Annotated in this window: 43 protein-coding genes; 32 read left to right on the forward strand and 11 right to left on the reverse strand. The window is 70.1% G+C overall.

The genetic code is table 11. The features are described 5' to 3' along the window. The first annotated feature begins 51 nt into the window (after positions 1-51). The 7 genes from K206_RS0122165 (at position 52) to K206_RS0122200 (ending at position 4,918) form a co-directional block, all read left to right on the forward strand. Positions 52-1,827 carry a glutamine--tRNA ligase/YqeY domain fusion protein gene (locus K206_RS0122165; RefSeq protein WP_020204583.1) on the forward strand — a complete coding sequence of 592 codons (1,776 nt, stop codon included), beginning with the start codon at positions 52-54 and terminating at the stop codon, positions 1,825-1,827. 4 nt (positions 1,828-1,831) lie between these two features. Then, positions 1,832-2,050: an RNA-binding S4 domain-containing protein gene (locus K206_RS0122170; protein ID WP_006159028.1), complete on the forward strand. Its 219-nt coding sequence runs from the start codon at positions 1,832-1,834 to the stop codon at positions 2,048-2,050. Between the two features lie 64 nt (positions 2,051-2,114). Beyond that, on the forward strand, positions 2,115-2,498 hold the full coding sequence (locus tag K206_RS0122175) for an MAPEG family protein (RefSeq protein ID WP_020204584.1): 384 nt from the start codon (positions 2,115-2,117) through the stop codon (positions 2,496-2,498). Between the two features lie 45 nt (positions 2,499-2,543). Beyond that, positions 2,544-3,140: a YceI family protein gene (locus K206_RS0122180; RefSeq protein ID WP_020204585.1), complete on the forward strand. Its 597-nt coding sequence runs from the start codon at positions 2,544-2,546 to the stop codon at positions 3,138-3,140. A gap of 179 nt (positions 3,141-3,319) precedes the next feature. Beyond that, positions 3,320-3,631, forward strand: coding sequence for a hypothetical protein (locus tag K206_RS0122185; protein ID WP_020204586.1), 312 nt, complete (start codon positions 3,320-3,322; stop codon positions 3,629-3,631). Between the two features lie 246 nt (positions 3,632-3,877). Continuing rightward, positions 3,878-4,426 (forward strand): YaeQ family protein, encoded by a 549-nt coding sequence (locus K206_RS0122195; RefSeq protein WP_020204588.1) that lies wholly within the window; start codon positions 3,878-3,880, stop codon positions 4,424-4,426. Positions 4,427-4,570: 144 nt separating this feature from the next. After that, positions 4,571-4,918 carry an FKBP-type peptidyl-prolyl cis-trans isomerase gene (locus K206_RS0122200; protein ID WP_020204589.1) on the forward strand — a complete coding sequence of 116 codons (348 nt, stop codon included), beginning with the start codon at positions 4,571-4,573 and terminating at the stop codon, positions 4,916-4,918. A 73-nt stretch (positions 4,919-4,991) separates the two neighbouring features. On the opposite strand, the gene K206_RS0122205 is transcribed toward K206_RS0122200, so the two are convergent. After that, positions 4,992-5,312, reverse strand: coding sequence for a hypothetical protein (locus tag K206_RS0122205; RefSeq protein WP_020204590.1), 321 nt, complete (start codon positions 5,310-5,312; stop codon positions 4,992-4,994). A gap of 208 nt (positions 5,313-5,520) precedes the next feature. On the opposite strand from K206_RS0122205, the gene K206_RS38960 reads away from it, so the two are divergent. Together K206_RS38960 and K206_RS38965 are read left to right on the forward strand one after the other, a co-directional pair. Then, positions 5,521-6,225, forward strand: coding sequence for a gamma-glutamylcyclotransferase (locus tag K206_RS38960; protein ID WP_043366986.1), 705 nt, complete (start codon positions 5,521-5,523; stop codon positions 6,223-6,225). A 26-nt stretch (positions 6,226-6,251) separates the two neighbouring features. After that, on the forward strand, positions 6,252-7,052 hold the full coding sequence (locus tag K206_RS38965; RefSeq protein WP_020204592.1) for an ankyrin repeat domain-containing protein: 801 nt from the start codon (positions 6,252-6,254) through the stop codon (positions 7,050-7,052). Between the two features lie 38 nt (positions 7,053-7,090). Here K206_RS38965 and K206_RS0122220 read toward each other — a convergent pair whose 3' ends face one another. Then, the gene (locus K206_RS0122220; RefSeq protein WP_020204593.1) at positions 7,091-8,806 is read right to left on the reverse strand and encodes a long-chain fatty acid--CoA ligase; all 1,716 of its coding nucleotides are present in this window, start codon (positions 8,804-8,806) and stop codon (positions 7,091-7,093) included. A 232-nt stretch (positions 8,807-9,038) separates the two neighbouring features. Here K206_RS0122220 and trxA point away from each other — a divergent pair, with 232 nt between their 5' ends. Both trxA and K206_RS0122230 read left to right on the forward strand, forming a co-directional pair. Continuing rightward, positions 9,039-9,884, forward strand: coding sequence for a thioredoxin (gene trxA, locus K206_RS0122225; RefSeq protein ID WP_020204594.1), 846 nt, complete (start codon positions 9,039-9,041; stop codon positions 9,882-9,884). 34 nt (positions 9,885-9,918) lie between these two features. Continuing rightward, on the forward strand, positions 9,919-10,305 hold the full coding sequence (locus K206_RS0122230) for a cupin domain-containing protein (RefSeq protein WP_020204595.1): 387 nt from the start codon (positions 9,919-9,921) through the stop codon (positions 10,303-10,305). A gap of 21 nt (positions 10,306-10,326) precedes the next feature. On the opposite strand, the gene K206_RS0122235 is transcribed toward K206_RS0122230, so the two are convergent. Further along, positions 10,327-10,779, reverse strand: a complete 453-nt coding sequence (locus K206_RS0122235; protein WP_020204596.1) for a bacteriohemerythrin — start codon at positions 10,777-10,779, stop codon at positions 10,327-10,329. 180 nt (positions 10,780-10,959) lie between these two features. On the opposite strand from K206_RS0122235, the gene K206_RS0122240 reads away from it, so the two are divergent. Then, on the forward strand, positions 10,960-11,538 hold the full coding sequence (locus tag K206_RS0122240) for an ATP-binding protein (protein WP_020204597.1): 579 nt from the start codon (positions 10,960-10,962) through the stop codon (positions 11,536-11,538). 14 nt (positions 11,539-11,552) lie between these two features. On the opposite strand, the gene tcdA is transcribed toward K206_RS0122240, so the two are convergent. Continuing rightward, complete coding sequence (tcdA, locus tag K206_RS0122245) at positions 11,553-12,461, reverse strand: tRNA cyclic N6-threonylcarbamoyladenosine(37) synthase TcdA (RefSeq protein ID WP_020204598.1); 909 nt, start codon at positions 12,459-12,461, stop codon at positions 11,553-11,555. 215 nt (positions 12,462-12,676) lie between these two features. On the opposite strand from tcdA, the gene K206_RS0122250 reads away from it, so the two are divergent. From K206_RS0122250 to K206_RS0122270, 5 genes are all read left to right on the forward strand, one after another. After that, on the forward strand, positions 12,677-14,866 hold the full coding sequence (locus K206_RS0122250) for an AsmA family protein (RefSeq protein ID WP_020204599.1): 2,190 nt from the start codon (positions 12,677-12,679) through the stop codon (positions 14,864-14,866). 270 nt (positions 14,867-15,136) lie between these two features. Continuing rightward, a complete protein-coding gene (locus K206_RS0122255) occupies positions 15,137-16,330 on the forward strand; it encodes an MFS transporter (RefSeq protein WP_020204600.1) in 1,194 nt (397 codons plus the stop codon). Positions 16,331-16,461: 131 nt separating this feature from the next. Next, positions 16,462-17,100 (forward strand): pyridoxamine 5'-phosphate oxidase, encoded by a 639-nt coding sequence (gene pdxH / locus K206_RS0122260; RefSeq protein WP_020204601.1) that lies wholly within the window; start codon positions 16,462-16,464, stop codon positions 17,098-17,100. Between the two features lie 214 nt (positions 17,101-17,314). After that, the gene (locus K206_RS0122265) at positions 17,315-18,547 is read left to right on the forward strand and encodes a cyclopropane-fatty-acyl-phospholipid synthase family protein (RefSeq protein WP_020204602.1); all 1,233 of its coding nucleotides are present in this window, start codon (positions 17,315-17,317) and stop codon (positions 18,545-18,547) included. Between the two features lie 8 nt (positions 18,548-18,555). Further along, complete coding sequence (locus K206_RS0122270; RefSeq protein ID WP_020204603.1) at positions 18,556-19,599, forward strand: DUF72 domain-containing protein; 1,044 nt, start codon at positions 18,556-18,558, stop codon at positions 19,597-19,599. Positions 19,600-19,612: 13 nt separating this feature from the next. On the opposite strand, the gene msrA is transcribed toward K206_RS0122270, so the two are convergent. Next, entirely contained in the window at positions 19,613-20,167 is a 555-nt protein-coding gene (gene msrA / locus K206_RS0122275) for a peptide-methionine (S)-S-oxide reductase MsrA (protein WP_020204604.1), read from the reverse strand. Between the two features lie 398 nt (positions 20,168-20,565). Here msrA and K206_RS0122280 point away from each other — a divergent pair, with 398 nt between their 5' ends. Both K206_RS0122280 and K206_RS38970 read left to right on the forward strand, forming a co-directional pair. Then, positions 20,566-21,120 (forward strand): flavin reductase family protein, encoded by a 555-nt coding sequence (locus tag K206_RS0122280; RefSeq protein WP_020204605.1) that lies wholly within the window; start codon positions 20,566-20,568, stop codon positions 21,118-21,120. A 17-nt stretch (positions 21,121-21,137) separates the two neighbouring features. After that, a complete protein-coding gene (locus tag K206_RS38970; RefSeq protein ID WP_020204606.1) occupies positions 21,138-21,677 on the forward strand; it encodes a MarR family winged helix-turn-helix transcriptional regulator in 540 nt (179 codons plus the stop codon). On the opposite strand, the gene K206_RS0122290 is transcribed toward K206_RS38970, so the two are convergent. Beyond that, entirely contained in the window at positions 21,655-22,137 is a 483-nt protein-coding gene (locus K206_RS0122290) for an Lrp/AsnC family transcriptional regulator (protein WP_020204607.1), read from the reverse strand. The two genes, K206_RS38970 and K206_RS0122290, sit on opposite strands and share 23 nt — an antisense overlap. Positions 22,138-22,308: 171 nt before the next feature. Here K206_RS0122290 and kynB point away from each other — a divergent pair, with 171 nt between their 5' ends. Genes kynB through kynA form a run of 3 tightly spaced genes read left to right on the forward strand, consistent with a single transcriptional unit; the run spans position 22,309 to position 25,192 of the window. Next, positions 22,309-22,971 (forward strand): arylformamidase, encoded by a 663-nt coding sequence (gene kynB / locus K206_RS0122295; protein WP_020204608.1) that lies wholly within the window; start codon positions 22,309-22,311, stop codon positions 22,969-22,971. 42 nt (positions 22,972-23,013) lie between these two features. Next, entirely contained in the window at positions 23,014-24,270 is a 1,257-nt protein-coding gene (kynU, locus tag K206_RS0122300; RefSeq protein ID WP_020204609.1) for a kynureninase, read from the forward strand. 13 nt (positions 24,271-24,283) lie between these two features. Next, on the forward strand, positions 24,284-25,192 hold the full coding sequence (gene kynA / locus K206_RS0122305) for a tryptophan 2,3-dioxygenase (protein ID WP_020204610.1): 909 nt from the start codon (positions 24,284-24,286) through the stop codon (positions 25,190-25,192). Positions 25,193-25,199: 7 nt separating this feature from the next. Here kynA and K206_RS0122310 read toward each other — a convergent pair whose 3' ends face one another. Next, positions 25,200-26,003 carry an IclR family transcriptional regulator gene (locus K206_RS0122310; protein ID WP_029043939.1) on the reverse strand — a complete coding sequence of 268 codons (804 nt, stop codon included), beginning with the start codon at positions 26,001-26,003 and terminating at the stop codon, positions 25,200-25,202. Between the two features lie 349 nt (positions 26,004-26,352). On the opposite strand from K206_RS0122310, the gene K206_RS0122315 reads away from it, so the two are divergent. Beyond that, positions 26,353-27,546, forward strand: coding sequence for an acyl-CoA dehydrogenase (locus K206_RS0122315; protein ID WP_020204612.1), 1,194 nt, complete (start codon positions 26,353-26,355; stop codon positions 27,544-27,546). 169 nt (positions 27,547-27,715) lie between these two features. Here the strand turns inward: K206_RS0122315 and K206_RS0122320 are convergent, their stop codons facing one another. Continuing rightward, positions 27,716-28,354, reverse strand: coding sequence for a peroxiredoxin (locus K206_RS0122320; RefSeq protein ID WP_020204613.1), 639 nt, complete (start codon positions 28,352-28,354; stop codon positions 27,716-27,718). Positions 28,355-28,584: 230 nt separating this feature from the next. On the opposite strand from K206_RS0122320, the gene K206_RS0122325 reads away from it, so the two are divergent. The 5 genes from K206_RS0122325 (at position 28,585) to K206_RS0122345 (ending at position 33,285) form a co-directional block, all read left to right on the forward strand. Further along, positions 28,585-28,902 (forward strand): YqjD family protein, encoded by a 318-nt coding sequence (locus K206_RS0122325; protein WP_369796917.1) that lies wholly within the window; start codon positions 28,585-28,587, stop codon positions 28,900-28,902. Between the two features lie 195 nt (positions 28,903-29,097). Beyond that, positions 29,098-29,478 (forward strand): phage holin family protein, encoded by a 381-nt coding sequence (locus tag K206_RS0122330; RefSeq protein WP_020204615.1) that lies wholly within the window; start codon positions 29,098-29,100, stop codon positions 29,476-29,478. Then, on the forward strand, positions 29,475-30,014 hold the full coding sequence (locus K206_RS0122335) for a DUF3318 domain-containing protein (RefSeq protein WP_020204616.1): 540 nt from the start codon (positions 29,475-29,477) through the stop codon (positions 30,012-30,014). The genes K206_RS0122330 and K206_RS0122335 overlap by 4 nt, the downstream gene beginning before the upstream one ends. 183 nt (positions 30,015-30,197) lie before the next feature. Beyond that, positions 30,198-31,373, forward strand: coding sequence for an AI-2E family transporter (locus K206_RS38975; protein ID WP_020204617.1), 1,176 nt, complete (start codon positions 30,198-30,200; stop codon positions 31,371-31,373). Between the two features lie 40 nt (positions 31,374-31,413). Beyond that, positions 31,414-33,285 carry a S9 family peptidase gene (locus K206_RS0122345; protein ID WP_020204618.1) on the forward strand — a complete coding sequence of 624 codons (1,872 nt, stop codon included), beginning with the start codon at positions 31,414-31,416 and terminating at the stop codon, positions 33,283-33,285. Positions 33,286-33,352: 67 nt separating this feature from the next. On the opposite strand, the gene K206_RS0122350 is transcribed toward K206_RS0122345, so the two are convergent. Both K206_RS0122350 and K206_RS0122355 read right to left on the reverse strand, forming a co-directional pair. After that, positions 33,353-34,450 (reverse strand): linear amide C-N hydrolase, encoded by a 1,098-nt coding sequence (locus K206_RS0122350; protein ID WP_020204619.1) that lies wholly within the window; start codon positions 34,448-34,450, stop codon positions 33,353-33,355. A 10-nt stretch (positions 34,451-34,460) separates the two neighbouring features. Then, entirely contained in the window at positions 34,461-35,144 is a 684-nt protein-coding gene (locus K206_RS0122355; protein WP_020204620.1) for a MarC family NAAT transporter, read from the reverse strand. 499 nt (positions 35,145-35,643) lie between these two features. On the opposite strand from K206_RS0122355, the gene K206_RS0122360 reads away from it, so the two are divergent. Genes K206_RS0122360 through K206_RS38980 form a run of 4 tightly spaced genes read left to right on the forward strand, consistent with a single transcriptional unit; the run spans position 35,644 to position 40,561 of the window. Further along, a complete protein-coding gene (locus K206_RS0122360) occupies positions 35,644-35,913 on the forward strand; it encodes a YtcA family lipoprotein (protein WP_020204621.1) in 270 nt (89 codons plus the stop codon). Further along, positions 35,910-36,959 (forward strand): multidrug transporter subunit MdtN, encoded by a 1,050-nt coding sequence (mdtN, locus tag K206_RS0122365; protein WP_020204622.1) that lies wholly within the window; start codon positions 35,910-35,912, stop codon positions 36,957-36,959. The genes K206_RS0122360 and mdtN overlap by 4 nt, the downstream gene beginning before the upstream one ends. Next, complete coding sequence (locus K206_RS0122370; protein ID WP_020204623.1) at positions 36,940-38,988, forward strand: FUSC family protein; 2,049 nt, start codon at positions 36,940-36,942, stop codon at positions 38,986-38,988. Before mdtN ends, K206_RS0122370 begins: the two co-directional genes overlap by 20 nt. Then, positions 38,975-40,561 carry a TolC family protein gene (locus K206_RS38980; RefSeq protein WP_052165957.1) on the forward strand — a complete coding sequence of 529 codons (1,587 nt, stop codon included), beginning with the start codon at positions 38,975-38,977 and terminating at the stop codon, positions 40,559-40,561. Before K206_RS0122370 ends, K206_RS38980 begins: the two co-directional genes overlap by 14 nt. A gap of 17 nt (positions 40,562-40,578) precedes the next feature. Here the strand turns inward: K206_RS38980 and K206_RS0122380 are convergent. Continuing rightward, on the reverse strand, positions 40,579-42,434 hold a 1,856-nt coding region (locus K206_RS0122380), incomplete at its 5' end, for a beta-propeller fold lactonase family protein (protein ID WP_020204625.1).

The raw sequence follows: 42,434 nt of genomic DNA on the forward strand, positions 1-42,434 counted from the left end.
TTCCCGGCGCGCGGCCCGCGCCTGCTGACGTAACCGCCCTCCGGCGCAACCATGAGCCACGACCCCAAAGCCAACGACAGCACCCCCGCCGCATCCAATTTCCTGCGCAGCATCATCGACCAGGACAACAACGCCGGCACCTATGCCGGCCGCCAGGATGCGCAGGGCCAGCCGTTGCCCACCGTCATCACCCGCTTCCCGCCGGAGCCCAACGGCTACCTGCACATCGGCCACGCCAAGAGCATCTGCGTGAACTTCGGCCTGGCGCGCGACTACGGCGGCCGCTGCCATCTGCGCTTCGACGACACCAACCCGGTCAAGGAAGACACCGAATACGTCGATTCCATCATCGACGCGGTGCACTGGCTCGGCTTCAGCTGGGACGCCACCGGCGCCGACGGCAGCAAGCAGCCGCACCTGTACTACGCCAGCGACTACTTCGACCGGCTCTACGCGTTCGCCGAGAAGCTGATCGAGCGCGGCGTGGCCTACGTCGACAGCCAGAGCGCCGAGCAGATCGCCGCCAGCCGCGGCGACTTCTCGCGCCCGGGCACGCCTTCGCCGTACCGCGACCGCGCCGCGGCGGAGAACCTGCAGCTGTTCCGCGACATGCGCGACGGCAAGTACGCCGACGGCGAGCACGTGCTGCGCGCCAAGATCGACATGAGCGCGCCCAACATCGTGATGCGCGACCCGGTGATCTACCGCATCCGCCACGCCCATCACCACCGCACGGGCGACAAGTGGTGCATCTACCCGATGTACGACTTCACGCACTGCATCTCGGACGCGCTGGAGAACATCACCCACTCGCTGTGCACGCTGGAGTTCGAGAACAACCGCCCGCTCTACGACTGGGTGCTGGCCCAGTTGCGCGAATGCGGCGTGTTCCGCGACCCGCTGCCGCACCAGTACGAGTTCGCGCGCCTGAACCTGACCTACGCCATCACCAGCAAGCGCCGCCTGCTGCAGCTGGTCAACGAGCAGCGCGTGGACGGCTGGGACGACCCGCGCATGCCGACCATCGTGGGCGTGCGCCGGCGCGGCTACACGCCGGAATCGATCCAGACGTTCTGCGAGCGCATCGGCGTGGCCAAGTCCGACAGCTGGATCGACATGAGCACGCTCGAAGGCGCCGTGCGCGACGACCTCGACGCGCGCGCGCCGCGCAGCGTGGGCGTGCTGGACCCGCTCCGGCTGATCCTCGACAACTACCCCGAAGGCCAGAACGAGGAATGCTCGGCCCCGGTGCACCCGAAGCAGCCCGAGCTGGGCCGCCGCGTGTTCCCGCTCTCGCGCGAGCTGTGGATCGAGCGCGACGACTTCAGCGAAGCGCCGCCCAAGGGCTATTTCCGCCTGTTCGCGCCGAAGGACGGCAACCCGGGCAGCAAGGTGCGGCTGCGCTACGGCTACGTGATCGAATGCACGGGCGTGGACCGCGACGCCGACGGCAAGATCGTCGCCGTGCACGCGAACTACCTGCCGGACACCAAGAGCGGCACGCCGGGCGCGGACAGCGTCAAGGTCAAGGGCAACATCCACTGGGTCAGCGCGGCGCACGCCTACGAGGCCGAGGTGCGCCTGTACGACCGCCTGTTCAGCGACCCCAACCCGGATGCCGGCGGCAAGAATTTCCTCGATGCGCTGAACCCGGACTCCAAGAAGGTGGTCACAGCCTATCTGGAGCCGGGCCTGCAGCAGGCCGCCGCGGAGGACCGCTTCCAGTTCGAGCGCCACGGCTACTTCGTGGCCGACCGCGTCGATTCGAAGCCGGGCAAGCCGGTCTTCAACCGCATCGTCGGGCTCAAGGACAGCTGGGGCAAATAAGCGCATGCAGACCATCACCTTCCCGCTCGAGGGCGAGCACATCGCCCTCAACGACCTGCTCAAGGTGGCCGGCGTGTGCGACAGCGGCGGCGCCGGCAAGGCCCTGGTGGCGGCCGGCGAAGTCTCGGTCGACGGCGCCGTGGAATCGCGCAAGACCGCCAAGATCCGCGCCGGCCAGGTGGTCAGCGTGGCCGGCGTGAAGATCCGCGTGGTGGCCGCCTGAAGCGCGCCGCGCGGGGGCTTGCCTGGCGGGCCCCCGCGCGGGACATGACGACTGAGGAAATACGATGCCAATCGCATTCTGGTGCGTACTGCTGGCGGGCATCCTGCCCGTGACGACGGTGGCCATCGCCAAGGCCGGCGGGCGCGGCTTCGACAACCACGACCCGCGCGGCTGGCTGGAGCGGCAGGCCGGACGCGCGCGCCGCGCCGACCTGGCGCACCGCAACCACTTCGAAGCCTTTCCGTTCTTTGCCGCGGCGGTGCTGTCGGCCACCTACCTGCATGCGCCGGCGGCGCGCATCGACGAGCTGGCGCTGGTCTTCATCGCCGCGCGCGTGCTCTACACTGTGTGTTACCTGGCGGACCGCGCCACGCTGCGCACGCTGTGCTGGACCGTGGGCTTCCTCTCGGTGATCGGCATCTTCCTGCTGCCGGTGTTCGTCCACTAGCGCCGCCCGGCAACCGGCCGGTTCACCAGAGGAGAGGCCCGCGCCATGCCGAAGCTTCCCGCCTTCACGCGCGCGCTGTGCCTGCTGGCCGCGCTGCCCTGCGCGGCGCAGGCCGCCCCCGCCGACTACGCGGTCGACCCCACCCACACCGCGGTCTACTTCGCCGCCAGCCACTTCGAGCGCACCTCCGTGCGCGGGCGCTTCGGCAAGATCGACGGCCGCATCAGCTACGACGAAGCCACCGGCGCCGGCGGCATCGACTTCACGGTCAATGCCGATTCGGTCGACTCGGGCAACCGCACGCTCGACGGCATCCTGCAGTCGGCGCAGTTCCTCGACGCGCAGAACTTCCCCGTGGTGCGGCTGCGCGCCAGCCGCTTCATCCGCGACGGCGAGCGCCTGGCGGCGGTGGAGGGCGAGCTGACGCTGCACGGCGTCACCCAGCCGGTGCGGCTCGAGGCGCAGCGCTTCAGCTGCGGCGAGATCTCGCTGTTCGGCATCAGGCGCCACGTGTGCGGCGGCGACTTCCGCGCCGTGATCTCGCGCAGCGCGTTCGGCATGACGCGCTTCCTGCCCGACGTCGGCGACGCCGTGACGCTCTCGATCTCGGTGGAGGCCTCGCCCGGCAAGCCGGCCGAGTGATCCGCCGGGTGACAGGCGCGCCATTCGCGCCGCGCCGCTCGCCGCGCAACATCGCCGGATGTCGGCCAAGGGACACCTTGGCGCCCGCTTTCTTCTGTAAAATCAGCGGTTTGCGGTTTTTCGGCCGGCCCTTTCCTCCTGGCTTCCCGGCCCTTGCCTGAACGGGGACGATTGACAAGATGACGATGATCGACGTCGGCGACGTGGTGGCGGCCTCGCTGGCCGCGGCGGGCGCCTGCCTGGTGTGCAGCATTCCCGCGGCCTTCCTGCGCCGCTTTCCGGCGTGGGCGCTGCGCACCTACGGCCGGCGCGCGCTGCTGGCGCCGCTGCTGACGCTGGCGGTGGCAAGCTGGCTGGCTGGACTGGCCATGTCCGGGCAGATCGACACCCCGGCCGGCCATGCGATGGTGGTCGCGGCGGCCTTCCTGTGCCTGCAGCTGGCTGCGGCGCTGCTGCGCTTCTACCTCGGCGAATACCGCAAGACCCGCTGAGGCAAGCCCGTTTGAGGCAAAACGCCGCGATCGCGCCCCGGCGCTGCGCGATCGGGGCCAGCGGCACGGCGATCGCGCCCGGCATCGCCGCGCGCGCCGTGGGAGCGGCCTGAGCGGCGCGCCCGCGGATTCACGTATCATGCGGCCTTTCGCCTTGCGCGCCACGCCGTGCGGCCGACCGCCGCGGCCCTGGTGCGCGGCGCCCGTGCACCACCCCTGCACCACCCCATTGCGCAGCAACCTCACATGGCTCTCAAATCCACCATCTACAAGGCCGAGCTTTCCGTGTCCGACATGGACCGGCCGTATTACGGCAGCCACGCGCTGACCATCGCCAAGCACCCGTCGGAAAACGACGCGCGCATGATGGTGCGCCTGCTGGCCTTCGCCTGCGAAGCCAGCGAAGCGCTCACCTTCACGCGCGGCCTGGACGAACCCGACGAGCCGGACCTGTGGGAAAAGACCCTGACCGACGAGATCGAGCACTGGATCGAGCTGGGCCAGCCCGACGAGTCCCGCCTCAAGCGCGCCGCGGCGCGCGCGCGCCGCGTGACCGTGTTCACCTACAATGGCGCAAGCGCGCGCGAATGGTGGAAGGGCATGGCGGGCAAGGCCGGCAAGCTGCGCAACGTGACCATCTACAATGTGCCGGCCGAAGCGGTGGACGCGCTCGCCGCGCTGGCCCAGCGCGCCATGCGGCTGTCGGTGACGATCCAGGACGGCGAGATCTGGGTCAGCGACGACGACCACAACGTGCGCATCACCCTCGACGTCCTGCAGCGCGCGGCGGGCTGAGCCCGCGCGGCGCCGGCATCGCCAGCACCACCAGCACGCACCACCAGCACCATCGCGCAGTACCCCGTTCGCCCGGGACCGCCAGCCACGCGCGGGCGGCCCCGGTACCGTGACACTCCCTGAGACACTACAAGGAAGCCAATCATGAATACGACTCCCTCCGGCCTGCAATACGAAGACACCGTCACCGGCGAAGGCGCCGAAGCCACCGCCGGCAAGCATGTCACGGTGCACTACACCGGCTGGCTCTACGACAACGGCCAGGCCGGCCGCAAGTTCGACTCGAGCAAGGACCGCAACGACCCCTTCGTGTTCCCGCTGGGTGCCGGCCACGTCATCCGCGGCTGGGACGAAGGCGTGCAGGGCATGAAGGTCGGCGGCACGCGCCGCCTGGTCATCCCGGCCGAGCTCGGCTACGGCGCGCGCGGCGCCGGCGGCGTGATCCCGCCGAACGCCACGCTGCTGTTCGAGGTGGAACTGCTGGCGGTCTGAGCGCCGGCCAGCGCCGCGCAGAAAAAAGGGACGCCCGCGGGCGTCCCTTTTTGCTTCCGGGCGCCGGCCGCGGTCAGAAGCTGATGGCGGCGTTGCCCACATCGACACGCACCTTGTCGCGGTCGAGCAGGCGCGCGGCGTGGCGCGCGTAGTCCTGGGCCCAGGCGGCGTCGTCGGCGAAGCGCTGCTCGCCCGAGAACTTGGCCACGTTGAGGATCTTGTCGATCACCAGCACCTTGCCCACCGGGCTGGAAGCCTGGCAGTCGAGCTCGGCGTATTCGCGGTCGAACCAGCGCCAGCCGGCCTCCTCGGTGACGGCGGCCAGTTCGGCGTCGCCGATGGTGAGGCCGAATTCCTTGCCGGTGCCGAAGGCCACCGTGAGCGTGCGCGCCATAGCCTGTTCTCCTGGGTTGATGCGGTATTGTAAGGACTTGTCCGGCGCCGCCGCCACCGTGCGCGGTCAAGTCCGTGCGATTTCGCCGGCCCCGCCGCCACGCCGACCGTTGTCTGCCGCACACAGCCAGTTGAGCGTTGCGGCGATTTCTGCCTGCCATGTGGTTTCCTTGCCGCCTGAAACGCAGCTTTGGATTATGCTTGCAGGCATGGCCATCACCCGACAAGATCTCGAAACGGATCGGCTGCGTGCTTCTCTTTGCAGCACGCCGGTGGCTTCCTCGCTACTCCCGGAAGCCGCATTCGAAGGCTCCCTGCGCGCCACGCTGGACCAGCGCCCTGACACGCCCGCGCTGGCCGGCGATGTGTGGGTGTTCGGCTACGGCTCGCTGATCTGGAACCCGATGGTGGTGCACACCGACCGCCAGCTGGCCACCGTGCACGGCTACCACCGCGGCTTCTACCTGTACTCGCGCATCAACCGCGGCACCTGGGACAGCCCCGGCCTGGTGCTGGGGCTCGACCGCGGCGGCTCGTGCCACGGCGTGGCGTTCCGCATCCCCCATGACATGATCGAGCAGGAATTCCGCCTGCTGTGGCGCCGCGAGATGCTGACCGGCGCCTACCACCCGCGCTGGCTCAACGTGAAACTGGCCGGCAGCGCGCCGCAGCCGGCGCTGGCCTTCGTCATGAACCGCGGCCACGAAGCCTACGCCGGGCGCCTGCCCGACGAGCGCGTGGTGGCCTGCCTGCGCCACGCCGCCGGCCTGTACGGCCCGGCGCGCGAATACCTGCAGCAGACCCTGCTCGGGCTGGCCACCAACGGCGTCGACGATCCCTATCTCGGCCGGCTGTGGCGCCAGTTGCAGGACACCGATGCCGCAAGCGGGCCTGCCGCCGGCACGGCCGCCTGATCCGGACCTATCCAGGAATCCACCCGATGCCGCGCCCCGCCGCCCGCCCCCGCCGACTGGTACTGGCCGAAGTGCTGGGGCTGACCGGGCTGCTGATGGGCGGCGCGCTGCTGGCCGGCCCGGGCGGATCGAGCCTGGCGGCGCGCCCCGCCGGCGGCGCGGCGTCCCATGCTGCGTCCCGCTCGCAGGCACCCGCGGGCACCGCGGCGTCCGGCCCGCGCGAGGGCGTGGGCGCGCTCGATCGCAACCTGATCGCCGCGGCCATGCAGGGCGACCTCGAACTGGTCAAGCGCCTGCTTGCCGCCGGCGCCTCCGCGCAGGCCACCGACGAGCGCGGCCGCAGCGCCTTGCTGGTGGCGGTGGACAGCCGCCACACCGAGGTCGCCAAGACCCTGGTGGCGGCCGGCGCCAACGTCAACCGCAAGGACATCGACGCCAACAGCCCCTTCCTGCTGGCCGCCGCCACCGGGCAGCTCGAGATGGTGCAGCTTTCGCTGGCGCACGGCGCCGACCTCGCCAGCACCGACAGCAACGACAGCACGGCGCTGATCCTGGCCAGCCAGCATGGCAATACCGAGGTGGTGAAAGTGCTGCTCAAGGCCGGCGTGCCGGTCGACCACGTCAACCGGCAGGGCTGGACCGCGCTGCTGGAAACCATCGTCATGGGCGACGGCAGCGCGCGCTACGAAGACACCGTGCAACTGCTGCTCGACGCCGGCGCGGACGCCAACCTGGCGGACCGCGACGGCACCACCCCGACGCGGCACGCGCGCGAGCGCAGCTACAAGACGATGGTGAAGATGCTGGTGCGCGCGCGCGGGCACTGAAGGCCGCCCCGCGCGCGGCGGGCGTCAGGCGGCAGGCATCAGGCCGCCGGCCTGGCCGCATCGTCGCGCGCGTTCTCGCTTTCCTGCAGCTGGCGCCACATCACCTTGCCGGTGCCCGACTTGGGCAGCGCGTCGACGAACTCCACCACGCGCGGGTACTTGTAGGCCGCCATGTTCTCCCTGGCCCATTCGATGATGTCCTCGGGCGTGGTCTTGCCGCGGGCGTCGGTCTTGAGCACCACCACCGCCTTGACGGTCTCGCCGCGGTAGGCGTCGCGCGTGCCGATGATGCAGGCTTCCTGCACGGCCGGATGCTTGTACAGCAGGTTCTCCACCTCGGCCGGCCACACCTTGAAGCCGGAGGCGTTGATCATGCGCTTGAGGCGGTCGGTCAGGAAGTAGTAGCCCTCCTCGTCCATGCGCCCGAGGTCGCCGGTGCGGAAGAAGGTCTTGCCCTCGAACTCGATGAAGGCGTCGCGCGTGGCGTCCGGCTTGCCCCAGTAGCCCTTGAACACCTGCGGGCCGCACACGATGATCTCGCCGGTTTCGTTGGGCGGCAGCTCGGCCAGCGTGACCGGGTCGATCACGCGCGCATCGGTGTTGAAGGTGGGCACGCCCAGGCATTGCAGCTTGGGGCGGTCGCTCGGGTTGCCGTGGGTCGGCGCCATCGTCTCCGACAGGCCGTAGCCTTCCAGGTAGTTCAGGCCGAACTGCTGGTGCAGCCGCTCGGCCACCGCCTGCGGCATGGCCGCGCCGCCGCCGCCGATGTAGCGCAGGCTCGACAGGTCGAACTGGGCCAGGTTGGGGCTGCCGAGGAAGTCGATCACCATCGTCGGGATGTTGGTCCAGTGCGTGACCTTGTAGCGCGAGATCAGGCGCCCGGCCACCTCGCGGTCCCAGCGCGGCAGCATCACCACGGTGGCGCCGCTGTAGATCGGGCCGTTCATGCCGTACTGCATGCCGGTGACGTGGAACAGCGGCAGCACCGACAGGATGGTCGATTCCGCGCCGCTGCCGCTCCAGGTGCTGCCGCCGATCACGTTGTGCATGACCGTGCGGTGGGTGTGGATGCAGCCCTTGGGAAAGCCGGTGGTGCCCGAGGTGTACGGCATCACCGCCATGTCGTCGGGGCCTGCGGTGTGCGGCGCCGGCACCCGCTGCGCGGCGAGGACCCGCGACCACGGCGTGGCGCCGGCCGGCAGCGGGTGCTCGGCGGTGAGCCAGGCCGGCGGCGCGTCCTCGGGGTTCTCGTAGCTGGCCGGCAGCGCGTCGCCGTACTGCGTGACCAGCATGTGCCGCAGGCGCTGCGCCTCGGGCAGCTCGGCGCTGGCCTGTTCGGCGCCGGCGGCGAGGTCGGCGCTGCAGATCGCCACGCGCGCCTGCGCGTCGCTGATGTAATGCTTGAATTCCTCGGTGCGGTTCATCGGGTTGACCGGCACCACCACGGCGTCGGCGCGCAGGATGGCGTAGTAGCCGATGATGAACTGCGGGCAGTTCTGCATGTAGAGCAGCACCCGGTCGCCCTTCTTCACGCCGGCTTCCTGCTGCAGCCAGCCGGCCACCGCGCTGGCCTGCGCCTCGAGCTGGCGGAAGGTGATGGCATTGCCGAAATAGCGGATGGCCGCCTTGTCGGCGTAGCGGTGCGCGGAAACCACCAGGTTGTACCAGAGCGAGGTCTCCGGCGACACGATCTCGGTAGGAACGCGCTTGGGCCAGAACTGGAAATGCGGGCGCGCGGGCTGGTGGGTCTGCATGGAACGTCTCCTGTGCGGTCTGTCCGACCTGATCTTGGATACCAGTCAAGCAATATAACCGAACGACCGTTCTATTTTCAATCCATCGCTTACCCTTGCCCGTCCACCTTATCCATCCGCCTTGCCCGCCCGCCTTTGCGCGCCACGCTGTTGCAATCGGCCGCATCCGCCCCCAACTAGCCCGCGTATGGCCCCGGCATGCGCGGGGCTTCCCTTCTAGCGAGACCAAGTCATGAGCGACGTAACCCTGCAGAATTTCGAGGCGGACGTGATCGAGACATCGCGTCACATCCCGGTGCTGGTGGATTTCTGGGCGCCCTGGTGCGGCCCGTGCAAGACGCTGGGACCGATGCTGGAGAAGCTCGAAGCGGAGGCCGGCGGCAAGTGGCGGCTGGCCAAGGTCAACGTGGACGAGAACCAGGATCTCGCCGCGCACTTCGGCGTGCGCAGCATCCCGCATGTGGTGGCCTTCGTGGACGGCCAGGCGGTGGACCAGTTCACCGGCGTGCTGCCGGAGTCGGGCCTGCGCGAGTTCCTCGCGCGCGTGATGCCGGACCCGGGCCAGACCGCCCTGCGCGCCGCGCGCGACGCGCTCGCCGCCGGCGACCGCGAGGCCGCGCGGGCGGCGTTCCAGGCGGCGCTGGCCTTCGATCCGGGCTTCGACGCGGCGCGGCTCGAGTACATCGGCTTCCTGCTCGACGGCGACGCGCTGGAGCAGGCCGAGACCGAGTTCGGCATGCTGTCGCGCGGCGCGTCGCAGGAAGACGGCTTCGCGGCGCTGCGCACCCGGCTCGAAGCCATGCGCGGCGTGGCCGAACTGCCCGACACGGCCACCCTGGCCGCGCGCGTGGCGGCCGCGCCCGGCGACCTGCGCACGCGCCTGGACCTGGCCCGCGCGCTGATCGCGCACCGGCAGTACGAGCCGGCGCTGGAACAGCTGCTGGCCATCGTGCGGGCCGACCGCGGCTTCGAGGAGGACATCGGGCGCGTCACCATGCTGTCGGTGTTCGCGCTCATGGGCGACCAGCCCGAGGCGGTGTCGCGCTGGCGCCGGCAACTGGCCTCGGTGCTGAATTAAACTGGCGGGCCCGACCTTCCTGCCCGCCCTAGCCGTGACCGCTGCCGCCCTGCCCCGCCTGGCCGATTTCCGCGCCGACCCCGCCCCCAGCCACGACCGTCCGCGCCCGGACCGGCTCGTGGCGGGCAATCCCGAGCGCACCACCTGGACGCACTACAGCGCCGGCCAGGGTGACTTCGACTGCGGGGTGTGGGGCTGCGAGCCGGGCGCGTGGCGCATCGCCTTCCCGGCGGGCAAGGAGGAATTCTTCCACGTCATCAGCGGACGCATCCGCATCAGCGACGACGCGGGCAACGCGCGCGAGTTCGGGCCCGGCGACGCCTGCGTGATCCCGGCCGGCTTCACCGGCCTGTTCGAGGTGCTGGAAACGGTGCGCAAGCACTTCGTGGTGCTCGACCGCGCGGCCGCCGGCGGCGGCTGAAGCGCCGCGGCGCGGCCGTCTTCAGGCGGCCTGCCCGTCGGGCGCCTCGATCAGCGTGAAGCCGTGCTCGCGCATGTAGCCGACCATCATCGCGTCCATCGACCTCACGTGCTGGTCGAACCAGCCGGGCAGTTCGGACACCAGCCGCCGGCCCAGCGTCACGTCGCCCTCGGCGACCTTGACGCGCACCGCGTCGGCCACCGCCAGCACCTGCTGGTGCTCGCCGCGGTGGCAGTGCTGCGGGCCGAAGTTCATGGCTTCCATCCACGTTTCTTCCTGGCCGAAATGATGGCGCGTGTGCTCGATCCACTCGTCCAGCGCGGCCAGGAAGCCGTCGTCCGCGGCGCGCGCGGCGGCATCGAGCAATTGCACGAATTCTTCATGGGTGGCGTCGGTCACCGGCTCGCCGAGCAGCAGCTCGGGCGCAAGGGCGGCGCGGCTCGGCGCGGGGACATCCGTGGCGTAGTCGGTCATGTCTGGAGAAGCGAGGCAACGAAGGAATCGGCTGGCCGGCCCCGCGCCCGCGGCGCGAAGTCCGGCCCCAGCCGAGAGCATACCGAATCCGCCGCGGCGCGGACTGATCCAGGACAAACCGGCGCGCGGGTTATGCTGGCGGCTGGCTTTCCACCGCCGCGGGCTCCGCCCCGCCTTCCCATGCCCCGACTGCTCTTCTTCTGCGGCCATGCCGGCACCGGCAAGACCACCCTGGCCCACCGCCTGATCGGCCCGCTCATGCAGGCCACCGGCGAGCCGTTCTGCCTGCTCGACAAGGACACCCTGTACGGCAGCTACAGCGCCGCCGCGATGGGCGCGCTGACCGGCGACCCCAACGACCGCGACAGCCCCACCTACCTCAAGTACCTGCGCGACGCCGAATACCACGGCCTGCTCGACACCGCGCGCGAGAACCTCGCGCTGGGCATCAGCGTGATCGTGGTCGGGCCGCTGTCGCGCGAGGTGCGCGACCACCGGCTGCACGATCCGGCATGGCTGCGCGTGCCCGCCGGCACCCAGGTGCGCACGGTGTGGGTCCACCTGCCCGAGGACGAGGCGCACGCGCGCATCGTGCGGCGCGGCAACCCCAACGATGCCTACAAGCTCGCGCACTGGGAGGACTACCGCGCGCGGCGCTTCATGCCGGCGCCGGAGCAGCATCCCGAGCTGCGCTATTTCGACAACACCGCGCCGGACGAGGCCGAGCTGGCGGCCCTGCTGGCGGCGCTGGCCGCCTAGCGCGGGCGCGCGGCTCACTCGGGAGCGGCGGGCTCGGTCAGTGCGGTGAGCGCGCCCAGCACGCTGGCGGCGGCGACCATGCCGAACACCGCCGTGACCGCCACCGACGAGCCGAAGCCGGCGCAGGCCAGGCCCTGCGGGCCGGCGGGCGCGATCGCGGGCGCGTCGGCCGGGGCTTCGTCGATCTCGCAGGCCTGCTGCTCGGGTTCGGGATAGCGCAGCGGCTCGTCGGAGAAGACCGCGTCGATGCCGAACTTGCGCTTGGGATTGCGCGGCCAGCCCCAGTCCTGGCGCAGGCGGGAGCGCACCTTGGCCAGCAGTGGGTCCTGCACCGTGCGCGAGAAATCGACCACACGGATGCGGGTCGGGTCGAGCTGGCCGCCGGCGCCGCCGCAGGTGATGATGCGCCGCCCGGTGCGGCGCGCCCAGCCCAGCATGGCGACCTTGACCTTGACCGAATCGATCGCGTCGATGATGTAGTCGTGCCCGCCGAGCAGCTCGGCGACGTTGTCCTCGGTGACGAAGTCGTCCACCTCGGTCACGCGGCAGCGCGGGTTGATCTGCACCATGCGCTCGGCCATCGCCTGCACCTTGGCGCGGCCGTAGGCATCGCCCAGCGCGTGGATCTGGCGGTTGGTGTTGGACAGCGCGATGTGGTCGAGGTCGATCAGCGTGACGCGGCCGACCGCGTTGCGCGCCAGCGCCTCGGCCGCCCAGCTGCCCACGCCGCCGATGCCGACCACGCATACGCTGGCCGCCTCCAGCCGCGCCAGCCCGGCCGCGCCGTACAGCCGCGCCACGCCGCCGAAGCGGCGGTGGTAGTCGTCGTCGGCCGGGCTCTCGTGCGTCAGCGCCGGCGGCAGCTGCGCCAGTTCCGGGGAGGCGGAAGGGGCCGGGGAGGTTTCCGGGACGAGGTGGCTCATGGATAGGATCGAGGCTTGCTGAAGGAGGGCCGCCGGCGGGCGGACGCGGGCGGACTGGCCGTCCAGGCGCCGCCTGCGTCACCCTGTCAGCCTGGCGCCGACAGGAGAACGCGGCGCGCAACTATACAATACCTGACAACAGTGGTCCGGCCGCCGCATCGCCCCACCCCCGGGGCCGGCGCCGCGGCCACCCGCCCGACCAGGACGACAATCCCATGCCCGTGCGCCGCAAGGCCGTTCTCTGGAGTGTACTGACGCCGCTGGCGCTGGTGGCCATCGTGGTCGTGGTCGTCCTGACCTTCGACTGGAACCGCCTCAAGCCGTGGCTCAACCAGCGCGTGTCCGAGGCCATCGGCCGGCCTTTCGCCGTCAACGGCGACCTCACGCTGACCTGGCGCAGCGCGCAGGGCGAGACCGGCTGGCACACCTGGGTGCCGTGGCCGCGGCTGTCGGCCGCCGATATCACGATCGGCAACCCGGACTGGGCGCGCGAGCCGAACTTCGCCACCGTGCGCGAGCTGATCTTCGTGCTGCGCCCGCTGCCGCTGCTGTCGCGCCAGATCTCGATTTCCACCATCGTGGTCGACAGCCCGGCCGTGTGGCTCGAGCGCCTGGCCGACCAGCGCAACAACTGGACCTTCGCCACGCCGGCCAGCAAGCAGCCGTCCGAGTGGCGGCTCGACATCGGCGAGGTGGCGCTGGCGCAGGGCGACCTGAGCCTGTCCGACCAGGTGCTGAAGCTCGACATGCAGGCGCGCCTGGACACCATCGGCGACAGCCCGCTCTACGACAAGGCCCGCGACGGCGCGCTCACCGGCGCGGCGGCCCCGGGCACCGCCGGCGCCACGGCGGCAGCGCCCGCCAGCCAGCGCTACGGCCTGCGCTGGAAGGCCACCGGCCGCTACCACGACGCCACCGTCAGCGCCAGCGGCAAGGCCGGCACGGTGCTGAGCCTGCGCGACGCCAACGTGCCGTTCCCGGTGCAGGCCGATGCGCGCGTCGGCAACACGCGCGCGGTGGTGGAAGGCACGCTCACCAACCCGGCCCATCTCGGCGCGCTCGACGTCAACCTGCAATTGTCCGGCGACAACATGGCCCGGCTGTACGCGCTCACCGGCATCGTGCTGCCCAGCACGCCGCCCTACGAGACGCGCGGGCGGCTGGTGGCCACGCTGCGCAAGGGCGCCTCGGCGTACCGCTACGACAAGTTCAGCGGGCGCGTGGGCGGCAGCGACCTGAGCGGCACGCTCAGCTATGCCCAGCGCCAGCCGCGTCCGCTGCTGTCGGGCGAGCTGGAATCGAGCCAGCTGCGCTTCGAGGACCTGGCGCCGCTGATCGGCGCCGACGCCAGGCCCGGCGGCGCGGCCGCGGACAGCACCGTGCGCCAGCCCGCCGACAAGGCGCTGCCGGTGGCGCCGTTCCGCACCGAGCGCTGGGACAGCATCGACGCGGACGTGAAGTTCACCGGCAAGCGCATCGTGCGCACCGCCGACCTGCCGATCACCGATCTCGTCACCCACCTCAAGCTCGACGACGGCCTGCTCACGCTGGACCCGCTCGACTTCGGCATCGCCGGCGGCAACCTGGTGTCGACGCTGCAGCTCAACGGCAAGCGCGCGCCGCTGGCCGCCACCATCGACATGAAGGCGCGCCACCTCAAGCTCAAGCAGCTGTTCCCGAAATTCGAGTCGATGCGCGCCAGCATCGGCGAGCTCAACGGCGCCGCGCGGCTCAGCGCCACCGGCAACTCGGTGGCGGCCCTGCTCGGCAGCGCCAACGGCGAAGCCAAGCTGCTGGTGGAAAACGGCACGGTGAGCAAGTTCGTCCTCGAGGCGATGGGCCTGAACGTGGGCAGCGTGGTGATCTCCAAGCTGTTCGGCGACAAGCCGGTGCGGATCAACTGCGGCGTGAGCGACGTCAGCTTCACCAACGGCCTGGCGCGCGCGCGCACCTTCGTGCTCGACACGCAGGACGCCGTGATCGACACCACCGGCGCGGTCGACCTGGCCAGCGAACGGCTCGCGCTGACCATCCGGCCGGACTCGAAGGGCCTGCGCATCTTCTCGCTGCGCTCGCCGCTCTACGTGGGCGGCACGCTGAAAAAGCCCACGGTCAGCCCCGACATCGGCGTGCTGGCCCTGCGCGCGGGCGGCGCGGTGGCGCTGGCGCTGGTGGCGCCGGTCGGCGCCGCGGTGCTGCCGCTGATCGATCTCTCCGGCGGCGGCGAGGAATCGCAATGCGGCAAGCTGCTGGCGCAGGTGCGCAAGCGCCCGCTGGCGCCGCCGCCAGGCCAGGCCTACCGCGAGCCGGCCAGCGGCGCCGCCGGCCCCGTGCCATCGGGCGCGGGCGCTGCCGCCGCGCCGGCACGGCCGGCGCCCGACGCCTCGCTGCACCAAGGCGGCTGACCGCCGCGCACCATCGCGGTGGCGCCACCGTTGCCCGTGCGCGACACCCGCGCATGCATCGACGCAATTTCGCAACACTTTCGCCCCACTGGTGCAGAGAACCGTTGTCTATCGCACACGCCGCTCGCATAATTAAACGGCCATTTACAACGAAGTCTTCAATAGATGGCGCATTGCGGACCTCTGCGAGTGATCGTGGCGTCCTTCTCAGGGTGCGGTTTCGGCCGCACTTGTTTTTCTCCCGGATTCCCCCAAAGCCCCCGCCCGCGCATGACGCCGCTACACGCCACCGTTCCGCCGATCAGCTGCCTGATCGCGCTCACGGTGTGCAACCACGTGGCCTTCAATGCCAGCCGCGTGGTGGTGTCGCTGTTCGCGCTGTCCCTCAAGGCCTCCACCGTCACGCTCGGCATCCTGATGTCGCTCTATGCGCTGCTGCCGATGCTGCTGGCCATCCATGCCGGCAAGCGCATCGACGAGATCGGCCCGCGCAAGCCGCTCATGGCCGGCTCGCTGATGGTGCTCGCGGGCACGCTGCTGCCGGCGCTGTGGCCGGGCATCGCGGCGCTCTATCTTTCGTGCGCGCTGATCGGCGTGGGCTTCATGCTGGTGCAGGTGGCCATGCAGCTGCTGATCGGCCAGATCTCCAGCGACGGCACGCGGCTGCGCAACTACACGCTGCACGCGCTCGGGCTGTCGTTCTCCGGCACGCTGGGGCCGGTGGTGATGGGCTACATGATCGAGCACGCGGGCTTCCGCCCGGCCTTCTTCACGCTGGTGGCGGTGGCCGCGGCGGGGCTGGCCGGCCTGCAGCTGGTGCGCCACCGCCTGCCCGCGCGCGGCGCCCGGGCCGCGCGCAACGCCATCGTCGACGGCAGCCGCAGTTCCACGCTGGGCCTGCTGGCGCACCCCGAGCTGCGCGCGGTGTTCATCGCCAGCGCGGTGCTGTCGGCCGCGTGGGACCTGCATGCCTTCCTGATCCCGATCCAGGGCACGCGCGTGGGGTTGTCGCCGTCGTCGATCGGCTGGGTGCTGGGCGCGTTCGCCATCGCCACCTTCGCCATCCGCGTGGCGATGCCGCTGGTGTCGCGCCGGCTGTCGGAATGGAAGGTGATCCGCGGCGCGCTGCTGCTCGGCTCGGTGGCCTACCTGCTCTATCCCTTCGTCGCGCAGTTCTGGCTGATGTGCTGCCTGGCGTTCCTGCTCGGGCTGGCGCTGGGCAGCGCGCAGCCCAACGTGATGAACATCCTGCACGCGGCCTCGCCGAGCGGGCGCGCCGGCGAGGCGCTGGGGCTGCGCTCGGCCGTGCTCAACACCAGCCAGGTGGTGTGGCCGCTGACCTTCGGCGTGGTCGGCACCGCGCTCGGCATGCTGCCGATCTTCCTGTCGATGGCGGGCGCGATGGGCGTGGCCGGCTACTACTCGCGCGGGCATGCGCGCAAGCTGCCGCCGCCAGCGGCCTGACGATGGCAACGCGAGGGCTTGCGCGTGCGCAAATGCGGCCGGGTGCGCTTTCGCTATACTCGAATCAGGCGCGCCGCCGGTGCCGGGCAGGCCTGCCCGGCGCGGCACGCAGACTTGATACCTGATCCGACATGACCCAACTTGCCGACCTCCGCCGCACCTACGTGCTCGGCTCGCTCTCCGAGTCCGACGTGGCGACCGATCCCATCAGCCAGTTCCAGCGCTGGTTCGACGAAGCCATCCATGCCAAGCTGCCCGAGCCCAACGCGATGACGCTGGCCACCGTCGACACCGACGGCCAGCCGTCCGCGCGCATCGTGCTGCTCAAGGGCATGGACGCCAGCGGCTTCACCTTCTTCACCAACTACGAAAGCCGCAAGGGCCTGGACATGGCCGGCAACCCGCGCGCGGCGCTGCTGTTCCACTGGGTGCAGCTCGAGCGCCAGGTGCGCGTGGAAGGCACCGTGGAAAAGGTCAGCGATGCCGAGAGCGATGCCTATTACGCCTCGCGCCCGCTCGGCTCGCGCCTGGGCGCGTGGGCGTCGGAGCAGAGCCGCGAGGTCGCGGACCGCGCGGTGCTGGAGCAGCGCGAGGCGGATTTCCGTGCCAGGTTCGGCGACAACCCGCCGCGGCCGGCCCACTGGGGCGGCTATCGCCTGGTGCCGTCGCGCATCGAATTCTGGCAGGGCCGGCCGTCGCGCCTGCACGACCGCATCGCCTACCGGCTGCAGGCGGACGGCGCGTGGCAGATCGTGCGGCTGTCGCCGTGAGCCATTGAATGGCGGCTGAATAGCGGCTGAATTGTCCGGGCGGCCAGGCGGCCGCGGCCCCGCGCGCATCGGGGCCGCGCACTGCACAAAATTGGGAATTGTCGTAAAGTGAGTCATCGGCACTTCCGCGAGGAAGACGCCATCGTGTGCAGGCCCAGCCTGCCCGCTGCTGAGGTTCGAGGAGTGTGCCGCAACCGCCAATTTGGGAGGCCGCATGTTTTTCAAGCAAGCACTGGACAAGCAACTGGATCACTGGATCGCCGATCTGCGCGAGCGAGCCAACCTCCCGGTCAAGCTGCGATTATGGAACGGCAACGAGTATCCGCTCGGCCGCTTCGAGCAGCCCGCGGTCACGCTGACGGTCCGCGAGGCGGGCGCGCTGCCGCTGCTGCTCACGCCGAGCCTCGACAACCTCGGCGAAGCCTACGTGCAGGAGAAGATCGACCTGGACGGCAAGCTCAGCGACATCATCGCCGTGGCCTACCGCTTCTCCGCCGCCGCCAGCGCGCAGGCCGGCGGCGCGCTGGCCCGCGTGGCGCAGCACTTCGCCCACACCAAGGCCGCCGACAAGGCCTCGATCCAGTACCACTACGACGTCTCCAACGCGTTCTACGCGCTCTGGCTCGATCCGGCGATGGTCTATTCCTGCGCCTACTTCGAAAACGGCGACGAGGACCTCGCCACCGCGCAGCGCAAGAAGATCGACCACATCCTGACCAAGATCCGCCTGCAGCCCGGCCAGACCCTGCTCGACATCGGCTGCGGCTGGGGCGCGCTGGTGCTGCGCGCGGCGCAGAAGTTCGGCGCGCGCTGCGTGGGCATCACGCTGTCGCAGAACCAGTTCGACCTGGCCACCGAGCGGGTCAGGCAGGCGGGCTTGTCGGACCGCATCGAGATCCGCCTGCAGGACTACCGCGACACCGCCGGCACGTTCGACCGCATCACCAGCGTCGGCATGTTCGAGCACGTCGGCAAGGACAACCTGCCCGGCTACTTCAAGCGCATGCGCGAGCTGCTGGCCGACGACGGCTTCGCCATGAACCACGGCATCACCTCGCCCGATCCCGAGAGCGGCGCCACGCCGATGGACGGCTCCGAATTCATGGACCGCTACGTGTTCCCGCAGGGCGAGCTGCCGCACATCGGCATGGTGCTCAACACGCTCCAGCGCGGCGGCCTGGAAGCCACCGACGTGGAGCTGATGCGCAACCACTACAACCGCACGCTGCACCACTGGGCGGACAACTTCGAGGCGCAGGGTGATACCATCCGCGCGATGGTGGGCGAGAAGAAATACCGCATCTGGCGCGTCTACCTGGCGGGCTGCGCGCACGCCTTCGATACCGACCAGATGTCGATCTACCAGGTGGTCTGCCACAAGGCCGGCCTGCCCTCGCAGAGCCTGCCCTGGTCGCGCCGCTACATCTACGACAAACCGCTGGACTGAAAACCCGCTTGACTGAAGACCTGTTCGGCGGCCTGCCGGAAACACCCGTGCCGGCCGCCGCGCCGGCGGCGCGCCCCGCACGCGGAAAAAGCGTGCAGGCGCCGCCGCCCGATCCCGCCCTCCTCGCGCTGGCCGAACGCCTTCCCGCCGGCCTGCATCTCGGTACCTCGTCGTGGTCCTACGGCGGCTGGAACGGCCTGGTCTACCAGGGCGAATACAGCGACAGCCTGCTCTCGCGCAAGGGCCTGGCCGCCTATTCGCAGCATCCGCTGCTGCGCGCAGCCGGCATCGACCGCGGCTTCTACGCGCCGATCCCGCTGGCCGACTACGTTGCCTACGCGGCCCAGGTGCCCGCGCATTTCCGCTTCCTGACCAAGGCGCCCGCCAGCATCTGCGATCCGTGGCTGCGCACCGCCGAGGGCGCGGGCCGGCTGGCCAACGCCAGCTTCCTGAACGCGGAGATCGCCGCGCGCGACTTCATCGGCCCGGCCACCGCGGGGCTCGGCGAGAAATGCGGCCCGCTGCTGTTCCAGCTTTCGCCGCTGGGCGCGATGGCCGCGGACGGCGCCGGCTTCCTGGCGCGGCTCGACGCCTTCCTCGGCGCGCTGCCCGCGCTCGATGCCGGCGCCAATCCGCATGCGTGCTACGCGGTGGAGCTGCGCGACGCATCCCTGCTCACGCCGCGCTTCATCAAGCTGCTGCGCGCGCGCGGCGTGCGCTTCTGCCTGTCGGCGCGCGAGCGCATGCCGCCGGCCGAGCGCCAGTTGCCGGCGCAGGCGCTGATGGACGAAGGCATGCCGGGGCCGCTGGTGCTGCGCTGGATGCTGCATGCGGGCTTCGCCTACGAGCAGGCCGAATCGCGCTACGCGCCGTTCGACCGGCTGCTGGACGAGGACCCGCACACGCGCGCGGTGATCGCCGAACAGGTGGTCCGCACGCTGCGCGCGGGCCAGCCCGCCTACGTGATCGTGAGCAACAAGGCCGAGGGCTGCGCGCCGCTGAGCTGCGTGCGGCTGGCCGAGGCCATCGCCGAGCGGCTGGCGCGCGACTGAGCGCGCCGGCGGATCAGCGCACCAGCAGGTGCGCGAACTTCTGCCGGAACTTGGCCAGCTTGGGCGAGATCACGAACGAGCAATAGCCCTGGGTCGGATGGGTCTGGTAGTAGTTCTGGTGGCCTTCCTCGGCGCGCCAGTACGGCTGGCCCGGCTCGATCTGCGTCACCAGCGGGGCGTCGTACAGCTTTTGCGCGGTCACTTCGCGCATCACGTACTCGGCCGTCGCGCGCTGCGGCTCCGAATGGGTGAAGATCACCGAGCGGTATTGCGGGCCGACGTCGTTGCCCTGCCGGTTGAGCGTGGTCGGATCGTGGATGGCGAAGAAGATCTCCAGGATCTCGCGGTACTTGATCACCGAGGGGTCGAACGTCACGCGCACCACTTCGGCGTGGCCGGTGTCGCCGTCGCAGACCTGCTCGTAAGTCGGATGGTTCACGTGGCCGCCGGTATAGCCCGATTCCACCGCCCGCACGCCCCTGACCTGCTGGTAGACCGCCTCCAGGCACCAGAAGCAGCCGCCGCCCAGGGTGGCGACCTCGCGCTCGCTTTCCAACTCTTTTTCCATCTTGTTCTCTCCGGCTCCGACGGTGGATTCAACTAGCATACTCGTTCGGCGCATCTCATGCCGCCCCGGCGCGCCCGCGGCGGCATGGCGGCAGGCCGTCCCCGCCGGGACGCATGCGGAGCGTGGCCGCGGTCATGCGTTTCCCGTCATGTGTCCGTGTTCCCGGCTAGGCAGCGGCGCCGGCCCGGACAACGCCACACTGGCGGGTCGGGATTGGGACTCCGCTACAATCCCCACGGCCTGTCCGGCCGGCAGGGCGCCGGGTCCGGGGGCACGCCGCCGCCTTGGTGCGCCAGCCCACCGATGCGCCGCGCCGGACGCCTTAGCTTGTACTTGTGCTTCTCGTCGCCGGCGCAAATAATATATGAAATTTCATGGATTCAAGTGGAGCCCGCGCTATGGGCATGCCTGAAGCCACGCCGCGCACCGTCGGCAAGGCTGCCTCTCCCGATTTCGACACGCTGCACTTCCGGCGCACGCTGTCCCAGTTCGCCACCGGCGTGACGGTCATCACCACGCGCGCGGGCCCCGGCTCGCCGCCGGGCGCGCCGTTCGTCGGCATCACCGCCAGTTCGTTCAACTCGGTTTCGCTCGATCCGCCGCTGGTGCTGTGGAGCATGGCCACGCGCGCCAACAGCCTGCCGATGTTCCGCGACGGCTCGCACTACATCATCAATGTGCTGTCGGACTCGCAGCTGGACCTGTGCCAGCGCTTCGCCACGCTCAAGGGCGACCGCTTCGCCGGCGTGGACTACCGCCTGTCCGAGACCGGCCTGCCGATCCTGGCCGATGCGCTGGCCTGGTTCGAATGCCACAACCGCAGCCGCTACGACGAAGGCGACCACGTGATCTTCGTGGGCGAGGTCGAGCGCTGCGGCGTGCACGGCCTCGCCGGCGGCCCGCTGGTGTTCCACGACGGCCGTTTCGGCACCACCCGCCCGCTCGCCGACTGAGGCGCCGGGCGCGCGCCATGACGCAACCGCAGCCATCTCCGCCGCCACCGCCGCCACCACCGGCGGGCGCCTTCGTCGACGGCTACCTGCCCTACCTGCTGGCGCGCGCGAGCCACCTGATGGCGGACGAGTTCCACCGGCAGGTGGAGGCCGCCGGCCTCTCGATCCCCGCATGGCGCGTGCTGGCCGCGCTGGCCGACCTGCCCGAATGCACCATCGGCGCGCTGGCCGATCTCACCCTCGCCAAGCAGCCCACCCTGACCAAGCTGATCGGCCGCATGGAGGCCGGCGGGCTGGTCGCGCGCCGCAACGGCGCGCGCGACCGCCGCCACGCGCTGGTTTCCATCACCGCGCGCGGCCGGGCCTGCGCGCGCGCCCTGCTCGCGCAGGCGGCGCGGCACGAGCGCCGGATGCTCGACGATTTCGGCCCGGCGCAGGCCGACCAGCTCAAGGACGCGCTGCGCCGGCTGATCGCGCTGCACGCGCCGCGCGAGGCGGCGCCCAGACAACGCGCACGCGGCGCGCAGGCAACGCTCAAGCGCCCGGCGCGCCCTTGATCACCGCCAGCGGCGAACCGTCGGTCTTGATCTTCTGCAGCACGATGTTGGAGCGGATGTCCATCACGCCCGGCGTGCGGTACAGCCGGTTGACGATGAAATCCGAGTAGTGCTTGAGGTTGCGCGCCTGCACCTTGAGGATGTAGTTGCTGTCGCCGGTGATGATGTAGGCCGACACCACCTCGGGCCACGCCTGCACCGCCGCGTTGAAGGTATCGTGCCAGCCCTCCACGTCGTGCCGCATCGACACCTGCACGATGGCCTCGATCTCCAGCCCGAGCTGCTCGGCGTCGAACCACGCGCGGTAGCCGCCGATCACGCCGCTTTCCTCCAGCAGCCGCACGCGGCGCAGGCACGCCGACGGCGACAGCGCCACGCGGTCGGCCAGGTCCTGGTTGCTGATGCGCCCGTTCTCCTGGAGGCAGGCCAGGATGCGCAGATCGGTAGGGTCCAGGTTCATTTCGCAGATTCTTTCCACATTCTCGTATTCGGTGAAATTCTATGCGAATCCGAGGCCGATACCCGGGGCATTTAGCAAGCCTCTTGCCTGGGATATTGACTATCATGCCGTCATCCGCTCCTCGCCGAGCCAAGGAACGCCGGACCCCGGCGCCACTCGCCCGCCCCGCCAATGACGAACCGCCCCGCCGCCACCGCCACGCCCGAGTGCCAGCTCTGGGACATCAGCCCGCCGCTGTCGCCCGACACCCCCGTGTGGCCCGGCGACACGCCGTTCCGGCAGGAGCGCGCGTGGCAGATGGACGCGCACTGCCCGGTCAACGTGGGCCGCATCACGCTGTCGCCGCACACCGGCGCGCATGCCGACGCGCCGCTGCACTACGCCGCCGACGGCGCGCCCATTGGCGCGGTCGACCTCGCGCCCTACCTCGGCCCGTGCCGCGTGATCCATTGCCTGGGCGCCGCGCCGCTGGTCGAGCCGCGCCACGTCGAACACGCGCTGGCCGGCACGCCGCCGCGCGTGCTGCTGCGCACCTACCAGGCCGCGCCGCTGGCGCGGTGGGACCCGGCGTTCTGCGCGGTGGCGCCCGCGACCATCGCGCTGCTGGCCGCCCACGGCGTGATGCTGGTCGGCATCGACACGCCCTCGCTGGACCCGCAGGAATCGAAGACGATGGAGGCGCACCGCATGGTGCGCCGGCACCGGCTGGCCATCCTCGAAGGGCTGGTGCTCGACGCCGTCGCCGCCGGCGACTACGAACTGATCGCGCTGCCGCTGCGCCTGGCCGGGCTCGACGCCAGCCCGGTGCGCGCCGTGCTGCGCAGCCTGGCCTGACGCGCAGGCCCACCGAATCCGTTTTTTCTCCAGGAAGCTCCCATGACCGCACCAAGCCGCGAGCAATGCCTCGCACTCGACCGGCAGGACCCGCTGCGCCCGCTGCGCGACCAGTTCGCGCTGCCCGAAGGCGTGATCTATCTCGACGGCAACTCGCTGGGCGCGCGCCCGCGCAGCGCCGCCGCGCGCGCCGCCGAGGTGGTGAGCGAGGAATGGGGGCATGGCCTGATCCGCAGCTGGAACACCGCCGGCTGGTTCGACCTGCCGCAGCGCCTGGGCAACAAGCTCGCGCCGCTGATCGGCGCCGGCGAAGACGAAGTGGTGGTCACGGACACCACCTCGATCAACCTGTTCAAGGTCCTGGCCGCAGCGCTGCGCGTGCAGCAGGCGCGCGACCCGCGGCGCAAGGTCATCGTCTCGGAAGCCAGCAATTTCCCCACCGATCTGTACATCGCGCAGGGCCTGGCCGACCTGCTGCAGCAAGGCTATTCGCTGCGCCTGGTCGACGCGCCGCAGGAGATCGACGCAGCGGTCGGCGCCGACACCGCGGTGCTGATGCTGACCCACGTGAACTACAAGAGCGGCGAAATGCTGGACATGGCCGCCGTGACCGCGATGGCGCACGCGCGCGGCGCGCTCACGGTGTGGGACCTGGCCCATTCGGCCGGCGCGGTGCCGGTGGCGCTGACGGCGTCGGGCGCGGACTACGCGGTGGGCTGCACCTACAAATACCTCAACGGCGGCCCCGGCTCGCCGGCCTTCCTGTGGGTCGCGCCGGCGCTGCGCGATGCGTTCTGGCAGCCGCTGTCGGGCTGGTGGGGCCACGCCGCGCCGTTCGCGATGGAGCCGGGCTACCGCCCGCGCGCGGGCGTGGGCCGCTTTCTGTGCGGCACCCAGCCGGTGACTTCGCTGGCGATGGTCGAATGCGGCCTGGACCTCTTCGCCCGGACCGACATGCAGGCGCTGCGCGCCAAGTCGCTGCTGCTGACCGACCTGTTCATCGCGCTGGTCGAGCAGCGCTGCGGCCACCATCCGCTCGAGCTGGCCACGCCGCGCGCGCACGCGCGCCGCGGCAGCCACGTCAGCTTCGCCCATCCCGACGGCTTCGCGCTGGTGCAGGCGCTGATCGAGCGCGGCGTGATCGGCGACTACCGCGAGCCGCGCATCGCGCGCTTCGGCTTCACGCCGCTGTACATCGGCTTCGCCGACGTGTGGGACGCGGTGGAGGTGCTGCGCGACGTGCTCGACAGCGGCAGCTACAAGGAAGCACGCCACCAGGCGCGCGGCCTGGTGACTTGAGGAGGAGAGCGACATGAGCGCCAACAAGGGATGCCCGATGTCGGGGCCGGGCGATGCCACGAACGCCGCCAACGCCACGAATGCCGCGGCGGCGGGCGGCGAGGCCGCCTGGCACGATGCGCAGATGGACTTCGCCGGGGACATGAGCTACGGCGACTACCTGGCGCTGGACCAGATCCTCAGCGCCCAGCATCCGCTCTCGCCCGAGCACAACGAGATGCTGTTCATCGTGCAGCATCAGACCAGCGAGCTGTGGATGAAGCTGGCGCTGCACGAGCTGCGCGCGGCGCGCGAGTGCGTGCGCGGCGACCAGTTGCCGCCGGCCTTCAAGATGCTCACGCGCGTGTCGCGCATCATGGAGCAGCTGGTGCAGGCGTGGAACGTGCTGGCCACCATGACGCCGCCGGAATACTCGGCGATGCGCCCGTATCTCGGCATGTCGTCGGGTTTCCAGTCCTACCAGTACCGCGAGATCGAGTTCATCCTCGGCAACAAGAACGCCGCCATGCTGCGCCCGCATGCGCACCGGCCCGAGCACCTCGCGCTGGTAGAGGCGGCGCTGCGCACGCCGTCGCTGTACGACGAGGCGATCCGCCTGATGGCGCGGCGCGGCTTCGCCATCGACGCGGGCTGCATCGAGCGCGACTGGACCCGCCCGGCCGGCGAGAACGCCTCGGTGGAGGCGGCGTGGCTGGAGGTCTACCGCCAGCCCGGCGCGCACTGGGAACTGTACGAACTGGGCGAGAAGTTCGTCGACCTGGAGGATGCGTTCCGCCAATGGCGCTTCCGCCATGTCACCACGGTGGAGCGCGTGATCGGCTTCAAGCGCGGCACCGGCGGCACCGAGGGCGTGAGCTACCTGCGCAAGATGCTCGACGTGGTGCTGTTCCCCGAACTGTGGAAGCTGCGCACCGACCTCTGACGCGCGCTCAGGGCGCCGGGTCCGACAGCCGCGCGGCCAGCGCGCGCAGGGCCGGCGCCAGCTTGTCGTGGAACACGGCCTCTTCCACGGAACCGTAGGAGGCGCTGCAGCTCAGCATGTGCAGCTCCTTCTCCCCCACCGGCCGGAACGCCACCGCGCAGGCGTGGATGGCCGGGTGCCAGTCGCGGAACGAGGCCGCGTAGCCCTGCCCGGCGGCCTGCGCCAGTGCCGCGCGCGTCGGCCCTTCCTGCGTCTTCCATTGCTCCGGGAAAGCCTGCGCGAATTCCGCCAGCACGCGCTCGCGCCGCGCCGCCGGCAGCGCCGCCAGGTAGGCGCGCCCCATCGAGCTCGACACCAGCGACAGGCGCGAGCCCACGCCCAACCCGAGCATCACGCCGGCATCGTTGCGGATCGACTCCAGGTAGATCACCTCCATGCGCTCGCGCTTGCCGAGCGAGACCGAGACCCCGTAGGACTGCGCGAACGCCAGCATGTGCGGCCGCGCCAGCGCCACCACGCCGGACGCCGACAGGTATGCATAACCGAGCGCCAGCACGCCGGCGTCGAGCGCGTACTTGCCCAGGCTGTCGTCGTAGCGCAGGTAGCCGAGCTGCACCAGCGTGCCGGCCAGACGGCTCACGGTCGCCTTGGGAAAACCGGTGCGGCGCACGAAGTCCTGGTTGCCCAGCATCGCTTCGCCGGTGCGGAAACAGCGCAGCAGCTCCAGGCCGCGCGCCAGCGCGGCGACGAAGTTGGGATCGCTCTCGCGCGGCGCGGGGCCGGCGGCATCCGCCTGCTGCGTGGCGGGCAAGGCTTGCGGTTCGGTGGCCAAGAGAGCGCTCCGGCTGGTGGAATGGGAAGGTGCCGCGGCCGCAACGGAAGGGGCCGCCACGGTCATGCCGATTCCGGCTATTGCACGGACCGCGCATTGCGCTATACTACATCATCGGAACAAAGTTCCGCAATGCGGAACTACAAAATCGCGGCGAAAGTCACGAAAGTCACCGCAGACCGCGGAATGCGCCGATGCTTTTGTTGAGGCCTGCTGACCCCAGGCCACCCGCGAGACCGCCCGGCCCGATCCGCCGCGCCATCCCGCCGGCGCCCGCAACCCCCTGCACGAACCCGCACAACGCACTGCACTACCGAAGGAGACCTACATGGCTGCCAACGCCGAATTCAACTGGGCCGACCCGCTGCTGCTGGACCAGCAACTGAGCGACGACGAGCGCATGGTGCGCGACGCCGCCCAGGCCTATTGCCAGGACAAGCTCGCGCCGCGCGTGCTGCAATCGTTCCGCAACGAGAAGACCGACGTCGAGATCTTCCGCGAAATGGGCGAGCTCGGCCTGCTGGGCCCGACCATTCCCGAGCAATACGGCGGCCCGGGACTGAACTACGTGTCCTACGGCCTGATCGCGCGCGAAGTGGAACGGGTGGATTCGGGCTACCGCTCGATGATGAGCGTGCAGTCCTCGCTGGTGATGGTGCCGATCTACGAATTCGGCAGCGAAGCGCAGAAGCAGAAATACCTGCCCAAGCTCGCCACCGGCGAGTGGATCGGCTGCTTCGGCCTGACCGAGCCGAACCACGGCTCGGACCCGGGCTCGATGGTCACGCGCGCCAGGAAGGTGGCGGGCGGCTATGAACTGAGCGGCGCCAAGATGTGGATCACCAACTCGCCGATCGCCGACGTGTTCGTGGTGTGGGGCAAGCTGGCCGGCGACGACGGCAAGGAAGCCATCCGCGGCTTCATCCTGGAAAAGGGCTGGAAGGGCCTGTCGGCGCCCGCGATCCACGGCAAGGTCGGCCTGCGCACCTCGATCACCGGCGAGATCGTCATGGACCAGGTGTTCGTGCCGGAAGACAACCTGATGCCCGGCGTGTCCGGCCTCAAGGGTCCGTTCACCTGCCTGAACTCGGCCCGCTACGGCATCGCCTGGGGGGCGCTGGGCGCCGCCGAGTTCTGCTGGCACACCGCGCGCCAGTACACGCTGGACCGCCAGCAGTTCGGCCGCCCGCTGGCCGCCAACCAGCTCGTGCAGAAGAAGCTGGCCGACATGCAGACCGAGATCACGCTGGGCCTGCAAGGCTGCCTGCGCCTGGGCCGCATGAAGGACGAAGGCACCGCCGCGGTGGAAATCACCTCGATCATGAAGCGCAATTCGTGCGGCAAGTCGCTCGACATCGCCCGCGTGGCGCGCGACATGCTCGGCGGCAACGGCATCTCGGACGAGTTCGGCGTGATCCGCCACGTGGTCAACCTCGAAGTGGTCAACACCTACGAAGGCACCCACGACATCCACGCGCTGATCCTGGGCCGCGCCCAGACCGGCATCCAGGCCTTCTACTGAAGCCTGCGCCCGCCCCGTCTCCGAAATCCAAGGGCAAGAAGCAAAAAGGCCCGGCTGCGAAGCCGGGCCAAGCACACTACCAAGGAGAGACGACGGGCGAGCCCATCGTGTTACAACACCGTGACACGCCGGCCGGCGCCACGCGCCCGGCCGGCCTGCCGCCGGGCCCCTAGCGATTGGGCTGCGGCGTCAGGCGAAGGTAAGGCCGCACGGCCTTGTAGCCCTTCGGGAATTTCTGCTTGATCACTTCCTCGTCCTTCAGCGAAGGCACGATCACCACGTCCTCGCCGTCCTGCCAGTTGCCCGGCGTGGCGACGCTGTGGTTGTCGGTGAGCTGCAGCGAGTCGATCACGCGCAGGATCTCGTTGAAATTGCGCCCGGTGCTGGCCGGGTAGGTGATGATGAGGCGCACCTTCTTCTTCGGGTCGATCACGAACAGCGAACGCACCGTCAGGGTCTCGTTCGCGTTGGGATGGATCATGTCGTAGAGCTGCGAGACCTTGCGGTCGCCATCGGCGATGATGGGGAAGTTGACCGTGGTGCCCTGCGTTTCGTTGATGTCCTTGATCCACTCGCGATGCGATTCGACCGGGTCGACCGACAGCGCGATGACCTTGACGTTGCGCTTGGCGAAATCGCCCTTGAGCTTGGCGGTCAGCCCCAGCTCGGTGGTGCAGACCGGCGTGAAGTCCGCCGGATGCGAGAACAGCACGCCCCAGCTGTCGCCCAGCCATTCATGGAAGCGGATCGGGCCGTCGCTGGAGTCCTGCTCGAAATCCGGCGCAATATCGCCTAGACGTAGTGCCATCTCTGTCTCCTTCCGCGAGAAATTGGGGTTGAACCAGTTTAGTCCGATTGCGATCCAACCCAAACAAATATAAAGTCACTACAAAATCACCTTTTCATCTTAAGGACTTTTGTCTCAAGTCAGCGTCCTACATAACTTGTCGGACCCGTGGTGTTGAAACCACGGCGGCTCCCCGCATATGCTAAGAAAGAGGGCGAGAAGGCTGCCCGACACCGTGCGAGGAAGGCAAAATGTCACAATCCGAAACCACCGCCCGCAAACAGGAGAAACTGATGAGCGATGTCAAGACCGTTTTGTCCGATGCCGAAGAACTGCTTAAGCAAGCGGCCTCGACCACCGGCGAGAAAGCTGCCGAACTGCGCGAGCGCGGCATGGGCCTGCTGAAGCAGGCCAAGGAAAAGGCGCAGGACCTCCAGGACGCCGTCGTCACCAAGAGCAAGGCGGCCGCGCGCGCCACCGACGACTACGTGCACGATCACCCGTGGCGCGCCGTCGGCGTGGCGGCCGGCGTCGGCCTGCTGGTCGGCCTGCTGCTCAACCGCAAGTAATCCTGAACCATGCGACCCGCCGGGCCTGATGGCCCGGCGCCAGGAACGAGTGCCCCGCGTTAGCCGTATTGCGCCCACGCATTGCGCAGCGCGCGGCAACATGCGGAGCAAACGCCCTCCGGCGGCATGTTCCGCCGGCCCGGCTCCCGTCCGCAACCGGTGCAGCCCCGTGCTGCACGCCCTTGCCGGAATTGCATGAGCGACCCGACCTCCTCTCCCAAGTTCATGGACGCCCTGCGCAGCCTGGCAGGATCGCTGGTGGCGATGGTGCAGACGCGCCTCGAACTCGCCAGCGTCGAACTCGCGGAAGAACGATCGCGCCTGATGAAGATGGCCTTGCTGGCCTGCTTCGGGCTGGTGTTCTTCGGCCTGTCCCTGGTCACGCTGACCGTGCTGATCGCCATCGTGTTCTGGGACACCTACCGCTGGCAGGCGCTGGGCGCGCTGGTCCTGTTCTACCTCGCCGCGTGCGCGGTCTGCCTGGCGCTGGCGCGCCACCTCGTGCGGCATGCCCCGCCCCTGTTCGAGGCCACCCTGGCCGAGATCGACAAAGACCGGGAGATCCTGCGCCGATGAGCACGCCGTCCAACCCCAGCGACGCACCGGCCGAACGCGCCGATGAGCGCGCCAACGAGCGCGCCGACACCGCCGCGACCCGCGACGCCGGCCAGCCGCGCGCGCATCCGCGCCCGGTGCGCTATTCGCGCGAAGTGCGCCTGCCGCTGGCGATCCGCAAGGAACTGCTGATCACGCGCGCCGCGCTGGAGCGCTATGACTGCGCCCAGGCGCTGCACCAGGTGCGCGGCAGCGCGGCGCGCTTCGGCCGCCTCGGCAACTGGCTGCCGCGCGTGGCGCAGCCCGCCTCCTTGCTCAAGCTGCTGGGCCTGGCGCGCGACTACCCGGTCCTCAGTTCCACGATTTCCCTGGCGCTGCCCCTGCTGCGCAAGACCCCGGTGCTGCGCTGGGGCTGGAAGCTGGCCAAGCTCGGCGGCCTCGCCGCGGCCGGCTACTGGGCCTACGATACCTGGCAGAAAGGTACCGCCGGCGACACCCGGACCGCCCGCGCGCCCGGCGCCGCCGACACCGGCTTTCGCGATCCGCTGGTACGCTAGTCCGCAGCCCGCCGCCGATAACCGATAGCCACCCGCCCCGGCCCCGGCCACCACCGGCCTGCCGGTCGGCGCGCCCGCGCCCTGACCGGCGCCCCGGCGAGTTGTCATGCCGGGACGGGATAATCCCGTGCCCCCGGGGGATTTTCCACGCAAGGTGACAGCGCCATGACCCAACCAGCAGACATGCAGCAGAAGGCGTTCTACCTGCTGCTGGCCGCAGTCTCGATCGCATTCTGCTTCGTGCTGTGGCCGTTCTTCGGCGCCGTGTTCTGGGGCGCCATCCTCGCCATCATCTTCACGCCGCCCAACAACTGGCTCACGCGCCGCATGGGCGGGCGCCGCAACCTCGCCGCGCTGGCCACGCTGACGCTGTGCCTGCTGATCGTGGTGCTGCCGCTGATCTTCGTGGCCGGCGCGCTGGCCCAGGAGGTCAGCACGGTCTACCAGCAGATCAAGACCGGGCAGCTCAACTTCGGCGCCTACTTCCAGCAGGCCGTGCACGCGCTGCCGCCGTCCGTGAACCGGGTGCTGGACCGCTTCGGCATGGCCGACATCGCCGGCGTGCAGGCCAAGCTCACCGCCGGCGCCGCGCAGGGCAGCCAGCTGATCGCCACGCAGGCGCTGAGCATCGGCCAGAACACGTTCCAGTTCGTGGTCAGCTTCGGCGTGATGCTGTACCTGCTGTTCTTCCTGCTGCGCGACGGCGCGGAGATCTCGCGCCGCATCGTGCAGGCCATTCCGCTGAGCGAGCCGCACAAGCAGCACCTGCTGCGCAAGTTCACCACGGTGGCGCGCGCCACCGTCAAGGGCAACATCGTGGTGGCCGCCGTGCAGGGCGCGCTCGGCGGGCTGATCTTCTGGTTCCTCGGCATCCAGGGCTCGCTGCTGTGGGGCGTGCTGATGGCCTTCCTCTCGCTGCTGCCGGCGGTCGGCGCGGCGCTGATCTGGGGGCCGGTGGCGATCTACTTCCTGCTCACCGGCGAGGTCGGCAAGGGCGCGGTCCTGATCGGCTTCTGCGTGCTGGTGATCGGCACGGTGGACAATGTGCTGCGCCCGATCCTGGTCGGCAAGGACACCCGCATGCCCGACTGGGTGGTGCTGATCTCCACGCTGGGCGGCATGGCGCTGTTCGGCCTGAACGGCTTCGTCATCGGCCCGCTGATCGCCGCGCTGTTCATCGCCAGCTGGGACCTGTCCACCTCCACGCGCGAGGAAATCGAACGCCGCGAGGCCACGCAGGACCAGGAAGACCAGGACCAGCCGCCGTCGCCCGCGCCCGATGCGGCGACAGCGCCATCAGCGCCATCCGCTCCGGCCGCCCCGCGCGACCGCGTGCCCGCGGCGCAACGCGCCGAGTGAGCGCGCCGCGGGCCACCCCGAACCCATCCAGGAGCCAGCCTTGAACCAGAGCAACGCAAAGACACCCAGGCACTACACGGTGCGCGAGCTGTTCCGCAAGCCGGACCGCTCCCAGTTCTCGATCTCGCCGGACGGGCGCCATCTTTCCTTCCTGGCGCGCCACCAGGGCCGCCAGAACGTCTTCGTGCAGGCCATCGACGCCGACGGCAACCTGCTCGGCGAAGCGCGCCCGCTGACCGCCGAGACCGAGCGCGACCTGCCCTTCCACACCTGGAAGGGCAACGCCCACATCCTCTACATCAAGGACTTCGGCGGCGACGAGAATTTCCACGTGCTGTCGGTGCCGGTCGACGGCGGCGAGCCGGTCGACCTGACGCCGTATCCCGGCGTGCGCGCGGAGATCGTGGACGACCTCGAGGACGACGACCGCCACATCCTGCTGTCCCACAACAAGCGCGACCCGCAGGTCTTCGACGTGCTGCGCGTGGACGTCGCGACCGGCGAGTCCGTGCAGATCGCCGAGAATCCCGGCAACGTGATGAGCTGGGGCACCGACCACGCCGGGCGCCTGCGCGTAGCCACCGCCAGCGACGGCGTCAACACCACCCTGCTCTACCGCGACACCGAGGATGAGCCGTTCCGCCCCATCCTCACCACGGATTTCCGCGAGACGGTCGCGCCGCTGTTCTTCACCTTCGACGACGCGCAGCTCTACGTGCAGTCGAACCGCGGCCGCGACAAGCTCGCCATCTTCGAGTTCGACCCGCACACCGCGCAGGAAGGCAAGCTGGTGTTCGAGCACGGCGAGGTCGACGTCGGCGGCCTCGGCTACTCGCGCCACCGCCGCGTGCTCACCGCCGCCTGGTACACCGACTGGAAGACGCGCCGCCATTTCTTCGACGCGCGCAGCGAGCGGATCCACGCCGACCTCGAGCGCCAGCTGCCCGGCTACGAGCACCACGTCACCAGCATCACGCGCGACGAGACCCGCATGATCGTGTCCGCGTCGAGCGACCGCACCACCGGCACGCGCTACCTGTACGACAGCGACACCGGCAAGCTGGTGTCGCTGGGCCAGATCCTGCCGTGGCTCGACGAGGCCGACATGGCGCCGATGCAGCCGGTCGGCTTCACCTCGCGCGACGGCCTGCAACTGCACGGCTACCTGACGCTGCCGCCGGGCGCCGAGGCGCGGAACCTGCCGCTGGTGGTCAACCCGCACGGCGGCCCGTGGACGCGCGACGTATGGGGCTTCAACCCCGAAGTGCAGTTGCTGGCCAACCGCGGCTACGCCGTGCTGCAGGTCAACTTCCGCGGCTCCACCGGCTACGGGCGCAAGTTCTGGGAAGCCAGCTTCAAGCAATGGGGCCGGACCATGCAGAACGACATCGACGACGGCGTCGACTGGCTCGTCGCGCAGGGCATCGCCGATCCGCGCCGCGTGGCCATCTACGGCGGCAGCTATGGCGGCTATGCGGTGCTCGCGGGCGTGGCCTTCACGCCCGAGCGCTACGCCGCGGCCATCGACTACGTGGGCGTGTCGAACCTGTTCACGCTGCTCGAGACCATTCCCGCCTACTGGAAGCCGATGCTCGACATGCTCTACGAGATGATCGGCAACCCCAACGACGAGAACGACCGCAAGGCCATGCACGATGCCTCGCCGGTGTTCTTCGCCGACCGCATCCGCACGCCGCTGCTGGTGGCCCAGGGCGCCAACGACCCGCGCGTCAAGCAGGCCGAGAGCGACCAGATCGTGGAGGCGCTGCGCAAGCGCGGCGTGGACGTGGCCTACCTGCTCAAGGAAAACGAAGGGCACGGCTTCCACAACGAGGAAAACCGCTTCGACTTCTACGAGGCGATGGAAGCGTTCCTGGCCAGGCACCTCGCCAGGGCCGACGTCCGGGCCTGATCTGGCGCGCGGGCGCGCAGGAAGGCGTGGCGGGCGACCGCCACGCCTTTTTTTCATCCGCCGCGCGTCAGGGCGCCGGCATGAACGCGAACGGCGGCGCCGGCACGAACGACGCCGACACCTCTCCCGCATAGACCTGCCCCCTGTCCATCGCCAGCTTCAGCACCGGCGCGCCAGCTTTCAGATTCAGCTTGTCCAGCGACACCCAGAACGTGTCCGGGCGCGTGGCCGAGTCGAAGTAGTAGACCAGGTTCTTCTGGTCCGACACGGTGCGCCAGATGGTCGAGGACAGGTTGGGCTGGTCCGGCGTGCTGATGCCGAGCGGCACGCTCACCGAACGCATCACGCTCATCACGCCGGCCACGGCCTGGAACGCGTAAGACCGGTTCGGCACGCCGGCGATGTAGTTCGGATCGAGCTGCTTCGGAATCGCGTCGAGCAGGAACGACGCGCGCACGAAGCGGTCCGCGGCGCGATTGGTGCCGGGCAGGAACGTCAGGCCGCCGACGCCCTTCCAGTAGGTGTCGAGCGCAAGCTGCTCGCTGTAGGCCGGCGAGTTCGTCATGACCTTGAACGCCTTGCCGTGGTGGATGATGAGCTTGCCGCCGAGATACTCGAGGATGGCCGAATCGCCCTGCGCGTCCGACAGCGAAAGATGGATCGTCAGCGGCTTGCCGTTGGGCAGCGGCGGCGCGATGACCTGGAAGGGATTCTGGCCAAGCACGCCGACCGCTTCGGCGACGGTGGCGAAATTGTCGAGCGCATACTGCGCCCACAGGCTGATGGCGATTCCCGCGCGGCGCGCGTCGGGCCTGCCGTAGTCGGTCTCGGCGAGATACAGCGCATTGGCGACCAGCCCGCGCTCGTTCATGCCGTCGACGCTGCCGATCTCATAACCCGACACGACCACGCTGCCGTATTTCGACGTCCAGCGCGGCGAGCGCGGCCCCGCGGCGCCGTCGCGCCCGATGCCGGCGGGAAACACCCAGAGATTGGAGCCCATGTCCTCGGACCAGTCCATCGAGCGTCCGGTGATCACCTGGCCGTCCGCGCCGACATACAGCACGCGCGTGCAGCCGTAGGCGAGCGAGACGCCCAATGCGGTCAGTGCGATGGCGATCGCGCCCAGCGCCGCGAGCCGGAACTTCCGAAAATGCCGCAACATGACGTTCTCCTCAATGCGCCGAAGCGGCGACGACTTCCAGCGTGCCGTCGATCACGAACTGCACGCCCATGCAGACCAGCAGGAACCCCATCACGCGCGAGATGGCCTCGACGCTGCCATTGCCGAGAAAGCGCACGAGCTGCGTGGACGAGCGCAGGCAGATCCAGAACAGCAGGCCCAGCAGCACCGCGACGATCACCGGCGCCGCCGCCAGGACCCAATGAGCATATGCGTCCTGCTTGCCGCTGAGCTTGGAGGCGAGGCTGATGACGATCGCGATGGAACCGGGCCCGGCGGTCCCCGGAAATGCCAGCGGCACGAAGGCGATATCGGCGGAATTCTCCTGGCTTTGCTCGGCTTTTTTCTTGCCGGTTTCCGGAATGTCCGTTGCCGCGGCCGAGGGAAAAAGCATCTTGAAGCCGAGAAAGGAAACGATCAGGCCGCCGGCGATGCGCATGCCCGGAATCGATATGTCGAACGTGCGCATGATCCACGTGCCGGAGTAATAGGCCACCAGCATGATCGACGTCACGTAGCAGGCGCCGAGCCGGATCTGGCGCTTGCGCCTGGCGTCCGGCATGTGCGCGCCCAGCGCCAGCAGCAGCGACATGGACGCCAGCGGATTGGCCAGCGGAAGCATCAGCGTCAAGCCGATGCCCACCAGCCTGAACAACTGGAGAATCTCTGCGCTCATAGGGAGCCACTCCCGAAGTCAGCGATGCGGATCGTTCGCCAGAACGAATTGGTTCATGATAGTCCAGTTCAATTCTTTATCGCGTAAAAAATTGAAATTACGGAATTATCGAAAAAACTTTTACGCGATGGCTTATCGGACTTTATGGCTATCCGATCTGAATCGTCCGGTTAAATCCAATGCGCATGCGCATAGTACGAATCGCGGCCGTCGCCAGCGGGCCGGCCGGCCCGCGCCGGCCGCCAGCCGCTGCGGCCAGCACCCCGCCGACACCCGCCAGCACCCCGCCGGCAGCGCCGCGGATTTCCCCGCGCGGCACCGCCGCCGCAACTCTTGGACAAGGCGCATTCCGTGCTGCTATATTGCCTGCATTGTTTCCGACGCAGCGGCATGGAAGCGAGCTGGCCGATCCTTGAAACCGATCATTGAACTGACGATGTTTCAGACAGAAAGCAGCGCACTCACGCCCTTCGGGCAATGGACTCGCGGCCGCCGCCGCATGCCGGCGCTGGCCGCGCTGGCCGCGCCGTGCGCCTCGCTGCAGGGCTGCGCGTTCGGCGGCGCGCCCGCGTTCGACCTGTTCGGCGCCTACTTCCCGCTCTGGCTGCTGAGCGCGCTGATCGGCGCGCTCGGCGCGGTGATTGCGCACCGGGTGTTCGTCGCCACCGGATGGGCGCAAATCGTGCCTTGCCAACTGCTGGTCAACACCGCAATCGGCGTGACGGTCGCCGTGCTCGCCTGGTTGCTCGGAACGGGACAATTTCCATGAAGCTGGCCGGCGCACGCCAACCCGCCATCCGCGGCCGCCTGATCGCCGCGGCCATCGTCGTGCTGGGCATCGGCATGGCGTTCTACGCCTATCACCGCATCGCGCGCTTCCCGTCCTCCGACGACGCCACGCTCGACGCCGACGTGGTCCACGTGGCCTCGCCGGTCGGCGGCAGGATCGCCCGGCTGTGGGTCACGGAGAACCAGCAGGTCGCCAAGGGCGCGCCGCTGTTCCAGATCGACCCCGAGCCCTACCGGCTGGCCGTCGCCCAGGCGCAGGCGGACCTGGAGCTGGCGCAGGCCGCGCTCGGCACCCGGCGCAGGAGCATCGCCAGCGAGCAGGCGGCGGCGTCGATCGCCGCCGAGCAGGCCGCGCGCGCCGCGCAGAACTACGCCCTGACCGCGCGCACGGTGGAGCGCCTGCGCCCGCTCGAAGCGGACGGCTACGTGCCGGCCCAGCAACTGGACCAGGCCCAGGTCACGCAGCGCGACGCGGCGATCTCGCTCAGGCAGGCCAAGGTGCAGCGCTCCGCCACGGCCCAGGCGGTGGGCGACGAAGCGGGCGCGGTAGCGGCCATGCACGCGCGCCAGGCCGCGCTGGCCATCGCGCGGCGCGCGCTCGACGACACGCTGGTGCGCGCCCCGCACGACGGCCGCGTCACCGGGCTGACGGTCCTGTCCGGCGAAGTGGTGGTGCCCAACCAGTCCCTCTTCGTGCTGATCCATACCGGCGAATGGTTCGCGGTGGCCAACTTCCGCGAAACCGTGCTGGCCGGGATCAAGGCCGGCGATTGCGCCACGGTCTACTCGATGATCGACCGCAACCGCGCCATCCGCGGCACCGTGACGGGCATCGGCGCCGGCGTCGTCGACACCGACCGCGTCAACCTGCCGCGCTCGCTGCCCTACGTGCAGGCCTCGGTGAACTGGGTGCGCGTGGCGCAGCGCTTCCCGGTGCGCATCCGCCTGGAGGAAGCGCCCGAGGCGCTCGCCCGGGTCGGCGCGAGCGCCACCGTCGAGATCCGGCATGGCGCGGCCTGCCGCTGACGGCGCGCGGCTGCGCCCGGGCGACCTCGCCCGGCTGCTCGCGCCCGCGCCGGGACGCGCGCAGGCGGCCGCGCGCATCGCGCTGACCTGCACGCTGGTGGTGCTGGTGACGTGCATCTACCGCACGCCCGAGGCCGCGATCTCGGCCTATGTGGTGTTCTTCATCACCCGGCCCGACCGCGCCAGCAGCATCCTGATGAGCGTCGCCGCGCTGGTGCTGCTCAGCTTCGTGATCGGGCTGGTGATGCTGGTCGCGGTCTTCAGCGTCGACAGCCCGGGGCTGCGGGTGGCCTGCATCGTGCTGCTGTCGGCCGGCCTGCTGTTCCTGACCTCGGCCAGCAAACTGCGCCCGATCGGCGCCATCGTGGCCATGATCGTCGGCTTCGCGCTCGACGAGCTCGGCATCGTGCCCACCGGCGAGGCGGCCACGCGCGGCCTGCTCTACGCCTGGCTGATGGTGGCGATTCCCATCGGCGTCAACGTGGCGGTCAACCTGGTGCTGGGCCGCTCGCCGCGGCGCCTGGCCTGCGGCCGGCTGGCGCAGTGCCTGCGCGTGGCCGCCGGCAGCCTGCGCGCGCCGCGGGCCGGCCGCGACGCGCTCGACGCCTGCCTGCGCGAAGCGGTGCAGCCGGTGGCCGGCTGGCTCTCCCTGGCCAGGCTGGAAGGCACGCTGCCGCCCGCCGAGCTGGCCGCGCTGCGCCACGCCGCGGCCTCCACCACCGCGATCCTGCTGGCGACCGATGCCGTCACCCGCGAACCGTGCGAGCACCTGCCGGCATCGTTCGCGGCGCCGATTGCCGACACCCTGGACGAGATGGCGCGCCTGCTCGGGCAGGGCGGCTATCCGGTCGACATCGCACTGACGCCGCCGCCGGCGGAAAGGCTCCCGGCCGCGGCGAAAACGGCGGCGGCGAACCTGGTGGCGGCCATCAATGGCTACGCCGAAACCCCGGCGCCGGACAGCGACGCGGCGGGCAATGCGGCAGGCAAGGCGGCAGGCAAGGCGGCGGGCAAGGCCACGAACAAGGCAGCAGACCAGGCGCATGCGTCCGCCTTCTTCCTGCCCGACGCCTTCTCGAATCCCGACCACGTCCGCTACGCACTGAAGACCACGGCCGCCGCCACGTTCTGCTATCTGCTCTACATGCAGCTCGACTGGCCCGGCATCCACACCTGCTTCATCACCTGCTACCTGGTATCGCTGGGCACCGCCGCCGAGACCGTGGAGAAGCTCACGCTGCGGCTGGCCGGCTGCGCGGCCGGCGCGCTGCTCGGCACCGCCGCGCTGGTGTTCGCGGTCCCCGCGCTCACCTCGGTCGGCGCGCTGATGGCGCTGGTGTTCGCCGGCACGCTGGTGTCGGCGTGGATCGGGCAAGGCTCGCCGCGCATCGCCTACGCCGGCTTCCAGGTCGCCTTCGCGTTCTTCCTGTGCGTGCTGCAGGGCGCCGCGCCGGGCTTCGACCTGACCATCGCGCGCGACCGCATCATCGGCGTGATGCTGGGCAACCTCGTGGTCTACCTCGTCTTCACGCGGGTCTGGCCGATCAGCATCGCCGGCCGCATCGACGCCGCGCTGGCGGACCTCGCCGCGCTGTGGGAACAGCTGGCCGCGACCCGGCACGCCGACACGCGGCGCCGACAGGCCGCGGCCGCGCTGGCGCTGCAAGGCACCATCCACGAAGACCTTTCCCTGGCCCGCTACGAGCCCGCGTCGATCGGCCCGGCGCCGGCGTGGCTCGAGCAGCGGCACCAGGTCCTCGACAGGTTCGGCGCGATGGCCGGCCCGCTGTTCGTGCTGGCGGAGACGTCGCCGGGCGATCCGGAGATCGCGCGCCGGCTGCGCCGCGCGAGCGGCGCCGCGGCCGGTGACGCCACCGCTGCGCCGGACGCGCCCGACGCACCCGATATGCCCGATGTGCCCGACGCGCGCGCGGCCCTGCTCACGCTCATCGACAGGCGGCTGGCCGAAAGCGGCCGCGCCGCGCCGCGCGGCGCCGCCAAGGAATCCCCACGCCATGCACCCACCTAGCCCGCGGGCGGCCCTTTCCATGCTGGCCGCCGCGCTCGCGGCCGGCTGCGCTACCTCGTCCCTGGAGCTGGCGCCCGCGCGGCCGGACCGCCCGTGGCAACCGGAAACCACCGCCAGCGGGGAAATCGTGCCGGCCCCGCCGCGGCAGGCCGCCGCGCCGCCCGTCTATGTCCTGCCCGCCAACAGCACGCTGGCGGCGCTGCCGCTGCCGCCGGACCTCGATGCCGCGCACGCCTACACGCTCGCCGAGCTGATCGACATGGCGGAATCCGCCAACCCGCTCACCCGCATCGCCTGGAACGACGCGCGCAACGCGGCGCTGGCGACCGGCATCGCCAGGAGCGCCTATCTCCCGCAGATTTCCGCCACCGCGATGGGCGGCTACCAGAGCGGCCACGGCTCCACCTCGACGCTGCTCGGGCAGGCCTCGGCCGACGCCTCGGCGCACGGCACGATCTCGGCGCTGTCGCTGCAATGGCTGCTGTTCGATTTCGGCGAGCGCGCCAGCCTGGTCGAAGCGGTGGAGCAGACCTCGGTGGCGGCGAACATCGCCTTCTCCGCGGTCCACCAGCAGGTGATCCACGACGTCAGCGTGGCCTTCTACCTGTACCAGGCCGCCCGCTCGCGCGCCGGCACGACGCAGCAGGCGCAGGACAACGCGGACGCCGTCCTCGCGGCCGCGCAGGCGCGCCGCCAGCAGGGCATCGGCACCGTGGTCGAAGTGGCCCAGGCCACCCAGAACCGCGCCCAGGCCAGGCTGGCCCTGGTGCAGGCGCAGGGCGCGCAAAGCAACGCCTACCTGGGCCTGGTCTCGGCCATCGGCATCTCGCCGCTGGCCAGGCCGCAGATCGCCGAGCTGCCGGTGCGGCCGCTGTCGCCCGCGCTGCGCCGCTCGATCGAGGAGATCGTCGACACCGCCATCGCCAGCCGGCCCGACATCCTCGGCGCCTACGCCGCCGAGAAGGCCAACCAGGCCAAGGTCCGCGCGGCCGAGGCGGAGTTCCTGCCCAAGGTCTTCGTCTCCGCCGCCACCTCCTACGCATCCGGCGGGACCGCGATCAGCGCCCTGCCCGCGGTCGGCCAGCAGGCGCCGACCGTGAACCTCAACGGCAGCCGCTACGGCGGCAGCGTCTTCCTCGGCATCACCATCCCGCTCTACGACGGCGGGCTGCGCTCCGCCGTGCTGGCGCAGGCGCGCAACAACGCCGAGAACGCCTCGACCAGGCTGACGCGCGCGAAGGAAGACGCGGTCCGGCAGATCGTCATGAGCCAGAACGCGCTGGAGACCAGCCTCGCCGCGCACGAAGCGGCCAGCGCGCTGGCCGCGGCCGCGCAGACCACCTACGACGCGGCTTTCGCCGCCTACCGCAAGGGCGTGGGCACGATCACCGACGCCACGCTGGCGCAGAACCAGTTGCTGCTGGCCCGCAATGCCGCCGTCGACAGCTACAGCGGCGCCTTGTCCGCGGCGGCCACGCTGGCGCTGGCCACGGGCGCCATCGGCGCCCTGCGCGACGAGTCCGGCGCGGACGGCCGCCTCGTGTTCCCGCCCTCGCGCGGACGGCACGGCTGAGGCCGCGCCTGCCGCGCTTATGGCAAGGGTTGCACGATGGCGATGGCGGTATTGCCGTTGCCGGCCGCAAACGGGCTGCCCGGCACCGCGGTCAGCGCGCCGGTGACCGCATCGATCCGGAAACCATAGACGGCACCGTTGAATGCCGGCGTATAGAGAAATCGTCCGTTCGGATCGATGCGCAGCCGCTGCCCGTTGCTGCCGACCGGCGTGGTCCCCAGGGCCGCGACAGGCAGGCCGGTCACGCCGTCGAGGCGATAGGCCGCGATGCTGTTGCTGGCGCTGCCGAGGACGTAAGTGAATTCCCCCGAAGGCGTGAGCGCGATGTCGGTTGGCGATGCCTCCGTCGTAAATATGCTCGTGAACAGCGGCGCGCCCGTGCCTGACGAAATGCTCGCGACGCCGACCAGGTTGCTCAAGGTGTAGGGCATGTACAGAAATGCGCCGTTGCCGGACAGCACGGCGCCATTGGGCTGCGAGCCAGCCGGTGCCGCTATCGAAAGACTTTCAAGCGAGCCGGTGCCCGCATTGACGCCGATCTGCCACACGCTGTCCTGCACGGCATTGATTGCGTACAGGGATATGCCATCCTGGGAGATCGCGAATCCGGTCGTCGCGCCTGGGGAAGTCGGTGCCGGGATGGCACTGATCATCGAAGGGACGAACGTCGCGGCGTCGATCGCGAAACTGCTCACCACGCCCGGCCCGCCGACATGAATCCACTTCCCGCTCGGATGGACGGCAATCGTCCCCGGCGCACCGAAGGGCACCGTTGCCGTCGCGCCCGGGATGACGGAAAGGGCGCCGCTCGCCGGGTCCAGCCGAAAGCCGACGACGGACGCGGTATCGGTGGCGATGGTGTATCCGACCAGCCCGGAAGGCAGGAACGCGATGTCGCGGACCTGCCCGGCCGCGGCAAAGGGACTGCCGGGCACCGCCGTGAGCGTCCCGCTCGCCGGCTCGGTCCGGTAGACCGACAGCGTGCTGTCGTCGCGGTTGGCAACCACCACGAACTGGGCCTGCACGCAGGCGATCGCGATGCTGGTCACGTTGGCGGCCGCCATCGTGCCGGACCCGTTCGATACCGTGCAGGTCTGGCCGGCCGGCTGGCCGGACACAGTCACCGCGTAGGCCGATGCCGCCGTCCGCGGCGTCGGCAGCGAAAACGAACCGTTGGCATTGACGACCAGCGTATCGCCATTGCTGTCGGCCAGTTGCAGGCTCTTGCCCGCGGCCAGCCCGGCAAGCGTGCCGCCCAGGGTATAGGTCGGCGGCGGCGGCGCGGCGGCGCGCGCCAGCGCCGCATTCGCGCACAGCCGGGCGCCGGCCGGCGCGTCCGCGCAAGCCGTCAGCGTGGCCGCGCCGGCGGCGACGGCCGATGCGGGGCTGGCCACCTGGGCGGCATGCCCGTCCGCGGCCGCCGTCACGACGAAGGTCGCGTCGTCGCTGGTCCACGACCAGTTGGCCAAGTCCGCCGCGCCGTCGACGCCATCGGAACGCCGCACGGCGACAGCCACCGGCTGCGCGGCGCCGCCCGCCGTCACGGTCAGCAACGCCGGCGACAGCGTCAGCGTGTAGGACTTCGCCGCAGGCGGCTGCACCGTGAGGTGCGTGGTGCTGGTGGCCTGGCTGCCGTCGGGCAGCGTCGCCGTGGCGACAATGTCGACCTCGCCCGGCGCCAGCATGCGCACCGACGCATAGGCGCCGACCGGCTGCATCATGCTGGCCGCCGCCGGCGCCTGATCGGAGGCCGAGACCACCACCGCGACCGCTTCGCTGGAAGACGACCACGCGAACCTGGCGCCCTTGACCTCGAGCCCGTCGGCGCCGAGCAGCGTGGCCTTCAGGGTCAGCGTGCCGCCCTGCGCGGGCG

The organism is Cupriavidus sp. WS, from assembly GCF_000395345.1.
Classification (GTDB): Bacteria; Pseudomonadota; Gammaproteobacteria; order Burkholderiales; family Burkholderiaceae; genus Cupriavidus; species Cupriavidus basilensis_B.

Bases quoted from the DNA above. Each gene is read 5' to 3' on its own strand.
- K206_RS0122165 (WP_020204583.1), top strand. From the start codon at position 52: ATGAGCCACGACCCCAAAGCCAACGACAGCACCCCCGCCGCATCCAAT.
- K206_RS0122170 (WP_006159028.1), top strand. From the start codon at position 1,832: ATGCAGACCATCACCTTCCCGCTCGAGGGCGAGCACATCGCCCTCAAC.
- K206_RS0122175 (WP_020204584.1), top strand. From the start codon at position 2,115: ATGCCAATCGCATTCTGGTGCGTACTGCTGGCGGGCATCCTGCCCGTG.
- K206_RS0122180 (WP_020204585.1), top strand. From the start codon at position 2,544: ATGCCGAAGCTTCCCGCCTTCACGCGCGCGCTGTGCCTGCTGGCCGCG.
- K206_RS0122185 (WP_020204586.1), top strand. From the start codon at position 3,320: ATGACGATGATCGACGTCGGCGACGTGGTGGCGGCCTCGCTGGCCGCG.
- K206_RS0122195 (WP_020204588.1), top strand. From the start codon at position 3,878: ATGGCTCTCAAATCCACCATCTACAAGGCCGAGCTTTCCGTGTCCGAC.
- K206_RS0122200 (WP_020204589.1), top strand. From the start codon at position 4,571: ATGAATACGACTCCCTCCGGCCTGCAATACGAAGACACCGTCACCGGC.
- K206_RS0122205 (WP_020204590.1), bottom strand. From the start codon at position 5,312: ATGGCGCGCACGCTCACGGTGGCCTTCGGCACCGGCAAGGAATTCGGC.
- K206_RS38960 (WP_043366986.1), top strand. From the start codon at position 5,521: ATGGCCATCACCCGACAAGATCTCGAAACGGATCGGCTGCGTGCTTCT.
- K206_RS38965 (WP_020204592.1), top strand. From the start codon at position 6,252: ATGCCGCGCCCCGCCGCCCGCCCCCGCCGACTGGTACTGGCCGAAGTG.
- K206_RS0122220 (WP_020204593.1), bottom strand. From the start codon at position 8,806: ATGCAGACCCACCAGCCCGCGCGCCCGCATTTCCAGTTCTGGCCCAAG.
- trxA (WP_020204594.1), top strand. From the start codon at position 9,039: ATGAGCGACGTAACCCTGCAGAATTTCGAGGCGGACGTGATCGAGACA.
- K206_RS0122235 (WP_020204596.1), bottom strand. From the start codon at position 10,779: ATGACCGACTACGCCACGGATGTCCCCGCGCCGAGCCGCGCCGCCCTT.
- K206_RS0122240 (WP_020204597.1), top strand. From the start codon at position 10,960: ATGCCCCGACTGCTCTTCTTCTGCGGCCATGCCGGCACCGGCAAGACC.
- tcdA (WP_020204598.1), bottom strand. From the start codon at position 12,461: ATGAGCCACCTCGTCCCGGAAACCTCCCCGGCCCCTTCCGCCTCCCCG.
- K206_RS0122250 (WP_020204599.1), top strand. From the start codon at position 12,677: ATGCCCGTGCGCCGCAAGGCCGTTCTCTGGAGTGTACTGACGCCGCTG.
- K206_RS0122255 (WP_020204600.1), top strand. From the start codon at position 15,137: ATGACGCCGCTACACGCCACCGTTCCGCCGATCAGCTGCCTGATCGCG.
- pdxH (WP_020204601.1), top strand. From the start codon at position 16,462: ATGACCCAACTTGCCGACCTCCGCCGCACCTACGTGCTCGGCTCGCTC.
- K206_RS0122265 (WP_020204602.1), top strand. From the start codon at position 17,315: ATGTTTTTCAAGCAAGCACTGGACAAGCAACTGGATCACTGGATCGCC.
- msrA (WP_020204604.1), bottom strand. From the start codon at position 20,167: ATGGAAAAAGAGTTGGAAAGCGAGCGCGAGGTCGCCACCCTGGGCGGC.
- K206_RS0122280 (WP_020204605.1), top strand. From the start codon at position 20,566: ATGGGCATGCCTGAAGCCACGCCGCGCACCGTCGGCAAGGCTGCCTCT.
- K206_RS38970 (WP_020204606.1), top strand. From the start codon at position 21,138: ATGACGCAACCGCAGCCATCTCCGCCGCCACCGCCGCCACCACCGGCG.
- K206_RS0122290 (WP_020204607.1), bottom strand. From the start codon at position 22,137: ATGAACCTGGACCCTACCGATCTGCGCATCCTGGCCTGCCTCCAGGAG.
- kynB (WP_020204608.1), top strand. From the start codon at position 22,309: ATGACGAACCGCCCCGCCGCCACCGCCACGCCCGAGTGCCAGCTCTGG.
- kynU (WP_020204609.1), top strand. From the start codon at position 23,014: ATGACCGCACCAAGCCGCGAGCAATGCCTCGCACTCGACCGGCAGGAC.
- kynA (WP_020204610.1), top strand. From the start codon at position 24,284: ATGAGCGCCAACAAGGGATGCCCGATGTCGGGGCCGGGCGATGCCACG.
- K206_RS0122315 (WP_020204612.1), top strand. From the start codon at position 26,353: ATGGCTGCCAACGCCGAATTCAACTGGGCCGACCCGCTGCTGCTGGAC.
- K206_RS0122320 (WP_020204613.1), bottom strand. From the start codon at position 28,354: ATGGCACTACGTCTAGGCGATATTGCGCCGGATTTCGAGCAGGACTCC.
- K206_RS0122325 (WP_369796917.1), top strand. From the start codon at position 28,585: ATGTCACAATCCGAAACCACCGCCCGCAAACAGGAGAAACTGATGAGC.
- K206_RS0122330 (WP_020204615.1), top strand. From the start codon at position 29,098: ATGAGCGACCCGACCTCCTCTCCCAAGTTCATGGACGCCCTGCGCAGC.
- K206_RS0122335 (WP_020204616.1), top strand. From the start codon at position 29,475: ATGAGCACGCCGTCCAACCCCAGCGACGCACCGGCCGAACGCGCCGAT.
- K206_RS38975 (WP_020204617.1), top strand. From the start codon at position 30,198: ATGCAGCAGAAGGCGTTCTACCTGCTGCTGGCCGCAGTCTCGATCGCA.
- K206_RS0122350 (WP_020204619.1), bottom strand. From the start codon at position 34,450: ATGTTGCGGCATTTTCGGAAGTTCCGGCTCGCGGCGCTGGGCGCGATC.
- K206_RS0122355 (WP_020204620.1), bottom strand. From the start codon at position 35,144: ATGAGCGCAGAGATTCTCCAGTTGTTCAGGCTGGTGGGCATCGGCTTG.
- K206_RS0122360 (WP_020204621.1), top strand. From the start codon at position 35,644: ATGCCGGCGCTGGCCGCGCTGGCCGCGCCGTGCGCCTCGCTGCAGGGC.
- mdtN (WP_020204622.1), top strand. From the start codon at position 35,910: ATGAAGCTGGCCGGCGCACGCCAACCCGCCATCCGCGGCCGCCTGATC.
- K206_RS0122370 (WP_020204623.1), top strand. From the start codon at position 36,940: ATGGCGCGGCCTGCCGCTGACGGCGCGCGGCTGCGCCCGGGCGACCTC.
- K206_RS38980 (WP_052165957.1), top strand. From the start codon at position 38,975: ATGCACCCACCTAGCCCGCGGGCGGCCCTTTCCATGCTGGCCGCCGCG.